Here is a 57,671-nt window from a genome sequence, read left to right as displayed (position 1 = left end):
TTAGGATCCGGCATCGAATTCCCGCCAAGCCTATCTCTATTGATCGAGGATCAAGCTACGTTAGCGCCCGATAGCGGCGTGACGGTATCCATTCTAAGCGAGATATCGGCGGGACTCTATCCGATATTCGGCGGAGAGGGGCAAATAACCGGACCGTTGGGCGTGTCGGCCGTGTATCCGCAATGGTTCGGCGCTTCGGGCAGCAGGCAAAGCGTGAAGGGCTCGATCGGCAAAAACTCCGATCAGTTGAAGCTGCAAAGCAAACTGGATTTTCGAAATGGCCAATATGTGTCCATTCCGGACGCCCAGCCCTGCCGCGCTGAAGCGCCTTCCAAGCTACAGGCTGCCATAAAAGGGCCTGCAGGAAAATCGAGCTATACCTACAGCGTCGTTGCGTTGGACGATACGGGCGGCGTATCCTCGGCATCGACCGTTGTCGTCAAAAACGCGCCTGCCGCGATGACCCCGCTTAATGCCGTCGTATTGAGCTGGTCTCCTGCATCGAACGCCGCAGCTTATGCCGTATATGGCAGAACCGCCGGTACAGCCAAGCTGCTCGCGCGCGTCCTGAATCCGACTTGGACGGATAGCGGCGCGGCCATTCGCAGCGATGCGCCTCCCATACCCGCGCAGTTGCCGGCATTCGGTTCATTTGTAGCTCGCATTATCGGCGGAGGCGGCACCACGGATCTCACGTTGTCCTCCCCGTCTCCGACAGCAGTGAATAAGTTTATCGAACACGACGATACCTTGCCCGTCAAGCGTGCATTAGCCGTGGCTGGAGCTACGGGAAAAGTTACGTTTCCTCAGGGAAACTATCCGGTCTGGGATACGCTCTATTGCCAAGCTGCGGCCATTGCGGGCGAAGGGACGGTCAACCTGTTATTTAAGCCCTATGCGCCGTATGACTTGAAGCCTTGTCTGGAGATCTCCAGCGCCAATACGCTCGTATCCGGCGTCGGCGTCGGCAGCGGCAGGGAAGCGTATTCTCTGAATGCGCCTACATGGGCGGACCCTTCCTTGTTTGCCGGACAATACTACGATATGTTCGTTACGGGAAGCAGCGGCATACGTATCGTCGGATCCGCCAGACCTTCATTTCAAGACGTACGCACGGGTTCTCTTAAAGTAGGCATCCTGCTGGACAACGATGTCGGACATGTTTATTTCTACGATTGCATGCTTACCGGATTAATCGGCGTGTACTGCAGACGCAACACGGGAGATTATTACTTTGAAGGCTGCAATATGACGGGCGTATTTTGCGGACTGCTGTTTGGCGTTCAATCCGTTTCCAATCATAGCGGGGGCTTTGGCGCCCAGCTGAATCGCGTTCATATGGGTTTTGCACCGTATTCGATTTACCAAGCGATCGATGACGCCGATCTGTACGCCTCCGCCACGTCGGTTTTAGGGCTGGGATGCATTTTTAATACGGTCCAGCATGAACAGATCGGAGAGGCGGCGATCAAGCTGCTTCCTAAATCCGCTTCGAAAATCTTGGTGACGGGCGGATTCGGATTAAGCTGGAGCATTAACCAGTACTCCACCCCGCGTCAAGGATGGCAATTCGCGCTGCCGGACAGCTTGCTGCCCGCTGCGCAGCGGCAAAAATATGCGGCGTGGTTCGGTACGCTCAACGACAGCGACGTACCGCGCGGTTCGATAACCGGTAATCTCGTAGCTTCGTCGGCGCCCGGGGCGCTAGGAGCCGTTCGAATCGAAAGACTTGCGACCACCTCCGACCTCGAGGGCCTCTCTCTAGATTACGCTACGATCCTATCCAAAGAACCTTATGCGGAACGTTCGCTTAGTCCTCTTACGCTGCTTCGCGATCGTACGCTCCGCGCCTATAATCAGGTGGTTCGAGGCAATCTGCTGCAAAACCCCGAGTCGCCGTCGTCTTACAAAGCCGCCGGCGGGTCGTTATCGGTCCCCGGCAGTTTACCGATACCGTTAACGGGCGCCATCCGGGAGGAATTAGGCGCATCGCCAAGCCTACTGCAGTTTACTCCGGTCGCCAACGCGTCGCTATGCCAGCTCCAGATCAACCTTTCGCCTACGCCGTATTCGTCGGCAGGAGTGCCTTTATCTTTAAGCCTATGGGCTTATTCAACCTCCCAAGGCGGAATTAACGTCCGATTGAACGCAACCGGCGATACCGCTGCGGATAGTCGGGCTTTTTACAATCAAACCGCCTACCCGCGCGGTTCGTGGCTGAAGATTACGGGCGTCGACGATACGCCTACGGACCAGAACGTTCGCTTCACGCTGATCTCGATCGAGCTCCCGCGCGACCGCCCGACCTATCTCGCCGGTCTCATGCTCTCGGAAGGGCCGCTGGCCGCCTATTCGCCCCGTTACCACCTCGCGGCCGACGACGATCTTGAGTTGGTGCGGCCTGGAGACGGCGTGATCCTGACCTCCCCGGGCGGCAAACGGTTCCGCCTTACGATCAACGATCAAGGCCAGCTCGGCATCGCTCCGGTAAGCTGAATCGCGCGCTCGGCCAGGCCCTTGCCTTCTCTGAGGTAAGGGCCTAACTGCGGACGATGTATATCGTTAGGTTACAAAACGTATACTGGTATAAAAAAGCGATTACAGATAAAATGTGACGTTTCGTATCAATTAATGCAAATGTATCGCCAAACGATTATGATAAAGTTACGGGAGAAAAGGAGGGAATTCGTATGAATATTGGCAGCCGCATCGCCTATCTTCGTGATCAATCCGGCTGGACTCAAGAAGAATTATCCTCTTCCCTCGGCATTACCAGGGCGGCACTTTCACACTACGAGAAAAACAGACGCGAACCGGACACGGAAATGCTGACCAAGTTAGCCGATCTATTTAACGTATCGATCGACTATCTTGTGGGAAGAACACACCAGCCTCAGATGACGTTAGATGCCGAGGTGCGCCAGTTCACCGATCAACTGGAGCTCTCCGATGCAGACCAGCTGCTCGAGAGCTTCGCGCTCACGATCGATGGCCGGCGGCTGTCCAAGGAAGAAGCCAAGCGTTTCATCGCTTTTATCAGGGCCGAGAGGTCCCTGGGCTGAACGCCGCTTTTTCGCGAAGCCTCACGAAAAATCCCCCGCGCCGCTTCGGCGGCACGGGGGATTTTTCCTTTATAAGGTTTTCCCTTGTTTCCGTTTTTCTTCCTGTTCGAAGGCTTCCCATTTGCCGACATCGATGCCAAGCTGGGTAAGAATGGTATGAATGCTAATCTCGACGGGTTGAATCTCCCCGGACGAATCTAAGCGTGGATCCCTCTTCCTCTCCATCTCCGCACCAAAATCCTCTCTCTGGAAAATAAAACCTAATTCAACTAATCATTATTATAAAGGACAAGGAATGCGGAGGGTGTCGAGTGATGTATGTCCGCGAATTTTTTTTATCGCACGGTTCGATCGGTTGCCGGAAATCCCGCCATATCCTACCGGAGTCTCACATTAAAATGTCGGCGGCGCAGGGTCTGAACGATGGGGAAGGTTCCCTCACATCTAAGCAAAAAGTCGCCGAACCCGCGTGTCGCGCGGGGTTGAGGGCTTAGGCCTTCCTGCCTCGGCCAAATCGGCGGGCATGCTCGAACGCGCTCGCGTTACGCCTTTTAAGTATACAAAAAGATACGGAAAAAGCGGTTTTTCATCGCTTTGTTCCGTATCTTAAGGTCTTAAATATCTGTTTAATCCCTATTTTCCCGCTATTTCCGCATGACAGACGCTGTAAGCGGATGTCGTCATAACGCGAAAATCGTCAATTGCCGCCGACACGCGACAGATCGCGCATATTGGCTTCGAACGCCGCCAGCAGCGCTTGCTCGCCGCTCAGACCTTGCGCCTTTACCTTTTCGATCTGCTCCATCATCCGCTTGTAGTCCTTGGGGATGACCTTCACGATCTTCGGCAGCACGGCCTCCCAATCGCCGAGCACGCGCTCGCCGAGCTCGCTGTCCGTGTAGCGGACATGGTTCTCGACGAGGCCGCGCACCTCGGCGATCTCGCGCTCGTCCTCGAGCGACTCCAGGCTGACCATCTCGAAGTTGCACCGCTTGACGAAGTCGCCGTTCCAGTCGACGACATACGCGATGCCGCCGGACATGCCGGCCGCGAAGTTGCGTCCCGTACGGCCGAGGATGACGACGCGTCCGCCCGTCATGTATTCGCAGCCGTGATCGCCTACGCCCTCGACGACGACGTTCGCGCCGCTGTTGCGGACCGCGAACCGCTCGCCCGCGACGCCGCGGATATACGCTTCGCCGCCCGTCGCGCCATACAGCGCCGTGTTGCCGGCGATGATATTGTCCTCAGCCTTGAAGGTCGCCGCCTGCGAAGGGAAGACGGCGAGCTTGCCGCCGGAGAGCCCCTTGCCGATGTAGTCGTTGGCGTCGCCTTCGAGCGTCAGCGTCATGCCCTTCGGAATGAACGCGCCGAAGCTCTGTCCGGCCGTGCCCACGAAGTGGAACGCGATCGTATCTTCGGGCAGCCCGGCCTTGCCGTGGCGGCTCGTCACCTCGTGACCGACGATCGTGCCTACGACGCGGTTCGTGTTCTTGATCGGGAACGTGCCGCGCACGCGCTCGCCGTTCTCGATGGCCGGCATCGCCGCCTGCAGCAGGTGCTGCATGTCGAGCGACTCCTCGAGACCGTGGTTCTGCGACTTGCGGTTGAAGCGGAACGAACCCTCCGGCAGCTCCGGCATGTACAGCAGGTCGGTCAGATCCACGCCGTTCGCCTTGAAGTGCGAGACCGCCTTCTTCGTGTCCAGACGATCCGTGCGGCCGACCATCTCCTCGATGGTGCGGAAGCCCAGCTGCGCCATGATCTCGCGAAGCTCCTCGGCAAGGAAGCGCATGTAGTTGACGACGTATTCCGGGTCGCCCATGAACTTCTTGCGAAGCTCGGGGTTCTGCGTCGCGACGCCGACCGGGCAGGTGTCCAGCTGGCACACGCGCATCATGATGCAGCCCAGAACGACCAGCGGCGCGGTCGAGAAGCCGTATTCTTCGGCGCCGAGCAGCGCCGCGATCGCGATGTCGCGGCCGGTCATCATCTTGCCGTCCGTCTCCACGACGACGCGGTCGCGCAGATTGTTCAGGATCAGCGTCTGGTGGGTCTCGGCCAGGCCGAGCTCCCACGGCAGGCCCGCATGGCGGATCGAGCCGATCGGCGATGCGCCCGTGCCGCCGTCATAGCCGCTGACGAGGATGACGTCCGCGCGGCCCTTGGCCACGCCGGCAGCGATCGTGCCGACGCCGACCTCGGAGACGAGCTTGACGTTGATGCGCGCCTTCGGGTTGGCGTTCTTCAGATCGTGGATCAGCTCCGCCAGATCCTCGATCGAGTAGATGTCATGGTGCGGCGGCGGCGAGATCAGACCGACGCCAGGCGTCGTGCCGCGAACCTCGGCGACCCATGGATACACCTTGCGGCCCATCAGCTGTCCGCCTTCGCCAGGCTTGGCGCCCTGCGCCATCTTGATCTGGATCTCGTCGGCGTTGGACAGATAGTAGCTCGTGACGCCGAAGCGTCCCGAAGCGACCTGCTTGATCGCGCTGCGGCGGGAGTCGCCGTTGGCGTCCGGAATGAAGCGCGCCGGGTCCTCGCCGCCTTCGCCGGAGTTCGACTTGCCTCCGATGCGGTTCATCGCGATCGCGAGCGATTCATGCGCTTCCTTCGAGATCGAGCCGAACGACATGGCGCCGGACTTGAACCGCTTGAAGATCGACTCGGCCGGTTCGACCTCTTCGATCGGAACCGGAGGCTGATCCAGCTTGAAGTCGAGCAGGGAGCGCAGCGTGCGGATCTCCTCGTACTCGCCTTGCACGAGCGCGGAGAACTTCTTGTACAGCTTGTAATCGTTGGACCGCGTCGCCATTTGCAGCGTATGGATCGTCTTCGGATTGAAGAGGTGATCCTCGCCGTCCTTGCGCCACTGGTAGTCGCCGCCGGAGTCGAGCTCGCGCTCGGCGCCCTCCTGCGTCGCGAACGCGCGGGCATGGGCCTTCAGCGTGTCGCTCGCGATCGTCTCGAGGCCGACGCCGCCGATCCGGGACGGCGTCCACGTGAAGTAGCTGTCGATCAGATCGCCGCGCAGGCCGATCGCCTCGAAGATCTGCGCGCCGCGGTACGACTGGATCGTGGAGATGCCCATCTTGGACAGCACCTTCACGACGCCTTTGTTCGCGGCCTTCAGGTAGTTCTTGACCGCCTTCTCGTGCGAAATGTTGCGCATCATGCCCTGACGGATCAGGTCGTCGAGCGTCTCGAACGCCAGATACGGGTTGACCGCGCTGACGCCGTAGCCGATGAGCAGCGCGAAGTGGTGCACCTCGCGCGGCTCGCCGGACTCGAGCAGGATGCTGACCTTGGTCCGCGTGCCCTGACGGATCAGATGGTGATGAACCGTCGATACGGCGAGCAGCGACGGGATGGCCGCATTGTCGGCGTCGATGCCGCGGTCGGACAGAATCAGAATATTGTGACCGTGCTTCATCACGCGGTCGACCGCTTCGCACAGTCCGTCCAGCGCCTGCTTCAGCCCTTGCTCGCCCTCGCTCGCCTGGAAGTAGATCGGCAGCGTGATCGACTTGAAGCCCGGGCGGTGCACATGGCGAAGCTTGGCGAAGTCCTCGTTGGACACGATCGGCGATACAAGGCGGATATGGCGACAGCTCTCCGGCTCCGGCTTGAGCAGATTGCGCTCAGGTCCGACCGTCGTGTAGGTGGACGTGACGATCTCTTCGCGGATCGCGTCGATCGGCGGGTTGGTCACCTGCGCGAACAGCTGCTTGAAGTAGTTGAACAACCGCTGCGGACGGTCGGACAGCACGGCGAGCGGCGCGTCGTAGCCCATCGAAGCGAGCGGCTCGACGCCGGCTGTCGCCATCGGCTCGATGATCTTGCGCACGTCCTCGAACGAGTAGCCGAACGCCTGCTGGCGCTGCTGGACCGTGTCATGGTCCGGCTCAGGAAGCTCGAGCGCTTCCGGCAGCTCCGCGAGATCGACCAGGTGCTCGTTCAGCCATTCGCGGTAAGGGTGCTCCGATACGATCGCCTTCTTGAGCTCTTCGTCGGCGATGATCCGGCCTTCCTTGGTGTCGACCATCAGCATGCGACCCGGACGCAGTCGGTCCTTCAGCACGATCTCCTCCTGCGGAATCTCGATGACGCCGGCTTCGGAGGCCATGATGATGACGTCGTCCCTGGTCACGCAGTAGCGCGCCGGGCGCAGGCCGTTGCGGTCGAGGACCGCGCCGATCTGCACGCCGTCCGTGAAGCCCATCGCCGCAGGACCGTCCCACGGCTCCATCAGAGTGCTGTGATATTCGTAGAAGGCGCGCTTGTCGTCGTCCATCTGCTCGTCGTTCTGCCAAGGCTCCGGCACCATCATCATCGCGCAGTGCGCGAGCGGACGGCCAGCCAGGTACATGAACTCGAACGTATTGTCGAACTTGCCGGTGTCGGAGCCGTCGTGGTTGATGACCGGCTTCACCTTTTCGAGGTCGTCCCCGAACAGCTCGGATTCGAACAGCGTCTGGCGGGCATGCATCCAGTTCTCGTTGCCGCGGAGCGTGTTGATCTCTCCGTTGTGGATCAGGTAATGGAACGGATGCGCGCGCTCCCAGCTCGGGAACGTGTTGGTCGAGAAACGGGAGTGGACGAGCGCGATCGCCGACACGAGCGCCGGATCGTGAAGCTCCGTATAGAAATGGCCGACCTGCTCCGTCGTGAGCATGCCCTTGTAGATGATTTTCTTTGAAGACAAGCTCGGCACGTAGAAAATCTCGCCGTCCGGAATGCCGGAATAGCGGATGGCCTTCTCCGCGCGCTTGCGCAGCACGTACAGCTTGCGCTCGTAGGCCAGGTCGTCGGCGAGCGGCGCAGGACGCGCGATGAACACCTGACGCACGTACGGCTTGACGCGCTTGGCCGAGATGCCCAGCGTGCTGTCGTCGGTCGGAACCGTGCGCCAGCCGATTACGGAGAGGCCCTCTTCCGCGGCGATGCCCTCGAACAGCGCTTCATGCTCTGCGCGCCGGGAAGCGTCCTGGGTCAGGAACACCATGCCGACGGCGTACTGGCCGGGCTCCGGCAGCCCGAATCCGAGCGCGCTTGTCTCGCGTGCGAAGAAATCATGCGGAATCTGCAGCAGAATGCCCGCTCCGTCCCCGGAATTCGGCTCGGCTCCCTGACCGCCGCGGTGCTCCATGTTAATAAGGAGACTCAAGGCCTGCTCGACGATCTCATGCGACTTCCGGCCTTTGATATGGGCGACGAATCCCATTCCGCAAGCATCCCGCTCATATTGCGGATCGTACAGCCCCTGCTTCGGGGGCAATCCGTTCACGAATTGTGTCATGATGAAGGCAACCTTTCTATAGGAAAAATAGGGTGTCGAGAGCCAACGGTTCGACGGCGTCCGGCCGCTGCAAATAAAGTTAGGCGAACGGCAGGCGGGATGCGGCGCGGAATAATATGATCTGCTACAATATTATTGGCAGCGCATTAACGCCCGAATAGTCGAAGGAAAACGGCGAGGAAACGGGAAATCGTTCGGAATTTGCTTCGAAAATTCGTGTAAAACTAATAAATATTCATTTTTATTGTTATGCTATTTTAACATTACCGCATCCGCCATGGCAATTTAATATTTTTATGAAGGCGATAATCAATGTTTGGCTGACCCCGCAGCCCGCCTTCGGGAGGAGAACCCCATGTCCAGCAAGCTTAAACGCCGCTCCGCGGCCCTGCTGCTCGGCCTCGCCGCAGGCGCGCTGCCGACGGCGGCATCCGCCGCGGAAGCCCAGCCCCAAGGCTCGCACGACGCATTCAGAATCGTCTCGATCGGCGACTCTATCACCTTGGGCTACGAGCCCGGCGTCACCCGCGCCGCAGACGTCTACGGTTATGCGGACCGGTTATATGTGAACGCTCTGCTGCACGGACGCGCCGAGCTCGATAACTACGGCGCGCTCGGCCTGCAGAGCGCCGGGCTGACCAAGCTGCTGGAGGGCGCTGCGGCAGGCCGCAAGCTGACCGCCGACGAGCTTCAGGATTATGCCGCTTATGACCCGGCGGCCAAGGCGCAGGCCGATGCGGTGGCCGCGAGGGCGCCCCAGCTTCGGGACAGCCTGGCCGGAGCCGACCTGGTTACCCTGACGATCGGAGGCAACGACTTCGCCGCCCTCGTCCGCGATCTCGTCGGCAAGACCGGAAGCGACGCGCTTGCCGCCTTCGATACCGCTTTTAACGAGAAACTGAATAATTATGCAGAAGAACTGCAAGCCAACCTGCGCACCGTCCGCCAGCTCGCGCCCCAGGCGCGCATCGAAGTCGCCGATCAGTATTCGCCCGTATCCAAGATCGTCGGCGAATCGCTGTACGGCGCTTTGAATGCCTCGATCGCCAAGCTTAGCGCCAAGCTGGACGAGGTGAAGACCGGCCTCGCCGCCGAAGGCGTTCAAGTCGACATCGTGCATATCGGCTCCGTCTTCCTGGGCAAGGAAGCGCAGTACACGCATTTCAGCCCGGTGTTCGGCATTAACGACATTCACCCGACGCAGTCGGGATACGAAGCGTTCGCCCGCGCGTTCGCGACGCCGGTCTGGCCGGCCTATACCGAGGTCGCGCCTTCGGACAAGTCCGCGAATCCCGCTCCGGCCGTCTACGTCAAAGGCAACCTGCTCGCGACGCAGAACAAGCCGCAGCTGAAGAGCAACACGACCTTCCTCGCCCTCAGCGACATCGCAGCCGCGACCGGCGCAGGCCTTAAGTGGGACAATAAGACCAAGACCGCCACGTTTACGCAGAACGGCCGCGAGGTCAAGCTCACGATCGGCGCCAAGACGATCGTCGTGGGCGGCGTCCAGCAGCCGCTGAACGTGCCCGCGTACCTCCAGACGGTCGGCAAAGAAAGCAAAACGTACGTGCCGCTCGCGGCGATTACCCAGGGGCTCGACTATCAGGTCGTATACCAGCCGAAGCTGCATACCGCATTCATTAATTCCTAATTGAACAGTACGCCCGCGATATCCGACCGCGGGCGTTTTTTTCGTACTTATATTAATATCCGGCGCGCGTATACTCATCAGGATGGCACGCAGACCGCGCGGCTATGCAGGCTCGCGGTCCCCCGGCATAGCTTAAAGGCCGCTCCCCCGCCTTGACGGACGGGGAGCGGCCTCCGGTAAGCCGGGGCTTTACTTCACTTTTACGCGAACGTTGACCGATTTGCCGCCGTAGGCCGCCTTGATGGTCACGCTGCCTTTGCCGACCGCCGTGACGATGCCTCCGGTCGCCTTCGCGACCTTGGTGGACGAAGCCGTCCAGGCGGAGTATGCGGTCACGTCGAGCGTTCTGCCGTTCTCGTAGATCGCCGTGATCTTAACCGAGTCGGTCGCGCCGACGGCCAGCTCCAGCGACGTATCGGACAAGGTAAGCTTGGTCAGCTTCGCCTTGACGGTCACCGGTACGCTAAGCGTCTTGCCTTGGTACGACGCCGTCAGCTTGGTCGAGCCTTCGGCCAGGGACCTCGCCGAGCTGCCCTTCACGGTGGCGATCGTCTCGTCTTCGGACGTCCAGACCATGCGCGAGCTCAGGTTGATCAGCTTGCCTGACTTGGTCTTGCCGGTCACCTTGACGCTCTGCGTCTTGTTCAGCGTGAGCGAGAGCGCGGACGGCTCGATCGCGTAGCTCACGTATTCTTCCTCGACGGTAGCCGTTACCTTCACCGTCTTGTTCAGGTACGTGCCGGTCAGCGTCGTCTTGACCGCCAGCAATCCCTTGAGGGATGCATCCTTGACGAGCACGCTCGTGGATGCGGACTTCCATTCGACGTCCGCGCTGATATCGGCTTCGTCGCCGTCTTCGTATACGGCCGTTACCTTAGGCAGCGAGACGGTCTGGCCGATGATGAGGCTTACGTTATCCTGCTCCGGCAGCAGCGTGAGCACTTTTTTGCTCACCGTGACCTCCAGCGTGTCCGTAAAAGTGGATCCGGAAGTCACTGTCGCGGTCAGCGTGACCTTGCCCGTCTTGAGCGCCGTCCACTTGCCGTCGTCGCCGATGCTGACGACCGAGCTGTCGGAGGACGTCCACTTGGCGAGCTTGGTGACGTCCGCCGCGCTCTCGTCCAGCGCGGTGCCCTTGACCTGCGGCAGATCGCCGGTGTCGTCGACGTATACGTCCAGCGTGTCCTTGGCGAGCTCGATCTTGCTGACCGTCGGATAGACCGTCACGGACAGCTCCTTGACCACGCTCTTGTACGTGAGCTTAACCGTGGCGGTGCCCTTGCCGCGCGGCGTGACGGTCGCGGTCGCGCCGTTGCCGCTGACGGAGATCACGTTCAGGTTCGTGGACTCCCACTGCGCGCCTGCGAGCGTCGTGTCCGTCGAGGCGCCGTTCACAGTCTTCGCGGCGATCGTCACGGCCGCGCCGGACAAGGCCAGATGCTGGGCCGCGCTGGGCGTGAAGAGAATGGCTTCGAACGGCGTGCGCACGGCCACGACGGCCGTAGCGGTCACGCCAAGGTAGGTCGCGGTGATCGTCGCGGTACCCGCGGCCACCGGCGTAACCTTGCCGTCTTCGTCCACGGTCGCCACGGCTTCGTTGCTGCTTTTCCAGGTCGCTTTGTCGGTAACCGTTTCATTCCCGCTGGTGGTTTTCAGCGCGCTCGCGACGAGCGGCTTGGCCGCTTCGCCGACCTGCATTTCGAACGGGCCCTTGACTCCTTCTTTGTCCGCGATCGACATGGACTTATAAGGCGAAATGACGGTCAGTTCGATCGTGTCGGTGCGCCCTTGATACTTCGCCGTGATCGTCGTCTTGCCGGCGGCTTTAATCGTAAGTTCGCCTTTGTCGACGCTCACCACGGACGTCTCCGAGGAGGTCCAGGTCGCCTTATCGGACAGGTCATCCGAATCGCTGCCGTTCACGCCGTAAGCTTCGAGCGCGATATCCTGGCCGACCGTGACTTCCATCTTATCGGCGGCGTCCGTCGTCTTACCCGCTTCGCGCAGCTTCAGCGCTGAATAACGGTACTTCGCGGTCAGCGTCACGCTGGCCGAATAGCCTTGGTACTTGCCCGTGACGACGACGTTGTTCGCCTCGCCCGTCGCGGTGACCACGCCCTTGCTGACGGCGACGGCCGAGTTGGAGGATACCCAGGTCGCGTCGTTCGTCACGTTGGTCGTCGTGCTGCCTCCGCTGGAGCTGTCTGTCGTGGTCGCCCACATCATCAGGTTCAGCGAAACGTCGTCGACGTATATCGTCTTCTCGCTGGCGCTCAGCTCGTCGAGCTTGACGGAGGTCACCGTCGCGGCGGCCCAAGCGGCCCCCATGGAGCCGAGCAATCCCGAGATCAACAGTGCGGCCAGAAGCGCCGCCGTCATCCGGCCGAGTCTTCCGGTACGGCGTCGCGGCGGTCTTTGGGTCATCATCATCTTGTGTTTGTTCCTCCTAATCATGTATTGCGTTATCGGCAAAATGGACAGTCTTATTATCAATAACGGCTCGCTCGTCCCCGAAATGAATAAAAACGCGAAAAATCGGGACATTAGTCGCAATAAAACGAAGCGTACCGGGACCCCGCCGCATCAAAAAAAGAGCGATACCCGACCGCTCTAGGCGCACGGGTATCGCTCTATGCCGATGCCAAGGCAGCCGGCGACGATATATTTAAACTTGCAGCGTGTCCAGCTGCGCCGGATCCGGCTTGATCTTGCGGCTCCGCATGGCGAACAGCCCGAGCGTCAGCGCAACGAAGACCGCGGCGAACATCGCCAGGTCCAGCAGCTGCTCCCCGATCAGCGCGCCCGAACGTCCGGCCAGCGCCAGCCGCAGCGCTTCGATCGCGTGCGTCATCGGCATCCACTCGCCGACCGCCTGCAGCCAGTGCGGGAGCAGCTCCTTGGGATACGTGCCTTCGCTCGCGGCCAGCTGCAGGGTGAGCAGCACGACGGCGACGAAGCGGCCGACCGTATCGGCCAGCGACACGAGGAACTGCACGATCGTCATGTACGTCAGCGCGATGACCGCGCTGATGCCGTAGAAGGCGGCGACGTCCGGCACCTGCAGCCCGATGCCGTAGATGAGCACGGTGTCCGCGAGCGCCACCTGCAGCAGCACGACCGGCGCGAACAGCAGCAGCTTGGACGCATACCAGGTCCAGCCGTTCTTCACCCGGCCCGCGGCGTCGCGAAGCGGCAGGATGACGGTCGACATGAGGACGCCGACGTAGAGACCGAGCGCCAGGAAGTAGGGCGCCATGCCCGTGCCGTAGTTCGGCACGTCGGTCAGCTTGTGCTCGGAGACGCCGACCGGATCGGCGAACATCTCGGCCTGACGATCCCCGCTCTTTACGCCGCCCGCTTCCGCGGACGCGTCCTGCAGCTTGGCGCCGAGCTCGCTCGATCCGCTCTCGAGCTTCAGCAGCCCTTCCTCGAGCGAGGCCGTGCCGTCCGCCAGCTGCGCGGCCCCGCTCTTCACCGTGCCGGCGCCGGCGCCGGCGCTCTCGATGCCGCTCGCGAGCGTGCCCGCGCCCGCGGCCAGCTTGACCGCGCCGCCGGCCACCCGCGCCGCGCCGGACTCCGCTTCGCCGAGCTTCGCGGCGAACTGCCCCATCCCCCGGCTGAGCGACGTCGTGCCCGCATGCAGCTCGGCCGCGCCGTCCGCCAGCTGCCGCTGCCCGGCCGACAACTGCGCCGCGCCATCCGCCGCCGCTGCCGCGCCTTGGCTCGCCTGCTCGGCGCCGTCCGCTACGTTCTGCGAGACGGCGACCAGCTTCTGCAGCGCCTCGTCGTCAGGGTGCGCCGCCGCGTACTGCTTCAGCCCCTCGGCGAGCTGTCCCGCGCCGCCGGAGACCTGCGCCGCGCCCGCCTCGACCTGGCCGGCGCCCGTCGCCAGCTTCGCGGCGCGATCGGCAAGCTGGCCGGCACCGACGGCCAGCTTGCCTGCGGCCGTATCCGCCTGCTTCGCCCCGTCCGCCAGCTTGCCCTGGCCCGCGGCCAGCTGCTTGAGGCCGCTGTCCAGCTCCTTCGCGCCGCCCGCCAGCGTCCCCGCGCCACTCTCGAGGCTCTCGGCGCCGCCCGCCAGCTTGCCGAATCCTTGCTGCAGCTTAATGGAACCATCCGCCAGCTTCGCCAGGTTATCGTGCAGCGTCTTCGCGCCGCCGGCCGCGTCCTTGGCGCCGGCCGCGAGCTTCTGCGCGCCCTCGGCCGCCTCGCCGAATCCGCTCGCCGCTTGTCCGACCGATTCAAGCGCCGTCTTGGCGTACGCCTGGGTCACCTCGCGGCCGACGTCCGTCTTCAGCTTCTCCGCCGCGGATTCGCCGATCCGGCTCGTCAGATAGTTCCAACCGTCGTCCACGTAATATTGAACGTTCGCCTGCTGAGGCGCCTCGTCCTGCAGCGTCGCCGTCTTCTCGGAGAAATCCTCCGGCAGGACGAACGCCAGCGAATAACGATGATCCGCGAGTCCGTCCATCGCGTCCTCTTCGTCGGTGAACACCCATTTGAACGCCTCGTTTTTCTTGAGCTCCTCCACCAGGTCGCCGCCCACGGTCAGCTTTTCCCCGTTCAGCGCCGCGCCCTTGTCCTCGTTGACGACCGCGACCGGCATCGCGTCCAGCTTGCCGTAAGGGTCCCAGAACGCGCCGATCAGCATGCCGCTGTACATGAGCGGGATGAGCGCCAGGCCCAGGATCGAGATCATGGCCATCTTGCTGCCCGTCAACCTTCGGAATTCGCCGGATATGACGCCGCCGGCCGTCTTGAATCGATTCATGACCATCTCTCCTTGATATATGTTCGCTTATTTATCGTTTGCACAAATCATACTGACCATTTTCCTCATTCGGTCACTTCCGTTCAAAAAAAGAAGCGATCAGCGTACCGCCAATCCCTCCAAGCAATAGAATCGGAAGCTCGCGAGCACCCGCTCCCCATCCAGCGGCGTATGCAGATGCCCGCCCTCCGCGGTAAGCGCCAGATACATCTTGAGCATCATGTATGCCGTCAGCGACGGATCCGACGCCCTAAGCTCGCCTTTCTCGATCGCCGCGCTCACGTGACCCGCGATATAAGCGATGATCGAGCGTTCGACCGACTCCAGACCGCCGTTCGCCATCGGGGTGCCGAATTCCTTGACCTCCTGAGAAAGCTTCACGACTAGCCCATGCCGGTCGCGGTAAGCCAGTACACGCTGAAGAATGTTCAGCAGATTGTCGGCAAAAGGAAGCGCGGGATCGAGCGTCCGCTCGGCGACAGCCTTGAGCTCGGCGATCAGATCCTTCACGATCTGCTCGAACAGCTCCTCTTTGTTGGCGAAAAAGGTATAGATCGTCCCTTTGCCCACGCCGGCGGTCTTAGCCACTTGGTCCATCGTCGTCGCCTTGTAGCCGAATGCCGCAAACGAGCGCGAGGCCGCTTCGAGCACCTGCTTGCGCCGGTCGGTCGGTCTCCGTTCGGTCGTCGTCTCCATGTCGTCCCTCCTTACCCTCAGGCTTAAAGTGACCAAAATAACATTCCAGTCAATTCGTTCTGAACTGAACAATAACATACTTTACGATTGCTTTCAACTCCGTTGTATCTCCCCGTTTCGGTACGAGTCCTGGTAGGGCTCGAGACGGATATCCTCGCAAGACTCCGTCCGCAGCTCGATCGCCTCCCTCCTGTGTCGTTTTTTCTATGCTGGCAAGCATTTATTTTTCGTTGAACCGGCAATTTGCGCTGCATTCGAAACGCAAGGACGCAAAAAAGGACAGCGCAGAAGGCTTCTGCACTGTCCCGCGCGTCAGCGCTCTATTCCGTAGTCGGCTCCAAGCGTATCAAGACACTGCAGGCACTGCTCCGCCCACCGCCGCATCCGGTCGAGTCGCCTGATCTCCGCTTGCCACGCGGCCGCCAGCGATTCCCGGTAGGAAGGCACCTCGCCCGCATACGGCGAAGCGTCCCGCAGCATCACCCACACCTTCTCGCGTTCGGCAGATGCCCTGCGCTCGTGGAAAAGCGCCGCGTCCGGATCGTAAGCGCTGTGAAGGTCGCCCTGCTGCGGGTGACGCAGCACCGCCATGATCTCGACCAGCGCCCGCCGGTCGTCCGCGCTCGCGACCTTTCCTATATATTGTCCCGTCTTGTGTTCCGCCTTCACGATCTGTCCGACGTCCAGCATATGTCCAGCCTCCCGTATGGTTACTGCCACCATTGTACAGGAGCTGCGCGCGGATTGCATGGCCCGCGCCTGTCTGATTTTGTCTATTACGCTTAATTGTTGTAAACGTTCTCCGACGGACTTGTACGAGAGCTTCCATATCGCGTAATATGGTAGTAGGTAAAGTGGGGGATCTCTTCCGATGCGCAAAAAACGAATACTACTGCTTTCCGAAGGCTTCGGCACCGGACATACGCAGGCGGCTTATGCTCTATCCGTAGGGCTCAGACAATTGTCGCCCCGCGTGCAGACGAGGGTCATCGAGCTGGGGACGTTCCTGAACCCCGTCATCGGGCCGCTCATCCTGTCCGCCTACCGCAAGACCGTCAGCAAGCAGCCCAAGCTGGTCGGCAAGATTTATCGCGGCCATTATCACAAATCTCTCAATAGACTGACCCGCTTCGCGCTTCATCGCCTGTTCTACAACCACGTCTCCGACGTCGTACGGCAGCTGAAGCCCGATATGATCGTTTGCACGCATCCTTTTCCCAACGCGGTGGTCAGCCGGCTCAAGCGACTCGGCCTCGACGTGCCGCTCTATACATTGATTACGGACTACGACGCGCACGCCACGTGGACCAATCCGGAGGTGACCGCCTACCTGGTCAGCTCCCCGACCGTGCTGAGCCGGCTGGTGTCCCAGGGCGTGGACCCTGCGCAGGTCGTGGTGACCGGCATCCCGGTCCATCCGAACTTCTGGCATCCGCACGACCGCGCGGAGATCTTGTCCCAGTTCAGGCTGACGGATATGCCCACGGTGCTCGTCATGGGCGGCGGCTGGGGTCTGATGGCGGAGGAGCAGATGGTCGAGTACATGACCGGGTTCGCCGACCGCGTGCAGTTGATCCTGTGCATGGGCAGCAACGACAAGGCCCGGGAGAAGCTGCTCGCGGAGCCCCGGTTCCAGCACAAGAATATTAAGGTGCTCGGCTTCACCAAGGAAGTATCCAAGCTGATGGACGTGTCGGACCTGCTTGTTACCAAGCCCGGCGGCATGACCTGCACCGAGGGGATGGCCAAGGGCATTCCGATGCTGTTCTACGAACCGATCCCGGGCCAGGAGGAAGAGAACCTGGAGTACTTCGTAACCCACGGATTCGGCGAACCGCTGACGGCGACGGATACGATCGACCGCTGGTTCCGGCTCATCCAGGAGCCGTACGCTTCAGATCAGCACAGGGGCAACCTGCTGGCGCTGCGCAACGCGGAGTACAACCCCGCCAAGTGCGCGGAGGCGATCCTGTCCCTGCTGCTCGAGGACATCGCCCCTGCGGCGGAGTGAACGGTTCATGCGATTTACAAAAGGAAAGAGGCCTGTCGTCCGATGGACGGCAGGCCTTTTTTAATGCTATAGGGCGAAGGGTGCCGGGATGCCGCTTAGAGCGCGCTGCCGCCGAACAAGAAGCGGTATTCCCAATGCTTGCCCGCGATGCTGTCGATGCGCACGCCGCCCGATTCCTTGGAATAAGTCTGCAGCACCTGTCCGTCGCCGAGATAGATGCCCGTATGGGTGACCGTCTCGCCGAACGGCTGCTTGCCGTCGTAGTTCGAAGGCTTGGAGCCTTTGTAGCTCATGAAAAACATGATGTCCCCGCGCTTCAGCTTATGCCAGTCGGTCGTGACGCCGTTCGCGTTGTCTAACACGTAGGCCGCCTGCTTGCGCGAGTCCGCCGGCAGGACCAGCTTGAGCGCGTCCTTGAACGCCTGACGGACGAAGTCGGAGCAGTCGAAGGTCAACGTGTTGCCCCGGTCCGAGCCGTACTCGTAAGGCGTGCCGAGGTACTTCATGCCGGCTGCGATCACAGCCTCGACCTTCGCCGAATCGGAAGGCGCCGAGGTCGGCGTTGGCGTTGGCGTTGGTGTTGGCGTTGGCGTCGGTGTCGGTGTTGGTGTCGGCGTTGGTGTCGGTGCTGCAGCGTTCAAGCGGATGTAGGCGTCCGAGGCGCTCACGTAGCCGGATACGCCGCCCGCGTCGCGGACCGCGTACCAGTAGCCGTTGGGCTGGCCGGTCACGATCACAGTCTCGCCTGCCTTCAGCATGCGGATCTTGTCTCCGGAGGTGGAAGGCTGGTTCCGGAAGGTGACCGTCGCCACGATCGCGGCCGTCTGCGAAGGCGACGGGGCCGGCGCGGGTGACGCCGTCGGGGTCGGCGCAGGCGTTGCCGTGGGTGTCGGCGTCGATATTGGCGTCGTACCGTTCACGCTTATGTATTCATCGGAGGAGCTGACGTAGCCGGACACGCCGCCAGCGTCGCGGATCGCGTACCAGTAGCTGTTAGGCTGGCCGGTCACGACCACGGTCTCGCCCGATCTCAGCATGCGGATCTTGTCCCCGGAGGCGGAGGGCTGCGTTCGGAAAGTCACGGTGGCCCTGATCGTGGCAGTCTTCGCAGGCGCGGCAGGCGCGTTCGCGGTTTTCACGTACTTTTCGTTCGACGATACGTACCCCGTCTTGCCGCTGGCGTCCCTCACTTGCAGCCAGTAGCCGTTAACCGTCTGCAGCAGCGTGACGGACTCCCCGGCCTTTAGGTACCTTACCAGATCGCCGCTCGTGCTCGGCGTCTCCCGCAAGCTGACCGTGGATACGACCTCTACCGTCGCCGCTTCCGCGGATGCCGCCCACGCCATTTCCGGTACGGTCGCCGTCAGCATCGTCGCCAATACCAGCCCTGCCGCCCAACGTTTTCTGCTCATGCCAACGCCTCCATGTTGATTAATGGGGAAACTTGTCGAATATCCCTCGGCTTCATTATAGAAGCCCCTCCGATTCCCTCCCATCATGCGGAATGCTCAGGACAAGCTGGTCATGTAGGAAAAGAGTTCCATGGTTACATAGGAAAAAAGATGCAAGGCCCTTGCTGCCCGGCATCTTACAATTCCTTATTTCATTTATTTACCAGGTTTAAAGACGAAAAGATTGGGTATAGGGGCGTTTCAAGCAAAGGTCACTTACGCCGATAAGCTGTGGAGATGCGCAGGGTTGTTCCTAGGTGAGATCACTTGCGGCGATCAGAGGTGGAGATGCGTGGGTTGTTTCCTAGGTGAGATCACTTGTGGCTATAAGCGGCGGAGCTGCGGCGGAGTTGTTCCTAGTTGAGATCACTCGCGGCGATTTGCGGTGGAGATGCGCGGGGTTGTTCTTAATTGAGATCACCTGCGGCGGTAAGCGGCAACGGCGGCGATGCGCGGGGTTGTTCCTCACGCATGGCGGCGCCCCAAAACGCAAAGAAACGCCCCGCACCCGCGAAGCGTCCTTTCCCTTCTATTCAGCCGATTCGGCAATAGGCTCGCCCACCGAGATCGCGCCGCCTGCCTCCGCGAGCGCCAGGAACAGCGGCCGCTCGTCTGGCGTCCGGTTGGGCGCGTGGATCGCCAGCGCGCGCCGTCCGTCGAACAGGCGGAACACCATCCCGTGTCCTCCGTCGTCGCGATAGAGCGCCTCCGGTTGATGCGTCCACGGGCCGAGAATGCCGCCGCTCTCCGACTTGGCCACGCCTAAAGCGTACGTGTTGTCGATGAAGCTGGCCCAGAGCATGTACAGGTCGCCGCCCTCCCCGCGGAACAGATAGGGTCCGTCGGTGACGTAATTCGCCGTGTCCGGATATCGCGGCGACACATACGGCGTCGTCCACGGCGCCTTGGATGCGCGGAACAGCGTGACCGGCTCGCCCACGGCGCGGGACAAGTCCGCGGACAGACGGACCGCGCACACTTCACCGTCCCCGATCTGCTGCCATTCGTGGCAGAATGCCATCCACGGATCGCCCGCCTCGTCGACGAACAGGCTGCCGTCCAGCGAGCTCCAGGCCTCCGGCGTGACCGGACCTGCGCCGAGCGGCGCGAACGGACCCAGCGGGCGCTCCGCCGCCAGCACTGCCGTGCCCAGCCTGCCGTTATCCTTGCGCCGGAACGTGGCGAACATGTAATAGCGACCTCCGTACGCGTATACCTCCGGCGCCCAGAAGTTCGTGTCGGCAAAGAAGTCCGCGGGCGGCCGGAACACCGGATGCGGTCCCTCCCAATGCGTCAGATCGGCGCTGACGTAAGCATCGAAGCCCGTACCGGGTCCCCATATGTTGGCGTCCGTACTGCCGAACAGATAATACTTGCCTTCCGTCTCCAGGGGCAGCACGAACGGATCGCGGATCTGAATGTCCTTGCGCTTCAGCACGGCCGTACCTCCTTAATCGTATGTCGGATACACGAGCCCAATATCCCGCAAGCGCTCCAAGCCTCCGCCCGTATAAGCGAGCAGCTCGTTGCCCTTGATGTTGAAGGGCAGCGCGCGTCCCTCCCAGCGCAGCTCGCCCGTCACGGCGCGCGCGCTCATGCCGATCAGCCCGGTCAGCCTGCCGGCCCGGTCCGTCACGACCCGAACGCCTGAAGGGAAGCTCATCCACGGCTGCTCGTCGCGGAATATGAACGAAGTCTCGCGCATATTCACCAGTTCGTAAACAACGCCGTCCACCGTGCGGCCGTAAGCGGTCTCTCCCGTCGACTCTGCGCCGTGGTCCCTGGCGTCCGGCAGCAGGCCCGTGAACCAGAGCTCGTCCTCCGGCGTCGGCAGGATGCCGCATAGCCTCTCCACGTAGTCGAGCAGGCACAGGATCGAAGGCGAATAAGCTTCGGTGAAGCCCGCCTCGCCGGTCCACGGGCTCACCGTTTGCGCGAAGCGCGGCGCGCGGGCGAAGGACGCTAGAATCGGCTGCATCGCCCAGCTCAGCTCCACATGCCGACCATGATGCTCGAACGCATGCGGCGCGCGGATGAGGCTGAGGTAGTTGGACGGCCCGGCCCAGCTGTTGTAGCTGGAGAACGGATCGAACCGCGGGTCGTCCATCGCGATCGAGGTGAACGGGTATTTTGCGAAAAACTTCTTCGTATTCAGCAAATAACGTTTCAGCATCTCGTCAAAAAAAGCTTGGTCGCCGACTTCGCAAGCCATCACGCGAAGCAGGATGTCCGATTGCACCCGCACCAGCCGGCCGTGCCGGTCGCGGTCGTAGAAGAAATGGTCCGTCTCGTCGAAGCAGGAGCGGAACAGACTTTCCAGGCTCGCGGCCGCCTTGGCCCGCCATTCGTCGCCGGACTCGCCCAGCGCTTCGGCGATCCGGGCCAGGTATAGGCGCTGGCAATAGACGTTGGCCGTCAAGTCCGGCGCGAGAAACGGCAGCACCGGCGAATCCGGATCGCACCGGGAGGCGTCTCCTAGATAAGGCGCGTCCGGCGTATGCCAGAAGCGCGGCGACAGGTCGTGCCCGGTGTCGAAGGCGCTGAAAGCCTCTACGCAGCCCGTCCCCAGCGTATCGCGGTTCGCCGCGAGCCAGCCGTCGTAGCGGACCATCGCGTCGTACATCTCGCGCAGAAATGCCGGGTCCCCGCCGTGCAGCGAATAATGGTTCCACACGCTGCGGGCGAGCGGCGTGACGAGCTGGATCTGCCGGTAGGACGGACTGTTCTCCGTCACTTTGTACGGAAACAAACCGTCCCCGCGCTGATGCTTCGCAAACGACCGGTAGGTCGCCTCGGACACCTCCGGCAGGAAGCGGGAAAGCATCTCCGCGTTGATCGTGCCCGTGCTCTCCAGCCAGCACCCGAGATAGATGCCGCCCTCCTGCAGGATCGGTTCGCCGCCGGCGGTCGGCTTGACGCATTCCATGAGCTGGCGCATCGCCTGATAGTAGACGCCCTCGAGCCGTCCCTCCGACGCCGCGAATCGTACGCCCGAGCGCCTTAGCGCCTCGGGAATGAGCCGGTCCCGCTCGTCGCGGTCTGCCTGCCGCAGCCCCCTTAACTTGTCGAGCAGTCGCTCCGCTTGCATGACCATCCGAATATCGCCCCGCTTTCTATAAAATTAAATCCCCCGGCCCGCGGTCCGGCGTCGGCCGGTCCCGCGATCCGGGGGATCGCTCGCGCATGGCGGCCGCTTTATCGCGACCCGGACTCGTTTCCGCGAAGCCGCCCTCGCTTTTGCGATTCCGGCCTCGCTTCCGCGGCCGGGACTTGCCTCCGATACCGCAGCTGCATCGCCGCGGTCCCGGACGCGTTCATGCGATCAAGAGTTGTTGCTGTTGAATATCTTGACCGTGCCGCTGTAGAACTCGGCCACCGCCTTCTCCACGCTTTCCTTGCCGAAGCCGATCTTCTGGACCGTATTGTCCGACAGCTTGATGAACTCCGCGTTGCCCGGGGGGTTGTAGCTGATCGCGAACGGTTCTTTCTTGTTCGCCTCGGAAACGCGGCTCGTGAAGTCGTACACGATCTTGTCGGCCGCGGTCGCGTCCGCCTCCAGCGCGGCGCGGCTCGATGCCGTCACCGGTACGCCGCGGTTGCTGCCGAGAATCTTCGCCGCCTCCGGGTCGTTAATCCAAAAGTTCATGAACTTGGCGACTTCGGCCGGATGCTCCGACTTGCCGTAACCGGAGATGCCCTGGCTCGATTCGAAGACGACGCCCGTCCCCTTCGGCCCGCGAGGCACCTGCACCATCGTCAGCTCGTCCTTGGTCGTGCTCTGGAACGAGGCCAGCATGTTGGACGGGAGCAGCGTCATCGCCACCTTGCCGGTGATGATCATCGACTTGCTGGCGTCCGTCGGCGGATTGGACACCTGCAGGTCCGGCGTCACGACGCCGCCCGCCTTGGAGGTCTTATCCCAGTATTGGAACCATGGCAGCAGGTCGGCTTCCTCGAAGCCCAGCTTGTTATTGGCCATATCGTACAGCTGCTTGCCGTTCTGCTTGAGGTAAATGTCCAGGCTGTCGGTCGTGAAGTTGTACGTGCCGTAATAGCCCTTGCCCAGCTTGTCTGAGATCTCCTTGCTGATGCGGGCGTAGTCGTCCCAGTTCCAGCCGTCCTGCGGCACCTCGATGCCGGCCTTCTCGAACATCGTCTTGTTGATGACGATGCCGCGGGCGTTCGCGCCGGCCGAGATGTGCACCAGCTTGCCGCCGAGCGTACCGTACTGCACCATCGTCGTATCCATGTCGGCCAGGTTCAGTTCCTTGTCCTTGTACGGTCCGAGATCGAGGAGCACGCCCTTGTTGGCGTAATCGACGACGTTGCCTCCGAGGAAAAAGATGTCCGGCGCGGTGCCGGAGGCGAGCTGGGTGTTCAGCTTGTCGAAATAGCCGTCTTGAGGCCCGAATTCGCCGGTAATCGTGATGCCCGGATTTTTCTGCTCGAACAGCTCGATCGCCTTGTTCGTCAGGTCGGCGCGCTTCTGGTCGCCCCACCACATCATGCGAAGCTCGACTTGATTCTGTTCTCCGCCAACGCTTGCCGCGCCCGTCGAACCGGCCGGCGAGGCGGAACCTGCCGCGTTATTTCCCGCGCCGCCCGAATTGCCGCAGGCGCTGAGCGCTACCGCCATGGCGGTCACCGCGAGTGGAAGCCATCTTTTTTTCATCGTGAGCTCTCCCCTAATCGTATTGAGATGAGAAGCGTTTACATTGCTCATCCTACTTGGATTCGGCAGCCGCTTGAATGTCATTCCTTCGGCTGTTCGCTATCAATTTTTTCAGGCGGCCGCCTGGGCGCTCTTCGTTTACTTCAGGCCCGTCGTGGCGATGCCGTCGAGGAAGTAGCGTTGGAAGATCAGGAAGATCAACGTGATCGGCACGAGCGACAGCACGGAGATCGCCATCAGCGCGCCCCAATCCGAGGTGCCCGACGGGTCGAACAGCGCCCGGATGCCGAGCTGTACGGTGAACAGCTTGATATCGCTCAGATAGATCATCTGGCTGAAGAAGTCGTCCCACGTCCAGATGAAGGTGAAGATCGCCGTCGAGATGAGCGCGGGCACCAGCAGCGGCATAATGATGCGGAGATACAGTTTCCCCTGCCCGCAGCCGTCGATCGTCGCGCTCTCGTCCAGCTCCTTGGGTATGCCGCGGATGAACTGGACCATGAGCAGGATAAAGAACGAGTCGTGCGCCAGCCACTTGGGCAGGAACAGCGGCAGGTACGTGTTGATCCAGCGCAGCTCGCTAAAGATAATGTACTGCGGCACGAGCGTGACGTGGTACGGCAGCATGATCGTCACGAGCATCATGGCGAACCAGATTTTCTTGAACCGGAACTCCAGCCTCGCGAAGGCGTAGGCCGCCAGCGAACAGGTGACGACGTTGCCGAGCACCGCCAGCACCGAGATCAGCGCCGAATTGCCGAAGAAGCGGGCGAAGGTGATGCCCTGGAAGCCTTTCCACCCGTTGCGGTAATTGTCCAGCGTCCAAGTCTGCGGCCAGATGCCCGTATCCGTGAATATATCCTGATTGGGCTTGAACGAGCTCGCGAGGAGCCACAGCACCGGGTAGAGCATCGCCAGGCCGATCAGGATGATGAGCAGATGCCGCAGTCCGCGGCCAGAGTAGCGTCTAAGCGTCAGCATGCCCGATTACCTCCCTTCCTTGCCGTCGCCGTAGAACACCCAGAAGCGGGAGGTGGCGAAAATGAGTCCCGTGAAGGCGGCGATGATGACGAGCATGATCCAGGCCAGCGCGCTGGCATAGCCCATCTCGAAGTAGGAGAAGCCCTTCAAGTACAGGTACAGCGTATAGAACATCGACGCGTCGAGCGGTCCGCCGTGCCCGTCGCCGATGACATAGGCCGGGGTAAACGCCTGGAAGGAGTTGATGATGCTCATGATCAGGTTGAAAAAGATCACGGGCGTCAGCATCGGCAGCGAGATTCGGAAAAACTGGCGGATCTTGCCCGCGCCGTCCACCTGGGAGGCTTCGTACAGGTCTGCCGGGATCTGCTTGAGCCCCGCCAGGAAGATGACCATCGCGGAGCCGAACTGCCAGATCGACAGCGTCACGATCGGATAGATCAAGTAGTCGGGGTGGGCGATCCAAGCGGGGCCGTCGATGCCGAACCAGCCGAGGAAGCCGTTGATCAGGCCATCGGTATCGAAGATCTGCCGCCAGACGATCGAGATGGCGACGCTGCCTCCGAGCAGGGACGGAATGTAGTAGACGGTGCGGTAGATGCCAAGCGCCCGGATCCCTTTGTTCAGCGCTATGGCGACGAGCAGCGCGAAGATCAGGCGCAGCGGTACGGACAGGATGACGTATTTAAACGTCAGCTTCAGCGATCCCGTGAAGGTCAAGTCGTCGGTAAAAATGGTTTTGAAATTGGCTAATCCGATCCACTCGGGCGCGCTGAGCAGATTGTACTTCGTCAGCGACAAATACAGCGAGCCGAGCATCGGTCCGAGCGTCAGGCAAAATAGACCGATCAGCCAGGGCAGCAAAAACAAATAGGCCGTACGGTTGTGGGGGTATGCCCGTTGCCGGCGCGCAGTCCGCATATCGCGACGCCTCCTTTTCGATGATGATACTTTCATCATAAGCATCCAAGGAGGCGGGCTGAATTCTATTTCTTCGGCACTTCGCTATCAATTTTTCCGGTTGCCGAGGCGCGCTGCCGGTAGTCCGACGGCGTCACTCCGTACATCCGCTTGAACTTGGAGCTGAAGTAGCTGGCATTGGAAAACCCCGTCAGTTCCGCGATGTCCCACAGGCCGAGCTGCGTGCCCTCCAGCAGCCGGATCGCCTGCGCCATCCGGGCGTCGGTGATGTATTGGATAAACGTCTTGCCGACCTTGCTCTTAAACATCTCCGAAAAATAGGAGGGATTGTAGTTGAACCGTTCGGCAAGATCGGTCAGGTTCAGGTCCGTCATATAGTTCTCGCCAATGTAACGGAGCACGGCATCGATGAGCGCGTGATCGTTCTCCTCGGCTTCGTTCCGGTGCTGCCGCGCCACCTTCTCCGCGATCCGCGCCAGGAACAGGCCGGCTTTGTCCGCCGAGTCCAGCGCGAGCGCCATCTCGGGGCGCAGCCACAGCTGCTCGGCATGGTCCAGGGCGATGCGCGACTCGTTCGCCCGCGACTCCAGCTGCAGATACAACTGGAAGATGACCTTGACGAAGCCGGCCTGCGAAGCCGCGAACGCCTCCTCCAGCGGCTGCCGGATCGCCCGCTCGAACGCCTCGAGCTCTCCGCGCTCCAGATAGCGCTCGAACACCTTGAGCTCCTCGCCTGTCAGCGCGGTCCGGCCGGCCGGAGGCCGACGGTCGTCCTCGGCGAGCCCGCTCTCGGACAGATTCCAGGCGAGCAGCGACGACAGATAGCCTTCCTTCCACTGCTTGAAGCCCGTCGCCGGCCGCCCGAAGCCGACGGCCAGCTCGAAGCCGAGCAGACGCTCCGTCTGCTCCGCAAGCTTGGCCGCGAAGTCCCGCAGCCAGTCCTCGCGCTCCGTCGTCGCGAAGTGCACGAGCCCGGGATAGCTCGCGTCCCGGAACGCCTCGCAAGCGCCGCCGCTCTCCTGCGCCCGCTCTCTGCAGATCAGCTCGAGCGGCAGACGGAACTGGTCCGGGGACCGGTCGGACGTCCGCGCGGCCCCCTCTGTCCCCTCTGTCCCCGCGCCGGAACGATGCGGCGCCGTACGCTCGTCCGCGGTCGGACGCGCGGTCGGACGAACCGCGCCCGCCCGCTCGCGCAGCCCGACGGTGAGGAACCGCACCTCGGCCTCCGCCCACGCGTCCAGTCCGAACCTGCGCGACCGCTCGTAGGCCGCGGCCTCGCGTTCCATCTCCCCTTTGATCAGACGGACGAGGAAGTGCTCCTTCATCTCCTTGTAATACTGCGAGAGCTCCCAGCGGGTCTGCGCCTCGCGGGCCGTCTCCTGCCGCTCGCCGTCCAGCTCGCCCGCCACCTTCGCGAGCACGTCCGCCAGCTCGTCCGCCGCGACGGGCTTGAGCAGATAGTCGCTGGCCTGGTGCCGCAGCGCGGCTCTGGCGTATTGGAAGTCCTCGTATCCGGTAATGACGACGAGACGCATGTCGGGATAGCGCACGCGGCACGTCTCGAGGAACGACACGCCGTCCATGACCGGCATGTTCATATCCGTGATGACGATGTCGTAGGCCTCTTCCTCCAGGCGCTCCAGCGCCTCGACGCCGTTCGAAGCCTCTCCGGCCAGCTCGAGGCCGAACTTCTCCCCATCGATCTTCAACCTTAGTCCTTGCCGGATCTCCGGCTCGTCATCCACGATCAACACTCGGTACATCTAGGGACGCCTCCTGCACGGGTATGATGAGCTCGATGCGCGTGCCGGCTCCGGCCGCGGCGTCGATGCGAACTTCGAATAGCGATCCGTAGTACAATCGGCAGCGCGCGAGCACGTTGCCGAGCCCGATCTGCCGCTCCCGGCTGCTCAGGATCTCGTCGAGCCGAGACGACGCGGAGCCCTCGACGAGCTGCATGCGCAGCTGCTCCGGCATGCCCGGCCCATTGTCGGAGACGCGCAGATGCAAGCGCCCGTCCGTCCGGTATACACGGATCTCCACGATCGCCTCGGGATGCTGCGCGAAGCCGTATTTGACCGCGTTCTCCACGAGCGGCTGCAGGATGAACTTCACGACGGTCAGCGAGTCCAGGTCCCCCTCCTCTACGATCCGGAGCCGCAGCTTGTCCCCGAAGCGCACCTGCAGGATCGAAGCATAGTCCCGCACGTACTTCATCTCCTCCTTCAAGCCGACCAGGTCGTCGCTCAGGCGGAGGGAGAAGCGCAGCATCTTGCCGAGCGAGACGATCACCTTGACCGTGTCGTCCGTCCGCTTCTGCATGGCCAGGCTGCTGAGCAGCTCAAGCGTGTTGAACAGAAAATGCGGGTTGATCTGCATGAGGAGCGCTTTGTATTCGGCCTGCTGCCGCAGCAGCTTCAGCTCGAACTCGCTCTGAATATGCTGACGCAGCCGCACGATCATGTTGCGGAAGGTCGCGGTAGCGAAGCCGACCTCTCCCCTGATGCGCCGCGCGGGCGGCGGGAGCCGGCTCTCGGCGCTGTCGAAGTCGCCGCGCTGCACGTGCCGCATCGCGGACACGAGCCGCGACAGCGGCTTGGTGACGCCGTGCGACAGCCAGAAGGCGAGGAACAGCGAGACGACCAGCAGCAGCGCGAACAAGAACAAGATGGTGTCGCGAAGCTTGAACAGCTGGGCGTACAGGTCCCGCTCGGAGACGAAGCCGACCAGCATCCAATTGGTCAGCGCCAGCTTTTTGTAGACGAGGATCTGGGACTGGCCCCGTTCGTTCTTGAAGTAGACGACGCCCTGCTTGCGCCCGCCCTCCCGGACGGCCTGCACCTGAGACTGCGTCTCGCCGTGCGCGCCGTATTCGCTCTGGGAGAGGAGCGGACTGCCGCCCCGGTCCAGCAAGTAGATGGTCCCGCTCTCCCCGAGGTGAATCCGGTTCAGGGGCTCGAGGAAATAGTCTGCGCTTACATTTACCTTCAGCACGTTGCGCGCCTGCGCGGGCTCGAAGGCGCCGAGCGGCATCAGCATGCTGACGACCGGATGCGCGCTGCTCCGGATCTGCAGCTCGACGTCGTCGGTATGCGCCGGTATCCAGCGTTCGTTCGCCGTCTTAAAGCTTCGGTACCATTCCTGGTTCAGGAACGACTTGTCGCGGACGACCTGATTGCTCATGCTGACCCACAAGCCTTCCTGGCGGTAGATCGCGACGGAGGACACGCTTGTGTAGCTGTTGTTCGTCTGCGACAGATATTTGCTCATCTCCAGATGCGCGAGCATCTTCTCGCCGTCCGGCAGATTCGGGTCCGACGCGGCCTCGTCCCACTCGTCCGTTAGATCGCTGTTGAATATGAGCGAGGCAAGATCGTAGATCTGCGTCTGGACCATATCGACGTAAGAGCCGTACTCGTCCATCTTCTCCAGCGCCGACGATTCGATATAGGAGCGGATGATCGAGCGGGACTCGTTAAAAATCAGGACGGACAGCGCGCCGAAGGAAAGCACGAACAGCAGGACGAAAAAAGCGATCAACCGGTTTCTGAGCGAATAGAACATGGCCGTCCCCTTCATCGCGGTATAATTTCATACATCATACCACAAAAAAAAGAGAGCCCCCGGCATACGGCCGGAAGGCTCTTAAGAAAAGATATATTGAAAAGGGGGGTCATAGATACATTGTACAAATGAACCCTGAATGAAACATGAAACGCATATTACATTTGTGTTACAGAGATGTCGAAGCCGCAGACGGCCGATCAGGCCGGCATCAGGCGGGCGCGCAGGGCGGCGATCTCCGGGTTCTCCAGGTACTCGTCGTACGTCGACATCCGGTCGATCAGGCCGTTCGGCGTGATCTCGATGATGCGGTTCGCGATCGTCTGGATGAACTGATGGTCATGCGACGTGAAGATCATCGTCTCGTCGGTGTCGACGAGCGCGTTGTTCAGCGCCGTGATGGACTCGAGGTCCAAGTGGTTGGTCGGCTCGTCGAGCAGCAGCGTGTTGGCGCTGGTCAGCATCATCTTGGACAGCATGCAGCGCACCTTCTCGCCTCCGGACAGCACGGACGCCTTCTTCAGCGCTTCGTCGCCGGAGAAGAGCATGCGGCCGAGGAAGCCGCGGATGAACGACTCGTCCTGGTCCTTGGAGTACTGGCGCAGCCAGTCGACCAGCGGGTCGTCGTTGCCTTCGAAGTACGCGGAGTTGTCCTTGGGGAAATACGCCGGCGTAATCGTGACGCCCCACTGGACCGAACCCTCGTCCGGCTCGATCTCGTTCATCAGCACCTGGAACAGCGCGGTCTTGGCTTGTCCGTACGGACCGACCAGCGCGATCTTGTCGCCCTTGTTGACGACGAAGGACACGCCGTTCAGAACCTTCTCCCCGTCGATCGTGAGGCTCACGTTGTCGACCGTAACGATCTGCTTGCCCGCTTCGCGCTCCGGCTTGAACTGGATGAACGGATATTTGCGGCTGGACGGACGGATGTCGTCCAGCGAGATCTTGTCGAGCATCTTGCGGCGGCTGGTCGCTTGCTTGGCCTTGGACTTGTTGGCCGAGAAGCGCTGGATGAACGCCTGCAGCTCCTTGATCTTGTCTTCCTTCTTCTTGTTCTGGTCGCGCATCAGCGCCGTGGCGAGCTGGCTCGATTCGTACCAGAAGTCGTAGTTGCCCACGTACATCTGGATCTTGGCGAAGTCGATGTCGGCGATGTGGGTACACACCTGGTTCAGGAAGTGCCGGTCATGCGATACGACGATGACCGTGCCGGTATAGCGGGACAGGAACTCCTCGAGCCAGTTGATCGATTCGATGTCCAAGTGGTTGGTAGGCTCGTCAAGCAGCAGGATGTTCGGCTGGCCGAACAACGCCTGCGCCAGCAGGACGCGGACCTTCTCGTTGCCGTCGAGCTCGGACATCTGCTTGTCGTGCAGCTCGGTCGTTATGCCGAGGCCGTTGAGCATCTCGGCCGCGTCGCTCTCGGCTTCCCAGCCGTTCATTTCCGCGAACTCGGCCTCGAGCTCGCCCGCGCGCATGCCGTCCTCGTCGGTGAAGTCCGCCTTCGCGTAGATGGCGTCCTTCTCCTTCATGACTTGATACAGGCGCTCGTAGCCCATGATGACCGTGTCGAGCACCTTGAATTCATCGTACTCGAAGTGGTTCTGCTTGAGCACCGCGAGGCGCTCGCCCGGCGTGATATGCACTTCGCCGCTCGATGGCTCCACTTCGCCGGACAGAATCTTGAGGAACGTAGACTTGCCCGCTCCGTTCGCGCCGATCAGGCCGTAGCAGTTGCCCGGCGTGAACTTGATGTTGACGTCCTCGAAGAGCGGGCGCTTGCCGAACCTGAGGCTGACGTTATTGACTGTGATCAATCCAATCCATCCTTTGCTTCGTTATCGATGACATGGCCCCGCGAGAAGCGCATGGTCTCTCCGTGCTGGAGCAGGAAGATCTTCTCCTGCGGAATGCCGAGGCGCGCGCGCTCCGCCTCGAGCCTCTCGAGCGCCTCCATCGGCGTGTCGTCCGACAGCTTGAAGGCGCCGTAATGCATGGGTACGAAAATATCGGCCTTGAGGTCCTGATAAGCCTTGAGGGCTTCCTCGGGACTGACGTGCTGCGCGGCCATGAACCACTCGGGATCGTACGCGCCGATCGGCATGAGCGCCACGTCGATCTTGAACCGGCGGCCGATCTCCTCGAACCCCCTGAAATAGCCGCTGTCTCCCGCGAAGTATATGGTCGGCCCCTGGTGGGACTCCATGACCCAGCCGCCCCAGTGGGAGTTGTTCATGTCCCATGGGTTGCGCCGGGTCCAGTGCTGCGCCGGCACGAAGGTGAACTTCACGCCGTGCACGGTGCAGTTCTCCCACCAATGCATCTCGTGGACCTCGCCGAAGCCGCGGACCGCCATCTTGCGCTTCAGCCCCGCGGGCACGTACAGCCGCTTGGGTCCGCGCAGACGGCGCAGCGACCCGAAGTGCAAGTGGTCGTAATGGGAATGGGAGACGAGCACGAGGTCGACGGACGGCATGTCGGACAGCTCGACGCCGGGCGGCGCCAGCCGCTTCTGGAGCGCCATGCGGCGCGCCCATACCGGGTCGGTGACGATATTCAGCCCGCCCATCTGCAGCAGAAACGTGGAATGGCCGATCCACGTCACCGACGGCTCCTGGCGGTTATGATGAAGAAATGACAGATCCGGCTTCACGTTCGGGACGCATTCCTGATATCCTTTGTTCCTCATCTTCTGCAGGCGTTCCTGACGCCATCGCGCGAACTGGTCCTTCCCCGCGGCCCCCGCGCGGATGGCGTCCAGATTGCCGAAGCGGCTCTTAGGCATGGTACCCCTCCGTTGACGTACTAATCTTACTATAGCAGGAATCAGGCCAATGTTCCAAGGCCGACTTGTCACTTAAATACCCCTCCTTTGGCAATACGGAACGCTGTGCGGTATTGTATAGAGAGAGATTCGCGAGATCACCATATGCAAAGCGAGGTCGTGTGTACATGAAGCTGCTGTCAATTGAGCCAACGCCCAGCCCGAATTCCATGAAGCTGAACGTGGACGAGTCGCTGCCGGCCGGCGAGCGCCACACTTATACGATGGACAAAAAGGACCAGCTGCCGCCCTTCGTGGCGAAGCTGCTCGAGATTCCCGGCGTGAAGTCGGCGTTCAGGGCCGCCGACTTCTTCGCCCTCGACCGCAGGCCGAGCGCCGATTGGGCGGGCATCCTCGCGGCCGTGCGCGAGCTGTTCGGCGCCGCGGCGGACGGCGGAGGCGCCGGCGCGGGAGACGACGCGCTCGCGTACAGCTTCGGCGAAGCCCGCGTGCTGGTGCAGCTGTACCGCGGCATCCCGATGCAGATCCGCGTGCAGAGCGGCGGCCAGGAGTCGCGGGCCGCGCTGGGGCCGCGGTTCGCCGACGCCGTGAACGAGGCGGCGGGCGGCGGGTTCATCCGCGAGCGGCGGCTCGCGGAGTTCGGGGTTCGGTACGGCGAGCCGCAGGAGATACTCGAAGAGGTCGCGCGCGAGCTGGACGCGGCGTATCCGGACGCGCGGCTGCGCGAGCTGATCGCGGCCGCGCAGGCGGCAGGCGCCGAAGGCGCAGGAGCAAGCTCCGCGGGGGCCGCGGGCGGTGCGGGAGCCGCGGGCGCGGAGGCTGGCGCAGGCTCGCAGAGCCAAGGCGTCGCGGCGCTCGGCGCGGCGGGCCGGGCGACGACGCCGGCCGAGCTGGCGGCCGCGCTCGAGGCGCCGGATTGGCAGACGCGCTACGCGGCCCTGTCGCGGGCCAAGCCGGACGCGGAGCTGCTGCCGCTGCTCGCGCGGGCCGCGCGCGACCCGCAGGTATCGGTGCGCAGACTCGCCGTGGTCTACCTCGGCGACCTGCGCATTCCCGAGGCGCTGCCGCCGCTGCTGGCGGCGCTGAAGGATACGTCGGCGGCCGTGCGCCGGACGGCCGGGGACACGCTGTCGGACCTCGGCGATCCCGCCGCGGGTCCGGCGATGGCGGAGGCGCTGGGCGACGTGAACAAGCTCGTGCGGTGGCGCGCCGCGCGCTTTCTGTACGAGGCCGGCGACGAGTCGGCGCTCGAGGCGCTGGAGCGGGCGGCGGAGAACGAGGCCGAGTTCGAGGTGAAGCTGCAGGCCGAGATCGCGATCGCGCGCATTCGCAGCGGCGAGGAAGCCGCCGGTTCCGTCTGGCAGCAGATGACGCGCATGCGGGAGCAGCAGCGGGACGAGGACGAAGGTCAGAGATAGCGCTTGCTGCGCCGGAGCTTCTGCTGAGGGGACCGCCCCGCAGCGCTTTTAAACAATATCCCTTTGGCTCAGGAGCGCTCATCACCGTCCGGTCTCACAGCCGACGAACCCGTGACATGCAAGGGAAGAAGAGCGAGTGTGGACGATCCCGCATTCGCTTTCCTGTTTAAAAGGGATATCGTTAAAACGGAAAATACAGCGAGCCCTGCCTAGGCACATTTCCCAGTTGACATGAAACCATTTGGTTTCGTATGATGTTTATGCGAAACCAAATGGTTTCCTTTAATTTGAGGAGGTATTTTAAATGAGCGACTCCCGCAAGCTGCCCGATATCGTACGTACCCTGGAGCTCAACGCGCCGATCGAAAAAGTGTGGAACATGGTATCCACGGCCGAAGGCATCTCCGCCTGGTTCATGCCGCCTAGCGGCTTCGAGCCGGTCGTCGGCCATGAATTCACGCTCAACGCGGGACAGTTCGGCATGTCCCCTTGCAAGATTACCGCGATCGATCCGCCCGAGCTTCTTACTTTTAATTGGGGCAAGGACTGGACGCTGTCGTTCGAGCTGAGGTCGCTACCGAATGCGCGCACCGCGTTCAAGCTCACGCATGGAGGCTGGGACGAGGACACGCTGACGGAGTTCGGCCAACCGCACGGCGTTATCCGCGAACATATGGGCAACGGCTGGGACGGCATCGTGGCCAAGCTGCAGCGACTGGTCGAGGCCTAATGGGACAAGCGCTGCCGCAGCACGACGTCTACCAGGCGATCGCGGATCCGAGCCGGCGGCGCCTGCTGCGCCTGCTGACGCAGGGCGAACAGCCGCTGTCGGCGCTCTCCGGGCAGTTCGACATGAGCCGGACCGCCGTCTCCAAGCATCTGCGCGTCCTGCGGGAGGCCGGCCTCGTCACCGAGCGGCGGGCGGGCCGCGAGACGCGCTACGCCTTCCGTCCAGAGCCGCTGACGGAGCTTAGGGACTGGCTCGCTTACTTCGAGCAGTTCTGGGACAACAAGCTCGCGATGCTGAAGCACATGGTGGAGGATGGGAACGCTGCCGATTAGCCGAAAATGCAAAGAGCCCGCCGCCTCCTATGGGAGCGGTCGGGCTCTTTGCCGCGGATTGAGGCGCGCCTCGCCTCCGCTAGAGGAGGCGTCGCGCCTAAACCGCGCTGCGCACCGGTCTCTCCATGCGCGCCTAGGCCTTCAAGTGCTCCAGCAGCACCTTGCGGATGAGCTCCGCCGGCTGCGGCCGGTAGAACAGGAAGCCCTGGATGTCGTCGCACTCGTGCTGGGCGAGGAAGCGGTACTGCGCCTCCGTCTCGACGCCTTCGGCGACCACGGACAGGCTCAGTCGCCGCGCGACGAGCATCATGGCGTGGATGATCGCCTCGTCCCGGTCATCGTTGCCGATGCCGCTGACGAAGGAGCGGTCGATCTTGATGCGGCTGATCGGCAGCCGCTTCAGATAGCCGAGCGAGGAATGCTGAGTGCCGAAGTCGTCGATCGACAGCGTGATTCCCATGTCTCGCAGCAGCTCGAGCGTGGGGAGGTTTTCGTTTTGCATCGCCATGTTCTCGGTGATCTCCAGCTCCAGGTACCGCGGATCGAGTCCAGACGCCTCGAGCGCGCCTCGGACGGACGCCGCCACGTCGCCGGCGGCGAACTGGCGGGCGGACAGGTTGACGGCCATGCGCAGCTCCGGGAATCCCGCCTCCTGCCATGCCTTGTTCTGCGCGCACGCGACGCGCAGCACCCACTCCCCGATCTCGACGATGAGCCCCGTCTCCTCGGCGAGCGGGATAAAGCGCTGCGGGGACACCTGTCCCAGCTTCGGATGGTTCCAGCGCAGCAGCGCCTCCATGCCGACCAGGCGCCCGCTGCCTGCGTGGATCTGCGGTTGGTAATGCAGCTCGAGCTCTCCCCGCGACAGCGCTTTGCGCAGGTAGCTCCGCAGCTCCATCTGCTCGCCCGCGCCCGCAGGCGCGGAGCCGTCGTACCATTTGTAGCGGTTTTTGCCGGCTTCCTTCGCTGCGTACATGGCCTTGTCCGCGTGTTTGATCAGCGTCTGCGCGTCGGCCCCCTGGTCGGGATACAAGGCGATGCCGACGCTCGCCGTCAAGTAGTATTCGGCATCCTGAAGGTAGAAGGGCTGACGGAACAGCTCGATCACCTGCTCCGCGATGCGCTTGCCCTCCTCCGGTTCCTCGAGGTTCGGCACCACGATCGTGAATTCGTCTCCGCCGATACGGAAAAAAGCGAGGCCCGAACGGCCTTCGTCGACCTGGATGCTCTGCAGCCGCGACGCGGCTTCCTTGAGAAGGATATCGCCGTATGTGTGGCCGAGCGTATCGTTTACCAGCTTAAACTGATCGAGATCCAAGTACAGCAGCGCGAGCTTGCGCCCCAGACGGTGGGAAGCGGCCGTCTGCTCCTCGAGATGCACGTTGAAATACGTCCGGTTGTACACGCCCGTCACCGCGTCGTGATAGGCCATGTAGCGGAGCGCCTGCTCCTTGCTCTCCAGCATGCGGTTCTGCTCCCGCAGCTCCTCCTCGATCGCGATCAGCTCTTCGTTGGAAGCTTCGATGACCTCGTTCGCCTGCTGGAGCTCGCGCGTCCGTTCGCGCACTTTGATATCCAGCTTGGCCTTGCCCGTCAGCTGACCGTACAGCACGTAAAGGAGGAGCGCCACGCTGAGCAGGCTGACGCAGCGGATGGTCCACACCTTGCTCGCGATCTCCCGCAGCCGGTTCTCCTTGAGCTTGCCGGCCACCACCCATTCCCCTTCGGGCAGCTTCACCATCTCCCGCAGGCTGCCGCGGCCTTCAAACAGCGCGGCGTCGCCCAGCAGCAGGCGGCCGTTGGCACGGAGCGCGATGTCGAGCACGCCGTTGTCGGGAGACTGGATGCCCTCGCGCACCAAGGCCGGCAGGTCGAGCACGACCGAGGCGAACCCCCAGAACTCCCCGTCTACGAAAATCGATTGCCGCGTCAGCAGTCCCAGCCCCCCCTGCGCGAGCTCCAGCGGTCCCATCATGGTGACGGACCCGATCTTCATGGTACGCGCCGCATTGTCCCGGACCGCGGGATCGGCATGCTTGAACAGGTTCAGGCCGAGCAACGCTTCGTTGCCTTCGAGCGGGTATACGTACCGGGCGATGCCGTCAGGGTACAGGGACAGATTGCGAACGTCCGGAATGGAAGGGACGAAGTGTGCGGCGAACTCGTTGAAACGCGCGATATCGATTCTCCCGTCGTACATCAGCTCCATATCGGCGAACGCCTTGAGACTCTCCGACAACAGCAGGCGGCGATCGATGGCGAGTCTCAGCGAATTGGCTTCGGTCGCCAGCTCCGTAGCCGCGTCCTGGTCCGCCTGCCGCACGAGCCGGTCTTGGTAAAGGGAGGTGCTCCAACCAATCAAGACGACCAGAAGGATCAGAACGGCGAGAAGCAGCGCCCAGATTCCCAGCGCTGCTTTTCTGGCGGATGCATGGTTTGAATCGGTTACAGGCATGAATGACTTTCCCCCGGACAAGAACTGTATCCTAGAGATTCAACACGAATCGACATTTTCCTGCATTCTGGGCCAAAAGTCGCGCTTAACGAACGCGAGCGTTTGATTTTTGCGAAAACCCTTATCCGTCAGCGTCGACCGCTCATGCCAAACATCGTCTATGCCTGTCAGCCACGACAGCCGTGTCAGCCGGTGGATCGAGCCAGCGTCAGCAGGCTTCTGGCCCGATCGTAATCCGGTTGGCCGCGGATCTCGAACGAAAACGCCGACCAAGCTTCCGGTCTATCCGGTCTATCCGGTCTATCCGGTCCATCCGGTCCATCCGGACCATCAGACACAACCATTCTGTTCAATCCATCTGTTCCATCTGTTCCATCCGCTCGATCGGTTCCATACGATCCGTCAGATCCATCCGATCTTTCCCATCTGTCCGTTTTTTCCGATTTGTCCGAACTGTCCGGTCCATTCTGATCTCCCCATTTCCCCCGGCCGCGCTCGGACGGCACGCCAAGCCAATGCAACCGGCCCAGCAGCGCCTCTATGCTCTCGCCTCCCGCCGTGAGCAGCGCCGCGACCGCCTCCGAGCAGCGGGAGTCGTACAGCCCGTGAAGCGGCACCGGCCGATCGCGCACGATCGGGATGACCGCCTGGACGCCGTTCGCGAAGCCCATCATCAGCCGCCGAGCTTCCTCGGCCGAGACGAACGGCATGTCGGAGCCGACGATCCATACCAACGGATTGCGCGCGAGGCGCAGCGCCGAATGCATGCCGCCGAGCGGCCCGCGGCCCGGAAAATAATCCGTGATCATGCGCACCGAACCGTCCAGCACGTCGAAAAAGGGCTTCGGCGTATCGGTGACCACGATGATTTCCTTGCACAGCTTCCGCATTTCCCTCACTTGCCTGACGATTAGGGGCTCTTCTTGCAGGGGCAGAAGCGCTTTCAGGGTGCCGCCCAGCAGCGAATTCGGGCCGCCTGCCAGTATAGCGCCGGTAACGGATGCGCTTGACATGTCATTCTCTCCTTTCAGAGATTTGCGATCGCGGCTTCGACCTCCGCCGTCCGTCGGCCTTGTCCGATCAGCCTGTATGCGCGGTCGACCTCCGCTTGCGACGGCTCCGCCACGCCTTCCAGCCTGTATGCTCTGCCGAGCTGCCCCCATTTGTACACGCCCATCCGGTGATACGGCAGCACCTCGACCTTGTCGACGCCGCGCAGCCCGCCGATGAACTCGCCAAGCGCCAACAGCTCCGTCATTCCGTCGGTCCAGCCCGGCACGAGCACCCGCCGGATCCACATCGGGACGCCCGCGTCCGACAGATGCCTCGCGAAGGCGAGGATGCGGTCGTTCGGCTGCGTCGTCAGGTGCTCATGTCCGGCGCGATCGATCATTTTCAGATCCAGCAGCACGAGATCCGTCGCCGCCAGCAGGCGCTCCGTATGATGCGGGTCGCAGAATCCGGACGAGTCGAGCGCGGTATGCAGGCCCCAACGTTCCTTGCACTGCTCGAACAGCTCAGCGACGAACGGCGCCTGCAGCGTCGGTTCGCCGCCGGTGACGGTGATGCCGCCGCCCGACCTTTTATAAAAGGGAACATAGGGCTCGATCTCGTCCAGGACCTCGCCGACCGTCATCAAGCGTCCGCCCTTGGTATCCCACGAGTCCGGATTGTGGCAGTACGCGCACTGCAGCGCGCAGCCCTGCATGAAGAGCACGAAGCGGATGCCCGGACCGTCGACCGTCCCGAACGTCTCCAGAGAATGTATCCTCCCCGCGTGATGCATCGTCAAGTCCTCCTCTGAAGTATCGAATCGAGTCCGTCGTCCCGGGCTTCCGCCGCCCGTCCGAGGGCCGCGGGTACGCGGCCGTCCGGTCAGATCGTGCCGTGGAACGTCCGGTTGATGACGTCGAGCTGCTGCTCGCGCGTCAGTTTAATGAAGTTGACCGCGTAGCCCGAGACGCGGATCGTGAGCTGCGGGTATTGCTCCGGATGCTCCATCGCGTCGAGCAGCTGCTCCCGGTTGAACACGTTAATGTTCAAATGGTGCCCGCCCTTGTCGGCGTAGCCGTCGAGCAGCGAGACCAGGTTGCCGACGCGGGTCCGTTCTTCGCGCCCAAGCGCCTTCGGGATGATGGAGAACGTGTTCGAGATGCCGTCGAGGCAGTTGTAGTAGGGCAGCTTCGCGACCGAGCTGAGCGAAGCGAGCGCGCCCTTGCGATCGCGGCCGTGCATCGGATTCGCCCCGGGCGCGAACGGTTCGCCGGCCTTGCGGCCGTCCGGCGTGCTGCCGGTCTTCTTGCCGTAGACGACGTTCGACGTGATCGTCAGCACCGACAGCGTCGGCATCGAGCCGCGGTACGTCTCGCGCTTGCGCAGCTTGGATATGAACGCATCCGTAAGGTCGACCGCCATATCGTCCACGCGCGAATCGTTGTTGCCGAACTGCGGATAATCGCCTTCGATCTCGAAGTCGACGGCCAATCCCTTCTCGTTGCGGATCGGCTTCACCTTGGCGTACTTGATCGCGGACAGCGAGTCGGCGACGACCGAGAGGCCGGCGATGCCGGTCGCCATCGTACGCAGAATTTCCGTATCGTGGAGCGCCATCTCGATGCGTTCGTAGCTGTATTTGTCGTGCATGTAGTGAATGACGTTCAGCGTGTTGACGTATAACTTCGACAGCCACTCCAGCACTTCGTCGTAGCGTTCCATCACCTGCCCGTAGTCGAGGTATTCGCCGGTCAGCGGCGCGAGCTCGGGCCCGACCTGCACGCCCAGTTTCTCGTCCTTGCCGCCGTTAATCGCATAGAGCAGCGCCTTGGCGAGATTGGCGCGGGCGCCGAAGAACTGCATCTGCTGGCCGATCCGCATCGCGGAGACGCAGCAGGCGATGCCGTAGTCGTCGCCGTAGATCGGGCGCATCAGATCGTCGTTCTCGTATTGGATCGAGCTCGTATCGACGGATACCTTTGCGCAGTAGTCCTTGAAGCCCTCCGGCAGTTCCGTCGACCAGAGCACCGTCAGGTTCGGCTCCGGCGCCGGGCCCAAGTTGTACAGCGTGTGCAGAAACCGGAACGAGTTCTTGGTGACGCGCGTCCTACCGTCCTTGCCCATGCCGCCGATTGATTCGGTCACCCACGTCGGATCGCCGCTGAATAGCTCGTTGTAGTCCGGCGTCCGCAGAAACTTGACCAGCCGCAGCTTCATGACCAGGTGGTCGATCAGCTCCTGCGCCTGTTCTTCATTAAGCGTCCCTTCCCGCAGGTCGCGCTCGATGTAGATGTCGAGGAAGCTGGATACGCGTCCGAGGCTCATGGCAGCGCCGTTCTGCTCTTTAATCGCGGCCAGATAGGCAAAGTACAGCCACTGTACCGCTTCTCTCGCATTCGTCGCCGGGCCGGAGATGTCGTAGCCATAAGCGGCAGCCATCGCCTTGAGCTCGCCGAGCGCCCGGATCTGCTCGGACACTTCCTCGCGCAGACGGATCACATCTTCGCCCATGACGTCCTTTTCGAGCGCGGTTAGGTCGGTCTGCTTGGCCGCGATCAGCCGATCGACGCCGTAGAGCGCCGCCCTGCGGTAGTCACCGATGATCCGCCCGCGGCCGTAAGCATCCGGCAGGCCGGTGATGATCGCCGCCTTGCGGGCGAGGCGCATCTCGGCGGTATATGCGTCGAATACCCCTTGGTTATGCGTCTTGCGAATGTCGGTGAAGGTTCGGACCATCTCGTCCGGCAGCTTGTAGCCATATGCTTCGCACGCGTCCTGCGCCATCCGGATGCCTCCGAACGGCTGAATCGAGCGCTTCAGCGGCGCATCGGTCTGCAGGCCGACGATCTTCTCGAGCGCCTCGTCGATATAGCCGGCGCCGTGAGAGGTGATCGTCGATACCGTCTCGGTGTCGACGTCGAGCACGCCCCCGTTTTCCCGCTCCTGCTTCATCAGAGCGAGCACCTGCGACCACAACTGCCGGGTCGCTTCCGTCGGTTCGGCCAAGAATGCGGCGGCGCCCGTATACGGCGTCAGATTCAGGCCGAGGAAGTCGTTCACGTCTACCGCCGTCTGCCAGACGCCCCCCTCTAATCCGCGCCAGGCGTCCAGCCTGCCGGCGGATTCCCCGATCGTTTTGTTCAGGATGCTCATGATCGTTTCCCTCCCGTATTCGAACTTCCCGTGATCGTGCTTCCCGCAATCGAACTCTCGCGTTTGAGCCTCGCCTAGAACTTGCCGTAAAACGCATTCCTGTACACGTCCGCCAGCTCGGTGACGAGCGGCATGCGCGGGTTCGCGGTCGTGCATTGATCCTCGAACGCGCGGTCGGCGAGCTGGTCGACTGTCGCCTCGAAGTCGGCGGCATCAAAGCCGAGCGCCTGGAACGACTCCGGAATCTGCAGCGACAGGTTCAGCTGGCGAATCGCGTTAATGAGGCTGTGTACGCCTTCCTCCGTCGTGCGCGCCTGCAGGCCGAGCAGCCGGGCGATATCGGCGTAGCGCTTGTCGGCGACGAACCGGCTGTACTTCGGAAACGAAGCGAACTTCGTCGGCTGCTGCGCGTTGTAGCGGATGACGTGCGGCAGCAGGATCGCGTTGGTGCGGCCGTGCGCCGTATGGTACTGACCGCCCCACTTGTGCGCCAGGCTGTGGTTGATGCCCAGGAATGCGTTGGCGAACGCCATGCCGGCGATCGTCGAAGCATTGTGCATTTTTTCCCGGGCGACCGGATCGGCCTTGTGATACGAAGCTTCCAGGTTGTCGAACACGAGCTGGATCGCCTTGAGCGCGAGACCGTCGGTGAAGTCGCTCGCCATGACCGAGACATAGGCCTCGATCGCATGCGTGAGCACGTCCATGCCCGTGTCGGCGACCGCCGTCTTCGGCAAGCTGTAGACGTAATCCGGGTCAACGATGGCGACGTCCGGCGTGAGCTCGTAGTCGGCGAGCGGATACTTGGTGTTGCCCTTGTTCTTGTCGGTGATCACCGCGAACGACGTCACCTCCGAGCCGGTGCCCGACGTCGTCGGGATCGCGACGAACTTGGCGTTCTTGCCGAGACGCGGATACTTGTAGATTCGCTTGCGGATGTCCATGAACTTCTGCTTAAGCGAATCGAAGCTGGTGTCCGGATATTCGTAGAACAGCCACATGGCCTTCGCGGCGTCCATCGGCGAGCCGCCGCCGAGCGCGATGATGCAGTCCGGCTTGAACTGCGCCATTATGCGCGTGCCGCGCTCGACCGTGTCGACCGACGGGTCGGGCTCGACGTCGCTGAAGATCTCCACCGCTACCGGATCCTTGCGTTTGCGCAGATAGTAGGCGACCTTATCCACGTAACCGAGCTTCACCATCGCCTCGTCGGTGACGATCATGACGCGGCTGATGTCCGGCATCTTTTCGAGATACTGCGTTGCGCCCTTCTCGAAGTAGATCTTCGGCGGCACCTTGAACCATTGCATGTTGACCGTGCGGTAGGCGACGCGCTTCACATTGAGCAGATTGACGGCGGTCACGTTCGAGGTCGTCGAGTTGTGGCCGTACGAGCCGCAGCCGAGCGTGAGAGAAGGCAGATTCGTATTGTAAATGTCGCCGATCGCTCCATGCGTCGAAGGCGCGTTGACGATGATGCGTCCAGTCTGCAGGCGGGCTGAGAATGCCGCGATCACGGCCTGGTCGTGCGAGTGGATGACCGACGAGTGGCCCATGCCGCCGAAGGCGATGACCTGCGCGGCGCGCTCGATGCCCTGCTCCGCCGTCTTGATCTTGTAGCAGGCGAGCACGGGACTCAGCTTCTCGGCGGACAGCGGGAACTTCTCGCCCACGCCGGCCAGCTCAGCAACGAGTATCTTCGTCGCCGCCGGCACTTGAATGCCGGCCATCTCCGCGATCTTTGCGGCCGGCTGACCGACGATAACGGCATTGACCGCGCATTTCTCGGAGTTGATGACGAGCCGGGATACGGCCTCGGCTTCCTCATTATTGAGAAAGTAACAGCCTTGACGCGCCATGAGTGCTTTCGCCTGCTCGTAGATCGGCTCGTCGAGGATGACTGCCTGCTCGGACGCGCAGATCATGCCGTTGTCGAACGTCTTGGACAGAATCAGGTCCGTGACCGCCTGCTCCAGGTCGGCCGTGCGTTCGATAAAACAAGGGACGTTGCCGGGACCGACGCCGAGCGCCGGCTTGCCGGTGCTGTAGGCCGCCTTCACCATCGCGGAGCCCCCGGTCGCCAGTACGAGCGCGATATCCTTGTGGTTGATGAGCAGGCTCGTCGCTTCGACGGAGGGGTGCTCGATCCATTGGATGCAGTGCTCGGGGGCGCCGGCGGCTATGGCTGCATCGAGCAGCGTCCTTGCCGCGGCCGCGCTCGACTTTTGCGCCGACGGGTGAAAGGCGAATACGATCGGGTTGCGCGTCTTGGCGGCGATCAGCGACTTGAACATCGTCGTCGAGGTCGGGTTCGTGACCGGCGTGATTCCGGCGATGACGCCGACCGGCTCCGCGACCATGCGATAGTTCTCGTAGACGTTCTCTTCGATGACGCCGACCGTCTTTTCCGTCTTGATGCTGTGATAGATGTACTCCGTCGCGAAAATGTTCTTCGTGATCTTATCTTCGTAGACGCCGCGTCCGGTCTCCTCGACCGCGAGCTTCGCGAGCGGCATATGCTGGTCGAGTCCCGCTAGCGCCATCGCCTGCACGATCCTATCCACCTGCTCCTGATCGAGCTGCATGTACGCGTCGAGCGCCTTTTTGGCGCGCTCCGCCAGCAGGTTTGCTTCCTCCTGCGCGGAGATGAATTCGACTTGCGTTTTTTCCTTCGCCGCCATCCGTGTGGCCCCCCGTCAATATCGATTCGTGCGTTCGGTCCCGGCAGCCGGACAATATGGACGGCAGCCGGAGAGCTCCAGCCGCCGTTTCTGCCTTTCGATCGACTCAATCGAGGAATGCGTTAGTCAATGCGATGGATCAATGCGTTAGTCAATGCGCGACCGGCTTACCGTTGGCCCCCCCGTTATGCTTCTTGTCCGTGAAGGCGTGCTTGATCTTGCCGAAGCCTTTGCGGATGAGCGGGAGCAAGTAATAATCAAGTCCGAAGCGTCCGGCATTGGCGCCAGCGGTGAAAACGATGAAGCCGAGAACCAACAGCCAAGGGTTCGTGCTTACGGTGCCTGCGAAGAGGAACAACGCGTTCAGCAGCATTCCGAAGAAAGCGGCCGTTACCGTGAGTCCCCCGACGATCAGCCCTACGCCGATCAGGAACTCGCCGAGCGGGATCAGCACGTCGATCAGCTTGACGTTCGGCAATGCGAAGTGCTGGATGAAGTACGTGTAGTTAGGGAAAATCACTTCGTTTGTCGCATGGTCTGCGACCGGCTTAGCGACCGCGCCTTGGAGAAATCCTTTTGCCGTGAAGCCGCCTGTCAGCTTGTGCCAGCCCGCGTCGACCCACTGCCATCCGACATAGATACGAAGAAGCGTGACTGCGACTGCAGCCCATACGTTTTCTCTGAACCATTTGGTGACCATAGAGGCCATCTCCCTTTTCGCCGTTACGGCGTTTATTAGCGATGTCGTTCGACTTGCTTGCCTTACAACCTCAGTATGAGGGTTGCGGACGATTTCGAATGTGATGGATCTCACACTTCGACGCAAATCCTTGTGATTTTTTTCACTTAGTTGAGCGGGAGTTTAGCCGATCATGCGCTTAATAGCTGTAAACGTTCGAGTGGTCCTCCAGCGTCTCAATGATTTCTTCCTCCTCGTTCAGCCGGTTTTTCAAGAAGGCATAGGCTTGAAGCAGGTAGGACGCCAGCGCCTTCGCTTCCTCGGGCGAGATAGGGAGTACCGACTGCTCCAGCGTGTTCAAGAACGAGCCGATGAACCGCTCCGCAAGTCCGTAATCCTGCTCCATCAGCGTGAACAAGTCGGGCTCGGTCTCGAGGTACCATACCGCGTAAGGGAACAGCTCCGTTTTCTCCCAAGCGATATGCGCGCTCCATTCGGTCATGAAGTGCTTCACCCGTTCGTTTAGAATTCGCACATGAGCGTTCAGGTGGATGATGTCCTCATCCTTGCGTACCGTGCACACCTGCGCGTACAGATCCGCCAACTCCTCCTCCAACGCATCGTGCTCCTGTCTCGCTCTGACGACCGCACCGTTCAGCAGCGTATATCTCTCGTCATCGCCGGCGTAGGGCTTTAGCGCTTTGTTCGCTTCGTTTGTCGTTGTGCTCATCGGCAATTCCTCCTTCCCGTTATCGGGGCGTTGCTTCGTTTGATGAGTTCAATATAACGCTAATCAAGATTTTGTCATGTGATAAAAATCACAATAAAGGAGCTGCCACGAAACAGACACATGCATATTTCCTGTTTTAACAATATCCCCTTCGGTCAGGACGGCGAGTATATTCCTAAATACTCCGTTTTAACAATATCCCCTTCAGTAAGGCTGGCAGATAAAACTGGCTGCATCGCGTTTTAACGATATCCCCTTCGATCAGGCGAGCCTTATAAACAGTCTATGAGGCACTTGATTAGCTGGATTATGGTCAAAAAAAAGCGTGCAATTAAATCCATTATTTGCTATAATGAGAACATAAGTTCTTATCAAAAGGAGAGTTTACATGAGCGTCGGCCAATCGATTCGGAAATCCATACCGTTCTTTACCGAAGACGAATGCGCTGCCGCGCTGTTTGCAGCCAAGTGGTCCGAGGGTTTCCGCTGTCCCCGCTGCGCGCATTCAAGATACTATGATGTAAGTTCGCGAGGACGACGGCTTTTTGAATGCCGTTCCTGCTCTCACCAGACTTCGCTGACTGCCGGCACCGTGTTCGAGGGTACGCGCACGCCGCTGACCAAGTGGTTTACGGCCATGTATCTGATGCAATTCGGCATCAGCGCCGTGCTGCTCGCGGAATGGATCCAAGTGACATACAAGACCGCTTGGCTTATCAATCACAAATTGCGCCATGCAATCGGAGAGCGCGATCAAGATCGGCCGCTCGGCGGGAACTTGCAATTGTTGGGCGAGTATTACGGCTACGAATACCATCGATACTTCAGCGACAAGCTCGCGCAGGGTGAATTGAAGCCGCAGCCGATCGTGATCGGCGCCTCGCTGGACGAGACGGGAGAGGTCGTTCAGCTCAAAATGAAAGCGGTCGACGGTCCGGAAGGGGACTGCGTTCCGGGCAGCGGCAGCTCCGAGGGCGACGAAGCAATGGAACTTTTTTTGCAAAATCATGCGGCGAACCGGCGGGAGTCCGATCATTTGGAGGTGCTGAAGCGCAGTCATCGAGGACGCAAAGAGCCCCACTTGGCTTGGCTTGGAGTCGTTCGATGGTTGGCCTGGACATTCGGGGGGATCGGACCGAAGCATCTGCAGGCGTATTTGAACGAATATTGTTTCCGTTACATGTACGGGAGCAGGGCGCTTCCCGCGTTAATCGCAAACGTCGTCACGACAAGGACGATTACCTATCGGAGTTTGGTTGGCGCGCGTTCCGGCATCCGGCCCATCCGCTGGGCGTTTAGACGCCCTGTACGGAGCCGGCAGCAAGCGGGTTAACGCACCGGCAGTTCGTTACGGGAAATAGAGCAATCGCAGGCAAACCGACTCTTAAATCGGTCGACTTCGCCTACAATCGCTCCTGATCGAAGGGGATATTGTTAAAACGAGAGAAAATGATGCATGTGTGAGTCTGGGTTGGGATTTAATGTAAGTAGAAGCGATTCACGATGAGGAACCGGGCCGTTTAATAATAAAGGGTTCATTCAGCCAACCGGTACCGTAAGCGTGACGGTCGTGCCATGCCCCGGTTCGGAATGCAGCTTGAGCTCGCCGGAAACAGCGCGCGCGCGTTCTTCCATGCTGAAGAGGCCGACGCCGGAGCCTGCCGACGCGCGGGTGAAGCCGACGCCCTTGTCCCGAATAACCGCCTTGATTAAACCGTCGGTCTCCCGCAACGAGACGTAGGCCTCGGACACGCCCGCATACTTTCCAATATTGGTCAACGCCTCCTGGACGACGCGGTAGATGGTCGTCTCGGCGAGCAATGCCGGCCGGCGCTTGAGTTCGCAATCGAAGCGCACCTGGATACCGTAATGGCCTTCGAAATGCTCGATGTAGGTCCGAAGTGCCGGTACGACGCCGAGATCGTCGAGCACGGACGGACGCAGCTCCCAGGCGAGGCCTCGCACGTCGGACATGAGCTGCGACACCTGCTGCTCCAGCATGGAGAGACCCTCGTCCTCCCGCTCGGCCAGCAGACGGTCGATCGTAATCTTAAAGTAAAACAGGCTCTGGCCGATGCCGTCGTGCAAGTCTCTGGAGAAACGCCGCCGTTCCTCCTCTTGAATCTGCATCATCTGCGCCAGCATTGACTGCAGTTCTGCCTCCGTCTCCTTCAGACGCGTAACCTCGTGCCGGATCGCCAGGTATTGATACGGATGGCCCTCGCCGTCCGCGAACGGGACGATCGTCGTATCTACCCAGTACTCGCGCCCCGTCTTCCCTCTATTCTTGATCTCGCCGCGCCAGACCCGGCCGGATGAGATCGTCGTCCACAATTCCTTCATGAACGACTTGCCATGGTAGCCCGAATTAACAAGGCGATGATCCTGGCCGATCAGCTCGGAGCGTTCGTACCCGGAGATCTCGCAGAACTTGTCGTTTACATACCGAATCTTCCCTCTACGGTCGGTGATGGCGACGATCGCTGACTCGTCGAGCGCGAACTTGACGTCTACCAGCTGCTTCAGCGATCTGCGCAGTTCCTCCCGGTACTCATCGTCCGCCACGCCCCGGTCCAGCCCCGACAGCAAGCTTTCCACCTGCGCCGCCAGCATCTCCGCATGGTACCCGGAAAGGCCGGAATTTTCTTGATCAGTCAAAGGTCAGCAGCCCCTTTTTCATCGCGAATTTAACCAGGTCGGGACGGGTTCGCAGCTCGAGCTTCTCCATGAGGTTGCTCTTGTGCGATTCCACGGTTTTGACGCTGATGATGAGCTGTTCGGCGATTTCCTTGTTGGAGTATCCCTGCGCGACCTTGGCGAGAATCTCCTTTTCCCGCTCCGACAGGGATTCGTAGGTGCCTGCGTGGTCGCCGTTTTTCAGCTTGTCCAGATAATCGCTCATCAGCCGCTTGGTCGCGGACGGATACAAATAAGCCTGCCCCTCCGCCACATGGCGGATCGCGGTCAGCAACTCCTCGTGAGGCGCGCTTTTGAGGATGTAACCCGAAGCGCCCGACTGGATCGCCCGGAATAGATATCCCTCGTCATCGTGCATGGTCAGAATGAGCACGGCGATCCCCGGATGCGACTTTTTAAGTTCTGCGGCGGCCGTAAGCCCATCTTTGCCGTGCGGCATGCTGAGGTCCATGAGCACGACGTCCGGACGGAGCGCCTCGGCTTGCGCGATCGCTTCGTCTCCGTCCGCGGCCTCGCCAACGACCTCCATTCCCTGTCTGCCGTTCAAAAGCATCATGAGCCCGGAACGAACGATAGCATGGTCGTCCACGACCAATATCCGGATCATCTCTACTCCTCCCACCTACGTAAAAAGCCCCTCTTCTAACCTATTCTATCATAGCTGCTGGCGACCCGGCGCGACGCTCAGCCGCCTTGCATCGATCCCGCCGCAGACAGCCCGGTCAACAGCGCGGCGATCCGATCGCCCGCCGCAGCGACGATCCGGCGTTCCTCGGTACGATAGATCCTCTTCCTGCGGTCTCCTGCGATCAGAACGCCAGCGAGCGAAGTACCCAGATATAAAGGGACCGCATAAGCCGAGCGCAGATCCTCCGCGAGCAGCAGGGGGAACTCCTGAAGACGGCGCGAACAGACAAGCTCCGTCATACTGAGCGAGATCGGCCTGCCTACCTTCAGCACGGTCGCCGACAGGCCGCGGCCCGGCTTTTCCGCAATGCCGGCATATCGTTCGTTGGCGTGACCGGACGCCACCTGCCACCTCAGGACCCGCAACGGCGCCTCCGTCATACCTACCGCGCCAAAGTCGCAACCGATCTCCGCGCGCAGTGCGGCCAAGCTCGCGATAATGTCTTCGCGACTGCCATGTTCGATCATCGTCCATCCCTCCAAGCCAGTCGTATCCCATCCTCTTGTCTACAGTGTACCGAAGCGTCAGCTCCCCGTAAGTCGGGGAATTCCCCGAATTCGCAGGCGGGAAACTCCTGATTCCGGCAGCCGCAGTGACGAATCTCACAAAAAGATAAGGGAATTCCCGGCGGAAGATCAGGAGGTTCCCCGATCTACGACGGAGCCGCGATGCGATATGATAAAGTCATCAAAGGGAATCGGATAGGGGACACGCGGTCATGGGCGAAGCGTTGAAGAGCAGGACGGCCGGAGAACGGCCGCAAGACAATGAACTTGGTATTCACCGCTTTTTCTCGGAGGACCAGTTCGCCCGCCTCGAAGAGCTGATGTATCCCAAGCATGCGGAAAAAGGCAGCTATCTGTTCTGGGAAGGCGATCAGGCCGGCAAGCTGTACTATCTGCGGTCGGGCAAGGTCAAGCTGCGGAAATCGACGGATGAAGGCAAGGACTTCATGCTCTCGATCATGCAGGCGGGAGACCTGGTCTGGGAACCCGAAAACGGGCTCACCAAGGTCCACTCGTTCAGCGCGGAGGTGCTGGAGGAGGCCGAACTCGGCGTGGTGCAGTGGAAGGACCTCGAAATTCTATTGTACCGGTACGGGGATTTTGCCGTACGCTTCATGAATTGGATGGCGATCGCTCAGCGCGTGAGCGAGTCGAAGTTCCGCGATCTGCTGCTGTTCGGCAAGCCGGGCGCGCTCGCTTCGACCCTGATCCGGATGGCCAACACGTACGGCATCGCCGTACCTGAAGGCATCAAGATCACGCTTAAGCTTACGCATGCGGAGATTGCGGATCTCATCGGCACATCGCGCGAGAGCGTGAACCGCATGCTGAGCGGCTTCAAGGACGAGGGCATCATCGATCTCCGTCAAGGACGTATCGTCATCCTGCGACTGAACGCGCTGCGCGAGATCTGCCACTGCCCGACATGCCCCGCATGCCCCAAGGAGATATGCAGAATCTGAGCGAGATGCCGAATCTGCGTCCGGCGTGCGGATTGTAATGCAATCGTAATATAGCTTTCATCTATCCTTCATCTTCGGCGGTTACAATACAGACATGACCCCCCTTTTCAATAATATATCTTTTGGGCTTGCAGCTTCCGCTGCAGGCCCGCTTTTTTTTTGCCGCCGTATCCTCCGCACCTTCTTCTGGGCGGGCGCATATCGTACCTTAGCGATATTCGCCCAGCCGAGGAGGAACGTGCATGACACATAAAGGGCCGTCCAACCGACAGCCGTCCCCGAAGAAGGCGCAGCGGGAGAAGACGGAAAAGAGGGAAGCGCAGCTTCACGCCAAGGCGCCCGCCAAGAAAAAGACGGGCGTCTCGGTCAAACAAAGCGCGCAAACCGAGTCGTTCGAGCCGGACATTCCGGTTAGACAGATCCCCTGGTGGTTCACCCCCGAGCATCAACGCGCGCTCGGGCCGGGCGGCGGCGGTCCCTTGGGCCACCTGCTGCCGCCAAGGCCGCCAGGTCAAGGGCCGGGTCATGGAGGATTTCCGCCAGGACCGGGGCCGTTCCCGCCAGGGCATGGTCCATTCCCGCCAGGACCCGGACCGTTCCCGCCTGGTCATGGTCCATTCCCGCCAGGACCCGGGCCGTTTCCGCCGGGGCCATTTCCGCCAGGACCGGGACCATTCCCGCCCGGGCCGTTTCCGCCAGGACCAGGACCGTTTCCGCCGGGGCCGTTTCCGATTCCGATACCGATTCCGCTGCCGATTCCGGTTCCAGGACCGGGGCCATTCCCCGTCCCGGTGCCCGGACCTTCCAGCTTCGTAGCCGTAACGGTCGAGGGCGGACTCACGTTCCCGAACATCTCGGGCACGAGCTACGTGACCTTCTATCCCGGCATGACGCTGCGCCAGGCCTTATATGCGACGGGCCGGGTCCAGTTCGGACCGAACGGCTTTATCGTGAGCGTCGCGGGCATTCCTGTCGGCGGCGCGATCGGACTCACGGTGCGCTACAACGGCCGCGTCATCCCGCAGACGCTGCTCGATCAGCCGATCACGCCGGGGAGTACGATAACGCTGAGTCTCTTCTACCTGTGAGATGCGCGAAAAAGACCAAGAACCGCACGCTGACGTGCGGTTCTTGGTCTATCTGTCGTGTGCTGCGCTGCGTGCGCCCGTTGCAGCCCCTCGGCATGCTACCCGACCTCGCGGCTCACGCGGCGCTTCAGCAGCAGGGGCACGAGCATGGCGGCGGCGAACACCGCGCCAGCCAGCGCGATCTCGCGCCAGTCGCCGCGCGTCAGGCTGGCGCCGAGAAAGCAAAAGGCGAACGTGCCAGGCAGCGTGCCGATCGCCGTCGCGGGCACGTAGGCGCGCAGCGGCACCCTCGCCGCGCCGGCTGCATAGCTGACGAGGTCGAACGGCACGAACGGCGCCACCCGCAGCATGAGCACCATGGGAAAGCCGCGGCGCTGCATCGCGTCCTCCAGCTTGCGCAGGCGCGGATCGTCTCGCCCTTTGAAGAAGCCAAGCCCCACCTGGCGCGCCAGCAGAAACGACAGCACCGCGCCGGGGAGCTCCCCCACGAACGTATAGAGCATGCCGTACCATGTGCCGAAGGCGAGTCCGCCAGCCAGCGTCAGCACGGACGCGGGGAACAGCACGAACGGGCGTGCGACGAACAAGCCGATATAGATGGCTGGAGCGATCCAGCCAAAGGACAGCATCCAGTTGCGAAGCGTGCTCGGCGTAATTTTCAGATAGTGGAAGTTGACCCACAGCAGCGCGCACGCGACCCCGGCGATGGCAAGCGACAGCAGAACGACCTTGCGGCTCACACGAACACTCCCGTCTAGAGTTCCATGCAAGCATCATACAGGAAATAACATTCGTTTTCCAAATCGGCCAGCGTCCCGTCACCTTGCCTACTGACGCAGTTTAAATGTTACGGTCAGCATGCTGTCCCCGGGATCTCCGCCTGCCATCGTCTCCATCTGGTAGCTCACGCTCGACAGCTCCGGCATCAGCTTGAGTAGGGCATCCAGATCCGGCTTGGATTCGGACGTGTAGCGCATCTTGGCAGAGGTCTGCCCGGCCGCGGCTGCCGAACGAAGCTGCGCGGCGATCTCCTTAACCGTCGATACCGAGCGGGACGGGTCCAAGTAGTCGAGCCCCATATCCTCCCGCAGGTCCTTATAGAAAGCGGTACGGGACTTGTCCTTGGCCGCCAGCGAAGCGAGCGTATTCTTGTAGGAGGTGACGGCCTGCGGATAGCCCGATTTCCAGACATGGTCCTTCTTCAAAGCGGCGTCGGTGACCAGGTAGTAACCGTACGTCGTCCTCCCCTTCACGTCGGGGACGGGGTCGTCGAACGTCGTATCGAGCTGGTACCAGACGCCGTCCAGCTTCACGAGATTCCACGCGTGCGCGCCGGTGCTCACGGTCCCTTCGACGATCCGCGCCGGGATGCCGGCGTCCGTCAGCAGCCGGTAAGTGAGCGAGGCATAACCCTGGCAGACGGTCAATCCGTTCTTCAGCGCATCGTAGGCGGAGTGCCTGACCAGCGACCGGTCGTAGGCGACGTGGAGCAGCACCCAATCATGGATGGCCTTCACCTTCTGATGAGCGTTCATATTCTTGGTGACGATCGAGGCCAGGATCTGCTTGGAGCGCGCATTCACGTAAGCAGTCTGGGCGGCGGTCTCCCAATACTTCATCGTAACGCTGAGCGTGGAGGTCTTGCCGTCGGTGCTGACGGCATAGCGGTAGGAGCGAATCGCGTACTTCAGGTAGTCGTCGGCGGCGAACACGACATCGAACGCCTTGGATACTTCGGCGGTGGCGAGCTTGCCCTTCAGCACGAGACTGAAAGATTCGCTGCGGGCGCCGAGCTTCTGCTTCAAGGCGCTCTGCAGGGTGGCCGTCTCGCCGGCCGAGACGGCGGCGACGGCCGTATCGCGATAGGGCCAGCAAGCGGATGCCAGCAGGAGCGCAGACGACAGCAGAAATCCGGTAAAGGCGCTAAGCTTGCGTTTGGACGCGGTCATCTCACGCACTCCCTCCGTGGTGTATAAGTTATACTATCGGCTATCGTACGGCTGTTCGTAACCTCGGTAACCTTACATGATATAATCTATCATGAATGCGGAAACGGAGGATGGGCCCTTTGAATCGAATTGTACCGTTAAGTTTGGGACCCGACGCTTTTTTCTCGTCCTATCGCCAGACGACGAACGACAGCGATTGGCTCGCCTATCATGCCCATCAGGGCATCGAGATGCTATATGTTCATCAAGGGCGCGGCGAAGCCACGACCGAGGACGCCCGCTACCCGATCCGCCCCGGCGCTCTGCTGCTGTTCCCGCCTTACCAGCTTCATAAGATCGACGTGCCCTCGGTACCGGGCACGCCCTATATCCGTTCTCTCGTGAAATTCGATCCCCGGATCGTCGAGCCTTACCTGGCGCCGTACCCGGGGCTTGCCCGCTGGTTCCAGAAGCTGAAGCGCGGGCTGCTGTCCCGCTCCTACTTCGAGCTCGGCGCCGAGGCGCGGCTGCCCGGCATGCTGCAGGACTTCCACGCGCTCTACGCGGCCCCGGGCCCGGACAAGGAGGAGCAGCGGTCGCTGTTCCTCGTCTCGCTGCTGCACGAGCTGCGCCATCGGGTATTCCCGCCGGACAGCCGGACCGGATCGCCCGAGGGCGAAGGCCATTCCCTGCATATCGACCGGATCATGGACTGGCTCGAGGCCAGGTACGCCCGCCCCTTCGATCTGCAGGCATTGTCGGGCGATCTGCATCTGTCGCCGTACTACCTGTCCCATCTGTTCAAGGAACATACGGGCAGCAGTATCCGCGACTACATCACCGCCAGGCGGATTCGCGAAGCCTGCCGGCTGCTCAGCGCCACCTCGGACCCGATCTCGTCGATCGCGGAGCAGGTCGGGGGCTTCGGCGCCTCGCATTTCTGCCAGCTGTTCAAGAAAAGCAAGGGAATGAGCCCGGAGGCGTTCCGTCGGACGGTGCAGCAGGGGTTTACCGCCGCCCCTTGATTTCCCGACCGCAACTTAGCCATATACTCCCGCAACCCGCCCGAACCGCGCCTCTATATAATGGGGGTGAAAAGAACATCGGATCAGGGAGGCAATACGATATGTGGCAGCAAGCGATCGAAGACGCGCTCGGCATCACCGCCCGCAACCTGGAACGATTCAAGGGCCGGTTCCCCCACGTGAGCGACGGCAGCAACAAGTACGTGCTCAACGACAATACCGACTGGACCGACGGCTTCTGGTCGGGCATTCTGTGGCTGTGCTACGAATATACGGGAGACAAGCAATACCGCGAGGGCGCCGTCCGGACGGTCGAGAGCTTCCGCGACCGGCTGGAACGAGGCGTGCAGCTCGACCATCATGACATCGGCTTCCTCTATTCCCTGTCTTCGAAGGCCCAATGGATCGTGGAAAAGGACGAATCCGCACGCGAGCTGACGCTGGCCGCCGCGGACGTGCTCATGCGCCGCTGGCGAGAGGATGCGGGCATCATTCAAGCCTGGGGTCCGAAGGGCGATCCGGACAACGGCGGCCGCATCATCATCGACTGCCTGCTGAATCTGCCGCTCCTGCTCTGGGCAGGGGAGCAGACGGGCGATCCCGAGTACCGCCGCGTCGCCGAAGCGCACGCCCTGAAGAGCCGCCGGTTCCTCGTCCGCGGCGACGATTCGAGCTATCATACGTTCTACTTCGATCCGGCGAACGGCAACGCCATCCGCGGCGGCACGCACCAGGGCAACACGGACGGCAGCACGTGGACGCGCGGCCAGGCCTGGGGCATCTACGGCTTCGCGCTGAACAGCCGGTATCTGGGCGATCCGGACCTGCTGGAGACGGCGAAACGCATGGCGCGCCACTTCCTCGCCCGGGTGCCGGAGGACGGCGTCGTGTATTGGGACTTCGAGGTTCCGCAGGTACCGTCCACCAAGCGAGACAGCTCCGCCTCCGCCATTACGGCATGCGGCCTGCTGGAGATCGCAAGCCAACTGGACGAGAGCGACCCGGAGCGCCAGCGCTTCATCGACGCCGCGCAGGCGGCCGTAACCGCGCTGCGCGAAGGCTACGCCGAGCGGGACGACGGCGAGGCCGAAGGCTTCCTCCGCCGCGGCTCGTATCACGTGCGCGGCAACCACTCGCCCGACGACTACACGATCTGGGGCGACTATTATTACCTGGAGGCGCTGCTGCGACTGGAACGCGGCGTCACGGGCTACTGGTACGAGCGCGGGCGTTAAGTCCGACGCCAGCCACAACAAAACAAGCCGCCCAGCAAATCCGAAACGGACTGCTGGGCGGCTTGTTCGTCGTGCCGGCGGCCGCTACGCTCTGCGTGCGGCCTTGGCGAGGCAGCCGCAAGTCGCGAGATGCATCGCTTCGTGCAGCAGACCAAAGCTAAACAGCTCGCCCGCGAGGCGGAAGTCGAGCGGCCCGAACTGCAGCGGAGAAGGCAGCGGCCGGGCCAGGCTGTCCGGGTCGATCTCCGCTATGGCCGCGAGTTGGCGCGACATCCGTTCCATCAGCTCCTCCTTGGCCGGCGGCGTCCCGGTCCAATCCGCGGGCCTGGTGCCGGAGTTGAAAAATGAAGCGTAGGAAGGCGGAATCAGCGATTCGGCCGAAAAGCAAAGCGACCTGTAAGCATCCATCCAATATACAAGATGGCCTGCGTTCCAGCGAATCGTGTTGTTGAAGCCTGCGGGCTGAACGTCGAACAGTTCCTCGGGGATGGCCTGCAGCTCTTGAATGGACAGCCGGCGTACGGTCAGGGCGGAATCGACGATGATCGCGGACATGAACGAATACCTCCTCGGCTTAAGCTTGCGCTTGACATGGCTTCAGTTTAAAGTCGGCGGTCTCTTCCTTCAATGCAGCCCCGATTAACGAATCGTTAAGTAAGACTTAACGATCTGGTGTTGACTTAAGCGCTCAGCTTGATGAAGATGAAGGATATAAAGGCGGGCGGGTACAAGGGGCGCATCACAGGATCGGAAGCGGGGGTTATCCATGGAGTTGAGGCAGCTTCAGTATTTTATGGCGATTTGCGAGGAGCTTCACTTTTCCCGGGCCGCCGAAAAAACGGGCGTGAGCGCGGCGAATATCAGCCAGCAAATACGGGCCCTTGAGGAAGAGCTGGGCGTGCCGCTGTTCGAGCGCGCCGGAAGAACAATCGCGCTGACGGATGCGGGAACGATCTTGCGCGAGCACGGCGCGGCCGTCTTCGGGCATCTGGCGCAAGCGCGCGACGCGATCGCGGGCCTGAAGCTGACACAGGGCGGATCGTTGTCCGTCGGCGTGCTGCCCGGCGACGCGGATCTGCTGTTCAACTCGCTGCTGCTGGACTTCCACCAGGCCTATCCCCAGGTCACTGTGTCTCTGCAGGAGACGATGAATGTAACGGAGCAGGTGCTGGATCGCACTATCGACATCGGCGTGACGATCGGTCCCGTGGCCGACGAGCGACTAACCGCGATCCCCTTGTTCCATGAGGAATTCGCGCTTGCCGTCGGCACGCTGGATCCGCTGGCGACGGCATCCTCCGTACCGCTCAAAAGGCTGGAGTCGCTTAAAATGGTCCTGTTCCCCGTCGACCATCAGTGCCGCAGGCTCGTGGACCGTTATTGCATGGAGAACGGGTTCAGGATTCAACCGCTCATGGAGGCGACCACCTTGGCGTCCCTGTTGAAGATGGTTCAAAAAGGGATCGGCGCTTGCGTGCTGCCGCGGCTGCTGCTGGAGAATATCAACGACCCGGACATTCGGACCGTTCGGCTGACCTCCCCGACCCCGAGCCAGGACATCTGTCTGATCTACCGCAAAGATCGTTATGTCAGTAACGCGATGCGGACGTTCATCAAGACGCTCCGGAATTATATCGAGGCGGCGATAGGGCACGCGAAGTCCTCGTAAACTTACGCTTCTTTCTCAAAAAAGCGAAAAGCCCGCATTCGCCCCCCCTTGCGGGATGTGCGAATAAGGGCCTTTCCGCTTGATAGCGTGCCGCCTTTACTTCGACGCTTCTTCCTTCAGCGCCTTCAGGCGCTTCATGACGTCATTCGCGCCGCAGCCGAAGTAATCGTGCAGCGTCCGGTATTCCGCGTACAGCCGCTCGTAAACCGCCACATTCTCGGGGATCGGCTTGAACGTCTCCTCCCGCACGCGCGCCATCGCCTTCGCCGCGTCGACGACGCTGTCGTAGCCGCCCTTGGCCGCGCCTGCCGCGACCGCGCCGAACATCGCCGCGCCTACCGCCGGCGTCTGCTTGGAATCCGCCACCTTGATCTCCCGGTTCGTCACGTCCGCGTAGATCTGCATCAGCAGCGCGTTCTTCTGCGGCAGCCCGCCGCAGGCGTAAACTTCCTCGACCGGCACCCCGTTGTGGTGGAACGCGTCGATGATCGTCCGCGTCCCGAATGCCGTCGCCTCGAGCAACGCGCGGTACAGCTCCTCCGGCTTGGTCAGCAGCGTGTAGCCGACCACGACGCCCGTCAGGTTCGTATCCACGAGCACCGAGCGGTTGCCGTTCCACCAGTCCAGCGCGACCAGTCCCGTCTCGCCCGGCTTGTACTGCGCCGCGCGCTCCGTCAGCCACTGGTGCACGCCGACGCCCTGCGCCTCGGCCGCTTCCTTCACGTACGCCGGCACGGCCTCCTCGACGAACCACTCGAAGATATCGCCTACCGCCGACTGACCGGCCTCATAGCCCATATAGCCTTCGATGATGCCGTCCTCGACGACGCCG

General features: G+C 61.6%; 42 protein-coding genes (1 of these 42 running past the window's edge). 13 read left to right on the top strand and 29 right to left on the bottom strand.

Features of this window, described 5'->3' with window-relative positions:
• Both PQG80_RS04550 and PQG80_RS04545 read left to right on the top strand, forming a co-directional pair.
• A protein-coding gene (locus PQG80_RS04550; RefSeq protein ID WP_271749981.1) for a glycosyl hydrolase family 28-related protein crosses the window boundary here: on the top strand, positions 1-2,496 show its 3' portion. It extends 168 nt beyond the left edge of the window; the window shows 2,496 of its 2,664 coding nt (coding positions 169-2,664); its start codon lies off the left edge, out of view; the stop codon is at positions 2,494-2,496.
• Between the two features lie 194 nt (positions 2,497-2,690).
• On the top strand, positions 2,691-3,062 hold the full coding sequence (locus tag PQG80_RS04545) for a helix-turn-helix domain-containing protein (RefSeq protein ID WP_271749980.1): 372 nt from the start codon (positions 2,691-2,693) through the stop codon (positions 3,060-3,062).
• A 697-nt stretch (positions 3,063-3,759) separates the two neighbouring features.
• Here the strand turns inward: PQG80_RS04545 and gltB are convergent.
• Positions 3,760-8,364: a glutamate synthase large subunit gene (gene gltB / locus PQG80_RS04540; protein WP_271749979.1), complete on the bottom strand. Its 4,605-nt coding sequence runs from the start codon at positions 8,362-8,364 to the stop codon at positions 3,760-3,762.
• A 355-nt stretch (positions 8,365-8,719) separates the two neighbouring features.
• Between gltB and PQG80_RS04535 the strand changes: the two genes are divergently transcribed.
• Entirely contained in the window at positions 8,720-10,015 is a 1,296-nt protein-coding gene (locus tag PQG80_RS04535; protein WP_271749978.1) for an SGNH/GDSL hydrolase family protein, read from the top strand.
• A 189-nt stretch (positions 10,016-10,204) separates the two neighbouring features.
• Here the strand turns inward: PQG80_RS04535 and PQG80_RS04530 are convergent, their stop codons facing one another.
• The 4 genes from PQG80_RS04530 to kapB form a co-directional block, all read right to left on the bottom strand.
• Entirely contained in the window at positions 10,205-12,445 is a 2,241-nt protein-coding gene (locus PQG80_RS04530; protein WP_271749977.1) for an Ig-like domain-containing protein, read from the bottom strand.
• A gap of 235 nt (positions 12,446-12,680) precedes the next feature.
• Positions 12,681-14,786: a YhgE/Pip domain-containing protein gene (locus tag PQG80_RS04525; RefSeq protein WP_271749976.1), complete on the bottom strand. Its 2,106-nt coding sequence runs from the start codon at positions 14,784-14,786 to the stop codon at positions 12,681-12,683.
• Positions 14,787-14,885: 99 nt separating this feature from the next.
• Positions 14,886-15,482, bottom strand: a complete 597-nt coding sequence (locus tag PQG80_RS04520) for a TetR/AcrR family transcriptional regulator (protein WP_271749975.1) — start codon at positions 15,480-15,482, stop codon at positions 14,886-14,888.
• Positions 15,483-15,794: 312 nt separating this feature from the next.
• Positions 15,795-16,172, bottom strand: a complete 378-nt coding sequence (gene kapB, locus PQG80_RS04515) for a sporulation phosphorelay system protein KapB (RefSeq protein WP_271749974.1) — start codon at positions 16,170-16,172, stop codon at positions 15,795-15,797.
• A 181-nt stretch (positions 16,173-16,353) separates the two neighbouring features.
• Between kapB and PQG80_RS04510 the strand changes: the two genes are divergently transcribed.
• A complete protein-coding gene (locus PQG80_RS04510; protein WP_271749973.1) occupies positions 16,354-17,493 on the top strand; it encodes an MGDG synthase family glycosyltransferase in 1,140 nt (379 codons plus the stop codon).
• A 95-nt stretch (positions 17,494-17,588) separates the two neighbouring features.
• On the opposite strand, the gene PQG80_RS04505 is transcribed toward PQG80_RS04510, so the two are convergent.
• The 10 genes from PQG80_RS04505 to PQG80_RS04460 form a co-directional block, all read right to left on the bottom strand.
• A complete protein-coding gene (locus tag PQG80_RS04505; protein ID WP_271749972.1) occupies positions 17,589-18,905 on the bottom strand; it encodes a C40 family peptidase in 1,317 nt (438 codons plus the stop codon).
• Between the two features lie 568 nt (positions 18,906-19,473).
• On the bottom strand, positions 19,474-20,382 hold the full coding sequence (locus PQG80_RS04500; protein ID WP_271749971.1) for a glycoside hydrolase family 43 protein: 909 nt from the start codon (positions 20,380-20,382) through the stop codon (positions 19,474-19,476).
• Positions 20,383-20,394: 12 nt separating this feature from the next.
• Positions 20,395-22,038, bottom strand: coding sequence for an MGH1-like glycoside hydrolase domain-containing protein (locus PQG80_RS04495; protein ID WP_271749970.1), 1,644 nt, complete (start codon positions 22,036-22,038; stop codon positions 20,395-20,397).
• 228 nt (positions 22,039-22,266) lie between these two features.
• On the bottom strand, positions 22,267-23,616 hold the full coding sequence (locus PQG80_RS04490) for an ABC transporter substrate-binding protein (RefSeq protein WP_271749969.1): 1,350 nt from the start codon (positions 23,614-23,616) through the stop codon (positions 22,267-22,269).
• Between the two features lie 138 nt (positions 23,617-23,754).
• On the bottom strand, positions 23,755-24,597 hold the full coding sequence (locus tag PQG80_RS04485; RefSeq protein WP_271749968.1) for a carbohydrate ABC transporter permease: 843 nt from the start codon (positions 24,595-24,597) through the stop codon (positions 23,755-23,757).
• Positions 24,598-24,603: 6 nt separating this feature from the next.
• On the bottom strand, positions 24,604-25,518 hold the full coding sequence (locus PQG80_RS04480) for a carbohydrate ABC transporter permease (RefSeq protein ID WP_271749967.1): 915 nt from the start codon (positions 25,516-25,518) through the stop codon (positions 24,604-24,606).
• 65 nt (positions 25,519-25,583) lie between these two features.
• Positions 25,584-27,281 carry a response regulator transcription factor gene (locus tag PQG80_RS04475; protein WP_271749966.1) on the bottom strand — a complete coding sequence of 566 codons (1,698 nt, stop codon included), beginning with the start codon at positions 27,279-27,281 and terminating at the stop codon, positions 25,584-25,586.
• The gene (locus PQG80_RS04470; protein ID WP_271749965.1) at positions 27,256-29,082 is read right to left on the bottom strand and encodes a cache domain-containing sensor histidine kinase; all 1,827 of its coding nucleotides are present in this window, start codon (positions 29,080-29,082) and stop codon (positions 27,256-27,258) included. The genes PQG80_RS04475 and PQG80_RS04470 overlap by 26 nt, the downstream gene beginning before the upstream one ends.
• Positions 29,083-29,282: 200 nt before the next feature.
• Positions 29,283-30,902, bottom strand: a complete 1,620-nt coding sequence (locus PQG80_RS04465; RefSeq protein WP_271749964.1) for an ABC-F family ATP-binding cassette domain-containing protein — start codon at positions 30,900-30,902, stop codon at positions 29,283-29,285.
• On the bottom strand, positions 30,899-31,870 hold the full coding sequence (locus tag PQG80_RS04460) for an MBL fold metallo-hydrolase (protein ID WP_271749963.1): 972 nt from the start codon (positions 31,868-31,870) through the stop codon (positions 30,899-30,901). Before PQG80_RS04460 ends, PQG80_RS04465 begins: the two co-directional genes overlap by 4 nt.
• Before the next feature lie 167 nt (positions 31,871-32,037).
• On the opposite strand from PQG80_RS04460, the gene PQG80_RS04455 reads away from it, so the two are divergent.
• The 3 genes from PQG80_RS04455 to PQG80_RS04445 all read left to right on the top strand — a co-directional run bounded on the left by PQG80_RS04455 (position 32,038) and on the right by PQG80_RS04445 (position 34,350).
• Positions 32,038-33,288 (top strand): conserved virulence factor C family protein, encoded by a 1,251-nt coding sequence (locus tag PQG80_RS04455; protein ID WP_271749962.1) that lies wholly within the window; start codon positions 32,038-32,040, stop codon positions 33,286-33,288.
• Positions 33,289-33,592: 304 nt separating this feature from the next.
• Positions 33,593-34,018, top strand: a complete 426-nt coding sequence (locus PQG80_RS04450; protein WP_271749961.1) for an SRPBCC family protein — start codon at positions 33,593-33,595, stop codon at positions 34,016-34,018.
• Entirely contained in the window at positions 34,018-34,350 is a 333-nt protein-coding gene (locus PQG80_RS04445; RefSeq protein ID WP_271749960.1) for an ArsR/SmtB family transcription factor, read from the top strand. Before PQG80_RS04450 ends, PQG80_RS04445 begins: the two co-directional genes overlap by 1 nt.
• 133 nt (positions 34,351-34,483) lie before the next feature.
• Here PQG80_RS04445 and PQG80_RS04440 read toward each other — a convergent pair whose 3' ends face one another.
• The 7 genes from PQG80_RS04440 to PQG80_RS04410 all read right to left on the bottom strand — a co-directional run bounded on the left by PQG80_RS04440 (position 34,484) and on the right by PQG80_RS04410 (position 45,041).
• Positions 34,484-36,805: a putative bifunctional diguanylate cyclase/phosphodiesterase gene (locus tag PQG80_RS04440; protein ID WP_271749959.1), complete on the bottom strand. Its 2,322-nt coding sequence runs from the start codon at positions 36,803-36,805 to the stop codon at positions 34,484-34,486.
• A gap of 185 nt (positions 36,806-36,990) precedes the next feature.
• Complete coding sequence (gene mobA / locus PQG80_RS04435; RefSeq protein WP_271749958.1) at positions 36,991-37,818, bottom strand: molybdenum cofactor guanylyltransferase; 828 nt, start codon at positions 37,816-37,818, stop codon at positions 36,991-36,993.
• 14 nt (positions 37,819-37,832) lie between these two features.
• Positions 37,833-38,591, bottom strand: a complete 759-nt coding sequence (gene pflA, locus PQG80_RS04430) for a pyruvate formate-lyase-activating protein (RefSeq protein ID WP_271749957.1) — start codon at positions 38,589-38,591, stop codon at positions 37,833-37,835.
• Between the two features lie 89 nt (positions 38,592-38,680).
• Positions 38,681-40,951, bottom strand: a complete 2,271-nt coding sequence (gene pflB, locus PQG80_RS04425) for a formate C-acetyltransferase (protein WP_271749956.1) — start codon at positions 40,949-40,951, stop codon at positions 38,681-38,683.
• 74 nt (positions 40,952-41,025) lie between these two features.
• A complete protein-coding gene (adhE, locus tag PQG80_RS04420) occupies positions 41,026-43,632 on the bottom strand; it encodes a bifunctional acetaldehyde-CoA/alcohol dehydrogenase (RefSeq protein ID WP_271749955.1) in 2,607 nt (868 codons plus the stop codon).
• A gap of 151 nt (positions 43,633-43,783) precedes the next feature.
• Entirely contained in the window at positions 43,784-44,332 is a 549-nt protein-coding gene (locus PQG80_RS04415) for a DoxX family protein (protein ID WP_271749954.1), read from the bottom strand.
• 178 nt (positions 44,333-44,510) lie between these two features.
• Complete coding sequence (locus PQG80_RS04410; protein ID WP_271749953.1) at positions 44,511-45,041, bottom strand: hemerythrin domain-containing protein; 531 nt, start codon at positions 45,039-45,041, stop codon at positions 44,511-44,513.
• 388 nt (positions 45,042-45,429) lie between these two features.
• On the opposite strand from PQG80_RS04410, the gene PQG80_RS04405 reads away from it, so the two are divergent.
• A complete protein-coding gene (locus PQG80_RS04405) occupies positions 45,430-46,374 on the top strand; it encodes an IS1595 family transposase (protein WP_271749952.1) in 945 nt (314 codons plus the stop codon).
• A gap of 206 nt (positions 46,375-46,580) precedes the next feature.
• On the opposite strand, the gene PQG80_RS04400 is transcribed toward PQG80_RS04405, so the two are convergent.
• The 3 genes from PQG80_RS04400 to PQG80_RS04390 all read right to left on the bottom strand — a co-directional run bounded on the left by PQG80_RS04400 (position 46,581) and on the right by PQG80_RS04390 (position 48,893).
• On the bottom strand, positions 46,581-47,654 hold the full coding sequence (locus tag PQG80_RS04400; RefSeq protein WP_271750487.1) for a PAS domain-containing sensor histidine kinase: 1,074 nt from the start codon (positions 47,652-47,654) through the stop codon (positions 46,581-46,583).
• Positions 47,655-47,691: 37 nt separating this feature from the next.
• Positions 47,692-48,345, bottom strand: coding sequence for a response regulator transcription factor (locus PQG80_RS04395; protein WP_271749951.1), 654 nt, complete (start codon positions 48,343-48,345; stop codon positions 47,692-47,694).
• A 77-nt stretch (positions 48,346-48,422) separates the two neighbouring features.
• Positions 48,423-48,893: a GAF domain-containing protein gene (locus tag PQG80_RS04390; protein WP_271749950.1), complete on the bottom strand. Its 471-nt coding sequence runs from the start codon at positions 48,891-48,893 to the stop codon at positions 48,423-48,425.
• 251 nt (positions 48,894-49,144) lie between these two features.
• Here PQG80_RS04390 and PQG80_RS04385 point away from each other — a divergent pair, with 251 nt between their 5' ends.
• A complete protein-coding gene (locus tag PQG80_RS04385; protein WP_271749949.1) occupies positions 49,145-49,894 on the top strand; it encodes a Crp/Fnr family transcriptional regulator in 750 nt (249 codons plus the stop codon).
• Between the two features lie 242 nt (positions 49,895-50,136).
• Complete coding sequence (locus PQG80_RS04380) at positions 50,137-50,982, top strand: hypothetical protein (protein ID WP_271749948.1); 846 nt, start codon at positions 50,137-50,139, stop codon at positions 50,980-50,982.
• A gap of 98 nt (positions 50,983-51,080) precedes the next feature.
• On the opposite strand, the gene PQG80_RS04375 is transcribed toward PQG80_RS04380, so the two are convergent.
• Both PQG80_RS04375 and PQG80_RS04370 read right to left on the bottom strand, forming a co-directional pair.
• Complete coding sequence (locus PQG80_RS04375) at positions 51,081-51,722, bottom strand: TVP38/TMEM64 family protein (protein WP_271749947.1); 642 nt, start codon at positions 51,720-51,722, stop codon at positions 51,081-51,083.
• 87 nt (positions 51,723-51,809) lie between these two features.
• Complete coding sequence (locus tag PQG80_RS04370) at positions 51,810-52,931, bottom strand: transglutaminase domain-containing protein (RefSeq protein WP_271749946.1); 1,122 nt, start codon at positions 52,929-52,931, stop codon at positions 51,810-51,812.
• A gap of 119 nt (positions 52,932-53,050) precedes the next feature.
• On the opposite strand from PQG80_RS04370, the gene PQG80_RS04365 reads away from it, so the two are divergent.
• Together PQG80_RS04365 and PQG80_RS04360 are read left to right on the top strand one after the other, a co-directional pair.
• A complete protein-coding gene (locus PQG80_RS04365; RefSeq protein ID WP_271749945.1) occupies positions 53,051-53,935 on the top strand; it encodes an AraC family transcriptional regulator in 885 nt (294 codons plus the stop codon).
• A gap of 101 nt (positions 53,936-54,036) precedes the next feature.
• Positions 54,037-55,170, top strand: coding sequence for a glycoside hydrolase family 88 protein (locus tag PQG80_RS04360; RefSeq protein ID WP_271749944.1), 1,134 nt, complete (start codon positions 54,037-54,039; stop codon positions 55,168-55,170).
• Between the two features lie 84 nt (positions 55,171-55,254).
• On the opposite strand, the gene PQG80_RS04355 is transcribed toward PQG80_RS04360, so the two are convergent.
• Complete coding sequence (locus PQG80_RS04355) at positions 55,255-55,725, bottom strand: DinB family protein (protein ID WP_271749943.1); 471 nt, start codon at positions 55,723-55,725, stop codon at positions 55,255-55,257.
• A 211-nt stretch (positions 55,726-55,936) separates the two neighbouring features.
• On the opposite strand from PQG80_RS04355, the gene PQG80_RS04350 reads away from it, so the two are divergent.
• Entirely contained in the window at positions 55,937-56,839 is a 903-nt protein-coding gene (locus PQG80_RS04350; RefSeq protein WP_271749942.1) for a LysR family transcriptional regulator, read from the top strand.
• A 96-nt stretch (positions 56,840-56,935) separates the two neighbouring features.
• On the opposite strand, the gene PQG80_RS04345 is transcribed toward PQG80_RS04350, so the two are convergent.
• Positions 56,936-57,671, bottom strand: a 736-nt coding sequence (locus PQG80_RS04345) for an FGGY-family carbohydrate kinase (RefSeq protein WP_271749940.1), incomplete at its 5' end; no start/stop codon positions are given.

Source organism: Cohnella rhizoplanae, assembly GCF_948329515.1.
Taxonomy (GTDB): domain Bacteria; phylum Bacillota; class Bacilli; order Paenibacillales; family Paenibacillaceae; genus Cohnella; species Cohnella rhizoplanae.
Note: the sequence above shows the minus strand (reverse complement) of the source record. Positions and strands in the feature narration are given on the sequence as shown.

Bases quoted from the DNA above. Each gene is read 5' to 3' on its own strand.
- PQG80_RS04545 (WP_271749980.1), top strand. From the start codon at position 2,691: ATGAATATTGGCAGCCGCATCGCCTATCTTCGTGATCAATCCGGCTGG.
- gltB (WP_271749979.1), bottom strand. From the start codon at position 8,364: ATGACACAATTCGTGAACGGATTGCCCCCGAAGCAGGGGCTGTACGAT.
- PQG80_RS04535 (WP_271749978.1), top strand. From the start codon at position 8,720: ATGTCCAGCAAGCTTAAACGCCGCTCCGCGGCCCTGCTGCTCGGCCTC.
- PQG80_RS04530 (WP_271749977.1), bottom strand. From the start codon at position 12,445: ATGATGATGACCCAAAGACCGCCGCGACGCCGTACCGGAAGACTCGGC.
- PQG80_RS04525 (WP_271749976.1), bottom strand. From the start codon at position 14,786: ATGAATCGATTCAAGACGGCCGGCGGCGTCATATCCGGCGAATTCCGA.
- PQG80_RS04520 (WP_271749975.1), bottom strand. From the start codon at position 15,482: ATGGAGACGACGACCGAACGGAGACCGACCGACCGGCGCAAGCAGGTG.
- kapB (WP_271749974.1), bottom strand. From the start codon at position 16,172: ATGCTGGACGTCGGACAGATCGTGAAGGCGGAACACAAGACGGGACAA.
- PQG80_RS04510 (WP_271749973.1), top strand. From the start codon at position 16,354: ATGCGCAAAAAACGAATACTACTGCTTTCCGAAGGCTTCGGCACCGGA.
- PQG80_RS04505 (WP_271749972.1), bottom strand. From the start codon at position 18,905: ATGAGCAGAAAACGTTGGGCGGCAGGGCTGGTATTGGCGACGATGCTG.
- PQG80_RS04495 (WP_271749970.1), bottom strand. From the start codon at position 22,038: ATGGTCATGCAAGCGGAGCGACTGCTCGACAAGTTAAGGGGGCTGCGG.
- PQG80_RS04490 (WP_271749969.1), bottom strand. From the start codon at position 23,616: ATGAAAAAAAGATGGCTTCCACTCGCGGTGACCGCCATGGCGGTAGCG.
- PQG80_RS04485 (WP_271749968.1), bottom strand. From the start codon at position 24,597: ATGCTGACGCTTAGACGCTACTCTGGCCGCGGACTGCGGCATCTGCTC.
- PQG80_RS04480 (WP_271749967.1), bottom strand. From the start codon at position 25,518: ATGCGGACTGCGCGCCGGCAACGGGCATACCCCCACAACCGTACGGCC.
- PQG80_RS04475 (WP_271749966.1), bottom strand. From the start codon at position 27,281: ATGTACCGAGTGTTGATCGTGGATGACGAGCCGGAGATCCGGCAAGGA.
- PQG80_RS04470 (WP_271749965.1), bottom strand. From the start codon at position 29,082: ATGTTCTATTCGCTCAGAAACCGGTTGATCGCTTTTTTCGTCCTGCTG.
- PQG80_RS04460 (WP_271749963.1), bottom strand. From the start codon at position 31,870: ATGCCTAAGAGCCGCTTCGGCAATCTGGACGCCATCCGCGCGGGGGCC.
- PQG80_RS04455 (WP_271749962.1), top strand. From the start codon at position 32,038: ATGAAGCTGCTGTCAATTGAGCCAACGCCCAGCCCGAATTCCATGAAG.
- PQG80_RS04450 (WP_271749961.1), top strand. From the start codon at position 33,593: ATGAGCGACTCCCGCAAGCTGCCCGATATCGTACGTACCCTGGAGCTC.
- PQG80_RS04445 (WP_271749960.1), top strand. From the start codon at position 34,018: ATGGGACAAGCGCTGCCGCAGCACGACGTCTACCAGGCGATCGCGGAT.
- PQG80_RS04440 (WP_271749959.1), bottom strand. From the start codon at position 36,805: ATGCCTGTAACCGATTCAAACCATGCATCCGCCAGAAAAGCAGCGCTG.
- mobA (WP_271749958.1), bottom strand. From the start codon at position 37,818: ATGTCAAGCGCATCCGTTACCGGCGCTATACTGGCAGGCGGCCCGAAT.
- pflA (WP_271749957.1), bottom strand. From the start codon at position 38,591: ATGCATCACGCGGGGAGGATACATTCTCTGGAGACGTTCGGGACGGTC.
- pflB (WP_271749956.1), bottom strand. From the start codon at position 40,951: ATGAGCATCCTGAACAAAACGATCGGGGAATCCGCCGGCAGGCTGGAC.
- adhE (WP_271749955.1), bottom strand. From the start codon at position 43,632: ATGGCGGCGAAGGAAAAAACGCAAGTCGAATTCATCTCCGCGCAGGAG.
- PQG80_RS04415 (WP_271749954.1), bottom strand. From the start codon at position 44,332: ATGGTCACCAAATGGTTCAGAGAAAACGTATGGGCTGCAGTCGCAGTC.
- PQG80_RS04410 (WP_271749953.1), bottom strand. From the start codon at position 45,041: ATGAGCACAACGACAAACGAAGCGAACAAAGCGCTAAAGCCCTACGCC.
- PQG80_RS04405 (WP_271749952.1), top strand. From the start codon at position 45,430: ATGAGCGTCGGCCAATCGATTCGGAAATCCATACCGTTCTTTACCGAA.
- PQG80_RS04400 (WP_271750487.1), bottom strand. From the start codon at position 47,654: ATGCTGGCGGCGCAGGTGGAAAGCTTGCTGTCGGGGCTGGACCGGGGC.
- PQG80_RS04395 (WP_271749951.1), bottom strand. From the start codon at position 48,345: ATGATCCGGATATTGGTCGTGGACGACCATGCTATCGTTCGTTCCGGG.
- PQG80_RS04390 (WP_271749950.1), bottom strand. From the start codon at position 48,893: ATGATCGAACATGGCAGTCGCGAAGACATTATCGCGAGCTTGGCCGCA.
- PQG80_RS04385 (WP_271749949.1), top strand. From the start codon at position 49,145: ATGGGCGAAGCGTTGAAGAGCAGGACGGCCGGAGAACGGCCGCAAGAC.
- PQG80_RS04380 (WP_271749948.1), top strand. From the start codon at position 50,137: ATGACACATAAAGGGCCGTCCAACCGACAGCCGTCCCCGAAGAAGGCG.
- PQG80_RS04370 (WP_271749946.1), bottom strand. From the start codon at position 52,931: ATGACCGCGTCCAAACGCAAGCTTAGCGCCTTTACCGGATTTCTGCTG.
- PQG80_RS04360 (WP_271749944.1), top strand. From the start codon at position 54,037: ATGTGGCAGCAAGCGATCGAAGACGCGCTCGGCATCACCGCCCGCAAC.
- PQG80_RS04355 (WP_271749943.1), bottom strand. From the start codon at position 55,725: ATGTCCGCGATCATCGTCGATTCCGCCCTGACCGTACGCCGGCTGTCC.
- PQG80_RS04350 (WP_271749942.1), top strand. From the start codon at position 55,937: ATGGAGTTGAGGCAGCTTCAGTATTTTATGGCGATTTGCGAGGAGCTT.